55 protein-coding genes and 1 riboswitch (1 of these 56 only partly in view) are annotated in these 57252 nt (G+C 66.8%); of the genes, 41 read left to right on the plus strand and 14 right to left on the minus strand.

Annotated elements, in window-relative coordinates:
• The 3 genes in view from PV768_RS04100 to PV768_RS04110 are tightly spaced (at most 7 nt apart) and all read left to right on the plus strand, a layout consistent with a single transcriptional unit that may run on beyond the window.
• Positions 1-565, plus strand: partial view of an acyltransferase family protein gene (locus tag PV768_RS04100; protein WP_421092336.1) — the 3' portion only. It extends 491 nt beyond the left edge of the window; only the last 565 of its 1056 coding nucleotides appear in the window; its start codon lies off the left edge, out of view; the stop codon is at positions 563-565.
• A gap of 7 nt (positions 566-572) precedes the next feature.
• The gene (locus tag PV768_RS04105; RefSeq protein ID WP_416235539.1) at positions 573-2366 is read left to right on the plus strand and encodes a dynamin family protein; all 1794 of its coding nucleotides are present in this window, start codon (positions 573-575) and stop codon (positions 2364-2366) included.
• The gene (locus PV768_RS04110; RefSeq protein WP_157241889.1) at positions 2363-3979 is read left to right on the plus strand and encodes a GTPase; all 1617 of its coding nucleotides are present in this window, start codon (positions 2363-2365) and stop codon (positions 3977-3979) included. Before PV768_RS04105 ends, PV768_RS04110 begins: the two co-directional genes overlap by 4 nt.
• Before the next feature lie 24 nt (positions 3980-4003).
• Here PV768_RS04110 and PV768_RS04115 read toward each other — a convergent pair whose 3' ends face one another.
• Together PV768_RS04115 and PV768_RS04120 are read right to left on the minus strand one after the other, a co-directional pair.
• Positions 4004-4555 (minus strand): DUF1697 domain-containing protein, encoded by a 552-nt coding sequence (locus PV768_RS04115; protein WP_421092337.1) that lies wholly within the window; start codon positions 4553-4555, stop codon positions 4004-4006.
• A 55-nt stretch (positions 4556-4610) separates the two neighbouring features.
• On the minus strand, positions 4611-5330 hold the full coding sequence (locus PV768_RS04120; RefSeq protein ID WP_009356552.1) for an IclR family transcriptional regulator: 720 nt from the start codon (positions 5328-5330) through the stop codon (positions 4611-4613).
• Between the two features lie 113 nt (positions 5331-5443).
• Between PV768_RS04120 and leuC the strand changes: the two genes are divergently transcribed.
• The 6 genes from leuC (at position 5444) to PV768_RS04150 (ending at position 11967) form a co-directional block, all read left to right on the plus strand.
• Positions 5444-6898: a 3-isopropylmalate dehydratase large subunit gene (gene leuC / locus PV768_RS04125; RefSeq protein WP_157241891.1), complete on the plus strand. Its 1455-nt coding sequence runs from the start codon at positions 5444-5446 to the stop codon at positions 6896-6898.
• An 8-nt stretch (positions 6899-6906) separates the two neighbouring features.
• A complete protein-coding gene (leuD, locus tag PV768_RS04130; RefSeq protein WP_157241892.1) occupies positions 6907-7518 on the plus strand; it encodes a 3-isopropylmalate dehydratase small subunit in 612 nt (203 codons plus the stop codon).
• Between the two features lie 140 nt (positions 7519-7658).
• On the plus strand, positions 7659-8984 hold the full coding sequence (gene murA, locus PV768_RS04135; RefSeq protein WP_157241893.1) for a UDP-N-acetylglucosamine 1-carboxyvinyltransferase: 1326 nt from the start codon (positions 7659-7661) through the stop codon (positions 8982-8984).
• Between the two features lie 9 nt (positions 8985-8993).
• Positions 8994-9767, plus strand: coding sequence for a lysophospholipid acyltransferase family protein (locus PV768_RS04140; protein ID WP_321213812.1), 774 nt, complete (start codon positions 8994-8996; stop codon positions 9765-9767).
• Positions 9764-10816 carry an NAD(P)H-dependent glycerol-3-phosphate dehydrogenase gene (locus PV768_RS04145; protein ID WP_323056515.1) on the plus strand — a complete coding sequence of 351 codons (1053 nt, stop codon included), beginning with the start codon at positions 9764-9766 and terminating at the stop codon, positions 10814-10816. The genes PV768_RS04140 and PV768_RS04145 overlap by 4 nt, the downstream gene beginning before the upstream one ends.
• A 2-nt stretch (positions 10817-10818) precedes the next feature.
• Positions 10819-11967 carry a D-alanine--D-alanine ligase family protein gene (locus PV768_RS04150; protein ID WP_421092338.1) on the plus strand — a complete coding sequence of 383 codons (1149 nt, stop codon included), beginning with the start codon at positions 10819-10821 and terminating at the stop codon, positions 11965-11967.
• A 17-nt stretch (positions 11968-11984) separates the two neighbouring features.
• Here PV768_RS04150 and PV768_RS04155 read toward each other — a convergent pair whose 3' ends face one another.
• Positions 11985-12488: a DUF3515 domain-containing protein gene (locus PV768_RS04155; protein WP_321213809.1), complete on the minus strand. Its 504-nt coding sequence runs from the start codon at positions 12486-12488 to the stop codon at positions 11985-11987.
• Positions 12489-12717: 229 nt separating this feature from the next.
• Here PV768_RS04155 and thiL point away from each other — a divergent pair, with 229 nt between their 5' ends.
• The 4 genes from thiL to rsmD are packed head-to-tail and all read left to right on the plus strand — an operon-like array spanning position 12718 to position 17603.
• Positions 12718-13668, plus strand: coding sequence for a thiamine-phosphate kinase (thiL, locus tag PV768_RS04160; RefSeq protein ID WP_421092356.1), 951 nt, complete (start codon positions 12718-12720; stop codon positions 13666-13668).
• A 22-nt stretch (positions 13669-13690) separates the two neighbouring features.
• A complete protein-coding gene (locus tag PV768_RS04165; RefSeq protein WP_421092339.1) occupies positions 13691-14677 on the plus strand; it encodes a DAK2 domain-containing protein in 987 nt (328 codons plus the stop codon).
• Complete coding sequence (locus PV768_RS04170) at positions 14667-16934, plus strand: ATP-dependent DNA helicase RecG (RefSeq protein WP_321213807.1); 2268 nt, start codon at positions 14667-14669, stop codon at positions 16932-16934. The genes PV768_RS04165 and PV768_RS04170 overlap by 11 nt, the downstream gene beginning before the upstream one ends.
• A 45-nt stretch (positions 16935-16979) precedes the next feature.
• The gene (rsmD, locus tag PV768_RS04175) at positions 16980-17603 is read left to right on the plus strand and encodes a 16S rRNA (guanine(966)-N(2))-methyltransferase RsmD (protein ID WP_421092340.1); all 624 of its coding nucleotides are present in this window, start codon (positions 16980-16982) and stop codon (positions 17601-17603) included.
• A gap of 30 nt (positions 17604-17633) precedes the next feature.
• On the opposite strand, the gene PV768_RS04180 is transcribed toward rsmD, so the two are convergent.
• Positions 17634-18422, minus strand: coding sequence for a spermidine synthase (locus PV768_RS04180; RefSeq protein WP_421092341.1), 789 nt, complete (start codon positions 18420-18422; stop codon positions 17634-17636).
• Entirely contained in the window at positions 18422-19651 is a 1230-nt protein-coding gene (locus tag PV768_RS04185; protein ID WP_421092342.1) for an aminotransferase class I/II-fold pyridoxal phosphate-dependent enzyme, read from the minus strand. The genes PV768_RS04180 and PV768_RS04185 overlap by 1 nt, the downstream gene beginning before the upstream one ends.
• A gap of 43 nt (positions 19652-19694) precedes the next feature.
• Between PV768_RS04185 and coaD the strand changes: the two genes are divergently transcribed.
• The 7 genes from coaD to ftsY all read left to right on the plus strand — a co-directional run bounded on the left by coaD (position 19695) and on the right by ftsY (position 27779).
• Positions 19695-20195 (plus strand): pantetheine-phosphate adenylyltransferase, encoded by a 501-nt coding sequence (gene coaD / locus PV768_RS04190; protein ID WP_157241901.1) that lies wholly within the window; start codon positions 19695-19697, stop codon positions 20193-20195.
• Positions 20196-20318: 123 nt separating this feature from the next.
• Positions 20319-20843 (plus strand): YceD family protein, encoded by a 525-nt coding sequence (locus PV768_RS04195; protein WP_157241902.1) that lies wholly within the window; start codon positions 20319-20321, stop codon positions 20841-20843.
• A gap of 36 nt (positions 20844-20879) precedes the next feature.
• Positions 20880-21083, plus strand: a complete 204-nt coding sequence (gene rpmF, locus PV768_RS04200) for a 50S ribosomal protein L32 (protein ID WP_009356569.1) — start codon at positions 20880-20882, stop codon at positions 21081-21083.
• Positions 21084-21104: 21 nt separating this feature from the next.
• Positions 21105-21827, plus strand: coding sequence for a ribonuclease III (rnc, locus tag PV768_RS04205; protein WP_157243108.1), 723 nt, complete (start codon positions 21105-21107; stop codon positions 21825-21827).
• A 4-nt stretch (positions 21828-21831) separates the two neighbouring features.
• Positions 21832-22812: a bifunctional DNA-formamidopyrimidine glycosylase/DNA-(apurinic or apyrimidinic site) lyase gene (mutM, locus tag PV768_RS04210; protein WP_421092343.1), complete on the plus strand. Its 981-nt coding sequence runs from the start codon at positions 21832-21834 to the stop codon at positions 22810-22812.
• A gap of 94 nt (positions 22813-22906) precedes the next feature.
• Positions 22907-26494 carry a chromosome segregation protein SMC gene (gene smc, locus PV768_RS04215; RefSeq protein ID WP_421092344.1) on the plus strand — a complete coding sequence of 1196 codons (3588 nt, stop codon included), beginning with the start codon at positions 22907-22909 and terminating at the stop codon, positions 26492-26494.
• A gap of 76 nt (positions 26495-26570) precedes the next feature.
• Entirely contained in the window at positions 26571-27779 is a 1209-nt protein-coding gene (ftsY, locus tag PV768_RS04220) for a signal recognition particle-docking protein FtsY (RefSeq protein WP_321213799.1), read from the plus strand.
• A gap of 26 nt (positions 27780-27805) precedes the next feature.
• On the opposite strand, the gene PV768_RS04225 is transcribed toward ftsY, so the two are convergent.
• Positions 27806-29047, minus strand: a complete 1242-nt coding sequence (locus PV768_RS04225) for an MFS transporter (RefSeq protein ID WP_157241904.1) — start codon at positions 29045-29047, stop codon at positions 27806-27808.
• A 233-nt stretch (positions 29048-29280) separates the two neighbouring features.
• On the opposite strand from PV768_RS04225, the gene PV768_RS04230 reads away from it, so the two are divergent.
• Positions 29281-30630 (plus strand): ammonium transporter, encoded by a 1350-nt coding sequence (locus PV768_RS04230; RefSeq protein ID WP_421092345.1) that lies wholly within the window; start codon positions 29281-29283, stop codon positions 30628-30630.
• The gene (locus tag PV768_RS04235; protein WP_013601408.1) at positions 30627-30965 is read left to right on the plus strand and encodes a P-II family nitrogen regulator; all 339 of its coding nucleotides are present in this window, start codon (positions 30627-30629) and stop codon (positions 30963-30965) included. The genes PV768_RS04230 and PV768_RS04235 overlap by 4 nt, the downstream gene beginning before the upstream one ends.
• 122 nt (positions 30966-31087) lie before the next feature.
• Here PV768_RS04235 and PV768_RS04240 read toward each other — a convergent pair whose 3' ends face one another.
• Positions 31088-32491, minus strand: a complete 1404-nt coding sequence (locus PV768_RS04240; RefSeq protein ID WP_421092346.1) for a glucose-6-phosphate dehydrogenase — start codon at positions 32489-32491, stop codon at positions 31088-31090.
• A gap of 118 nt (positions 32492-32609) precedes the next feature.
• Here PV768_RS04240 and ffh point away from each other — a divergent pair, with 118 nt between their 5' ends.
• Together ffh and PV768_RS04250 are read left to right on the plus strand one after the other, a co-directional pair.
• Positions 32610-34193, plus strand: coding sequence for a signal recognition particle protein (ffh, locus tag PV768_RS04245; RefSeq protein ID WP_321213795.1), 1584 nt, complete (start codon positions 32610-32612; stop codon positions 34191-34193).
• Positions 34194-34298: 105 nt separating this feature from the next.
• On the plus strand, positions 34299-35030 hold the full coding sequence (locus tag PV768_RS04250) for an alpha/beta fold hydrolase (RefSeq protein ID WP_157241908.1): 732 nt from the start codon (positions 34299-34301) through the stop codon (positions 35028-35030).
• Positions 35031-35034: 4 nt separating this feature from the next.
• On the opposite strand, the gene thiC is transcribed toward PV768_RS04250, so the two are convergent.
• A complete protein-coding gene (gene thiC / locus PV768_RS04255) occupies positions 35035-36855 on the minus strand; it encodes a phosphomethylpyrimidine synthase ThiC (RefSeq protein WP_421092347.1) in 1821 nt (606 codons plus the stop codon).
• Positions 36850-36957: riboswitch (TPP riboswitch) on the minus strand. It overlaps the preceding gene by 6 nt.
• A gap of 79 nt (positions 36958-37036) precedes the next feature.
• Between thiC and PV768_RS04260 the strand changes: the two genes are divergently transcribed.
• From PV768_RS04260 to PV768_RS04340, 17 genes are all read left to right on the plus strand, one after another.
• Positions 37037-38119, plus strand: coding sequence for an amidohydrolase family protein (locus PV768_RS04260; RefSeq protein WP_421092348.1), 1083 nt, complete (start codon positions 37037-37039; stop codon positions 38117-38119).
• A 99-nt stretch (positions 38120-38218) separates the two neighbouring features.
• Positions 38219-39094, plus strand: coding sequence for a VOC family protein (locus tag PV768_RS04265; protein WP_157241911.1), 876 nt, complete (start codon positions 38219-38221; stop codon positions 39092-39094).
• Positions 39095-39259: 165 nt separating this feature from the next.
• A complete protein-coding gene (locus tag PV768_RS04270; RefSeq protein WP_197432591.1) occupies positions 39260-39700 on the plus strand; it encodes a hypothetical protein in 441 nt (146 codons plus the stop codon).
• Positions 39701-39917: 217 nt separating this feature from the next.
• Positions 39918-40340, plus strand: a complete 423-nt coding sequence (rpsP, locus tag PV768_RS04275) for a 30S ribosomal protein S16 (RefSeq protein ID WP_321213791.1) — start codon at positions 39918-39920, stop codon at positions 40338-40340.
• A gap of 1 nt (position 40341) precedes the next feature.
• Complete coding sequence (locus PV768_RS04280; protein ID WP_018759999.1) at positions 40342-40584, plus strand: RNA-binding protein; 243 nt, start codon at positions 40342-40344, stop codon at positions 40582-40584.
• A gap of 110 nt (positions 40585-40694) precedes the next feature.
• Complete coding sequence (gene rimM, locus PV768_RS04285; RefSeq protein WP_421092349.1) at positions 40695-41243, plus strand: ribosome maturation factor RimM; 549 nt, start codon at positions 40695-40697, stop codon at positions 41241-41243.
• Positions 41244-42068, plus strand: coding sequence for a tRNA (guanosine(37)-N1)-methyltransferase TrmD (gene trmD, locus PV768_RS04290; protein ID WP_157241914.1), 825 nt, complete (start codon positions 41244-41246; stop codon positions 42066-42068). It begins immediately after the preceding gene.
• 270 nt (positions 42069-42338) lie between these two features.
• Positions 42339-42698 (plus strand): 50S ribosomal protein L19, encoded by a 360-nt coding sequence (gene rplS / locus PV768_RS04295; protein ID WP_050054723.1) that lies wholly within the window; start codon positions 42339-42341, stop codon positions 42696-42698.
• A gap of 85 nt (positions 42699-42783) precedes the next feature.
• Positions 42784-43461 carry a signal peptidase I gene (gene lepB / locus PV768_RS04300; protein ID WP_421092350.1) on the plus strand — a complete coding sequence of 226 codons (678 nt, stop codon included), beginning with the start codon at positions 42784-42786 and terminating at the stop codon, positions 43459-43461.
• Positions 43462-44289: a signal peptidase I gene (lepB, locus tag PV768_RS04305; RefSeq protein WP_321213788.1), complete on the plus strand. Its 828-nt coding sequence runs from the start codon at positions 43462-43464 to the stop codon at positions 44287-44289.
• Positions 44290-44291: 2 nt separating this feature from the next.
• Complete coding sequence (locus PV768_RS04310; RefSeq protein ID WP_421092351.1) at positions 44292-45092, plus strand: ribonuclease HII; 801 nt, start codon at positions 44292-44294, stop codon at positions 45090-45092.
• A gap of 50 nt (positions 45093-45142) precedes the next feature.
• The gene (locus PV768_RS04315) at positions 45143-45469 is read left to right on the plus strand and encodes a DUF2469 domain-containing protein (RefSeq protein WP_157241918.1); all 327 of its coding nucleotides are present in this window, start codon (positions 45143-45145) and stop codon (positions 45467-45469) included.
• A gap of 138 nt (positions 45470-45607) precedes the next feature.
• The gene (locus PV768_RS04320) at positions 45608-45964 is read left to right on the plus strand and encodes a YraN family protein (protein WP_157241919.1); all 357 of its coding nucleotides are present in this window, start codon (positions 45608-45610) and stop codon (positions 45962-45964) included.
• Positions 45965-47509: a YifB family Mg chelatase-like AAA ATPase gene (locus PV768_RS04325; RefSeq protein ID WP_323056497.1), complete on the plus strand. Its 1545-nt coding sequence runs from the start codon at positions 45965-45967 to the stop codon at positions 47507-47509. It abuts the gene before it with no gap.
• Positions 47506-48705: a DNA-processing protein DprA gene (gene dprA, locus PV768_RS04330; protein WP_157241920.1), complete on the plus strand. Its 1200-nt coding sequence runs from the start codon at positions 47506-47508 to the stop codon at positions 48703-48705. Before PV768_RS04325 ends, dprA begins: the two co-directional genes overlap by 4 nt.
• A gap of 90 nt (positions 48706-48795) precedes the next feature.
• Positions 48796-49722: a tyrosine recombinase XerC gene (locus tag PV768_RS04335; RefSeq protein WP_321213784.1), complete on the plus strand. Its 927-nt coding sequence runs from the start codon at positions 48796-48798 to the stop codon at positions 49720-49722.
• A 243-nt stretch (positions 49723-49965) separates the two neighbouring features.
• Complete coding sequence (locus PV768_RS04340; RefSeq protein ID WP_157241921.1) at positions 49966-50469, plus strand: DUF3145 domain-containing protein; 504 nt, start codon at positions 49966-49968, stop codon at positions 50467-50469.
• Positions 50470-50557: 88 nt separating this feature from the next.
• On the opposite strand, the gene PV768_RS04345 is transcribed toward PV768_RS04340, so the two are convergent.
• The 6 genes from PV768_RS04345 to PV768_RS04370 all read right to left on the minus strand — a co-directional run.
• A complete protein-coding gene (locus tag PV768_RS04345; protein ID WP_321213783.1) occupies positions 50558-51793 on the minus strand; it encodes a beta-ketoacyl-[acyl-carrier-protein] synthase II in 1236 nt (411 codons plus the stop codon).
• 162 nt (positions 51794-51955) lie between these two features.
• Positions 51956-52201, minus strand: a complete 246-nt coding sequence (locus PV768_RS04350; RefSeq protein WP_009359314.1) for an acyl carrier protein — start codon at positions 52199-52201, stop codon at positions 51956-51958.
• A 79-nt stretch (positions 52202-52280) separates the two neighbouring features.
• On the minus strand, positions 52281-53342 hold the full coding sequence (locus PV768_RS04355; RefSeq protein ID WP_157241923.1) for a beta-ketoacyl-ACP synthase III: 1062 nt from the start codon (positions 53340-53342) through the stop codon (positions 52281-52283).
• Positions 53339-54268, minus strand: coding sequence for an ACP S-malonyltransferase (locus PV768_RS04360; protein WP_321213782.1), 930 nt, complete (start codon positions 54266-54268; stop codon positions 53339-53341). The genes PV768_RS04355 and PV768_RS04360 overlap by 4 nt, the downstream gene beginning before the upstream one ends.
• Before the next feature lie 88 nt (positions 54269-54356).
• Positions 54357-55601 (minus strand): PucR family transcriptional regulator, encoded by a 1245-nt coding sequence (locus tag PV768_RS04365; protein ID WP_157241925.1) that lies wholly within the window; start codon positions 55599-55601, stop codon positions 54357-54359.
• Positions 55602-55755: 154 nt separating this feature from the next.
• Positions 55756-57252, minus strand: a 1497-nt coding sequence (locus PV768_RS04370) for a transketolase-like TK C-terminal-containing protein (protein ID WP_421092352.1), incomplete at its 5' end; no start/stop codon positions are given.

Consider the following 57252-nt stretch of genomic DNA (forward strand, 5'->3'; position numbering starts at 1 on the left):
GATCGGAATAGTGTTCCGGCTTTTCCGGCCCGACTTAGTACGCCTCGCGCTGCTGACTCTCTTCAGTGTCGCTTCAGCCGCTGCCGTGGCCGTCGACGCCGGTTGGATCGCCGCGCCCGTGCGTAACGACTGGCCCCTTATACCTGTCTTGTCGTTTCTCGCAGGAGCGTTGATCTACCTTTTCCAGGATGTCATTCCCGCGAACCCTACAACCCTCGTGCTTGCCGCCGGCCTGGTGGTCCTGGTGTCATCCTTCGGCTTCGCGTCATCCTTGGTACACCTTCCCCTGAGTCTTTTCCTCATCCTGGGGTCACTGTATCTTCCCCTCTTCGGAGTGGGGTCCCGCTATGACGTTTCGTTTGGTATCTATATCTATGGTTGGCCTGCGCAGCAGTTCCTTGCCGCCCTCGGGCTACACTCCGTTGTGCCTCCTTTGGTGTTTGCGGCTGCCTCGTTACTGCTGGTAGCACCAGTTGCGTGGCTGTCCTGCCGCTACGTGGAGAAGCCGGCCCAGCTATGGCACCGCGCGCAGGGCGTACGGCGAACAGTTCGGGAACTGGCATGATGTTGCTGTGACCTCCCGGAACGAGCAGGATGCCCCGCAGGATCCGCAGCGCAAACCTTCCGGCAGTGCTGCGGCCTCGGCGGCCTTAACGCTGCTCGAAGAGGTGCGCAATGATCTTGCGGCGGCGGAGCTGCCTCTTGCCCTGCCGGATGCTGAGCAGGCGCGCCGCGAGGCCGCCAGCGCCGTGGCCCAGCTCGATGACTACATCCTCCCGCGGTACCGCAGCCTTGACGCTCCGCTCCTGGCCGTCGTCGGAGGTTCAACCGGAGCCGGCAAGTCGACACTCGTGAACGGGATCGTAGGCCACCCGGTAACCCGTGCAGGCGCCATCCGCCCCACTACCCGCCAGCCCATCCTCCTGCACCACCCGTCGGAGGCGGCCTGGTTCGAGGGCCAGCGCGTGCTGCCGAGCTTGAACAGGATCCGCGGTTCCATCGTCAGCAGTCCCGTGCCTGCCAACCGGGCAGGAGCGGTTCCGGACGCCGCTGCAATGTCATCCCTCGTCCTCGTGTCGGACCCCGGGGTGCCCGCAGGAATCGCTGTCCTCGACGCCCCCGATGTGGATTCCATCTCGGATGACAACCGCAAGCTGGCAGCCCAGCTGCTGGCCGCCGCCGACCTGTGGGTCTTCGTCACCACCGCCAACCGTTATGCCGACGCCGTTCCATGGAAACTGCTCCTGAATGCAGCCTCGCGGGACATCATGGTGGGGGTGGTCCTGGACAGGGTCCCTCCGGCGGCGGAGGCAGAAGTCAGCGAGGACCTGCGCGGCCTGCTGGACCGCGAAGGCCTGGGGGCGGCGCAGATGTTCGTGATACCTGAAACCAGCCTGGATCCCATGGGCATGCTCCCCGCCGGGGCGGTCCAGCCGCTGCGGACCTGGCTGGCAGGGCTGGCCGCTGACGCCGCCGGCCGGTCCGACATTGCCCGCCGCACGCTGAACGGAACCGTCAGGGCGATGGCGGAGCGTGTCTCTGCCGTTGCGCAGGCAGCACGGGAGCAGCAGCATGCGGCCGCGAACCTGGAGGGCGCCGCCGTCTCCGCCTATGAGGCCGCTGCGGACCGCATCCTGGACGCGACAAGGGATGGCGCGCTCCTGAGGGGCGAAGTGCTGGCCCGCTGGCAGGACTTCGTGGGCACGGGAGAATTTTTCCGGGCCCTCGAACAGAATGTGGGCCGCTTCCGTGACCGCGTGGGTGCCTTCTTCCGGGGTGAACCGGCGCCCGCGGTAAGGGTGGAAGCAGCCATCGAGACAGGCCTGCAGGCTGTCATCGTTGACGAAGCAGCCAACGCCGCCGAGGACACGGACCAGCACTGGCGCAACGACCCCGCCGGCCGGCAGCTGCTGGGGACTGATGATCTCTCCGGCACGACGCCGGGCTTCGAGGACCGCGCCGCCGCCGAGATCCGGGCGTGGCAGGAAGCACTGATGGAACTGATCCGCACCGAGGGCCAGGGCAAGCGGACCCAGGCGCGCTGGCTGTCCTTCGGCATCAACGGGCTGGGCGCCGCGCTGATGATCGTGGTGTTTTCGATGACGGCGGGACTCACCGGACTGGAGGTGGGCGTAGCAGGAGGCACCGCCGTCGTGGGCCAGCGGCTGCTCGAAGCGGTTTTCGGCGAGGACGCCGTCAGACGGATGGCCGAACAAGCGCGCAAGGACCTGCACGCCCGCTGCCAGCGGCTGCTGCAGGAGGAGAGACGCAGGTTCCTCGCCCGGCTGCCGGAATACGACGGAAGCGCGCCCGAAGCCCTCGCCGCCCACGCCGCATCACTGCTCCGGCTGGCGGACAAGGCATGAGCCGCCACAGCGATACCCGCGAGTCGTCCCGGCTTGACCGGCGGCTCTCAGCCCTCAACGATGCCCGGGAACTTGGCGAAGGAGTCCTTCCGGATGAGTCCCTGCAGGAGGTCTTTAGCGTCCTGGAACGCGCAAGTTCACGGCGCTCCCTCTCCGCCGACCACACCGTGGTGGGCTTCTTTGGCGCCACAGGAAGCGGAAAGTCCTCCCTCTTCAACGCGGTCAGCGGCGCGGAAATTGCGACGGCGGCAGCCCGCCGTCCCACCACATCGGAACCTTTGGCAGGGGTGTGGGGGGCGGAAGGCAGCGAGCCGCTGCTCGACTGGCTCGAAGTCCGCAACCGCCATCACGCCGCCGCCGTCGATGGGTTCGCGGACGAAGGCACCGGCCTGATCCTGCTGGACCTGCCGGACTTTGACTCCACCAAGGCGTCCAACCGCGAAGTGGTGCAGCGGATGGTGGGGCTGGTGGACGTGCTGGTGTGGGTCCTTGACCCCCAGAAGTACGCGGACGCTGCCGTGCACAACGACTTCCTGTCCCGCCTGGCCTCCCACGGAGCCGTGACCCTGGTGGTCCTCAACCAGGTGGACCGGCTGCCGGAGCGCGATGTGCAGCCCGTCCTGGAATCCCTGCGCTCCATCCTTGCCCGGGACGGACTTGGCAAGGTCCAGGTGCTTGCGGCCTCCGCCTTGACGGGGGCCGGGGTGGACCAGGTCCGTGCGGCCATCCGTGGTGTTGCGGTCAAGCGGAAAGCCCAGGCCCAGCGGCTTGCAGCGGATATCTCAAAGGCGTCGGCCGACCTTGGTGCCGTGTCGGGCGAGGGGACTGCTGCCGGTGTCCGGCCTGCAGCCAGGACACGCCTGGCTGATGAGCTGGCCATCGCAGCGAACGTGCCGGTGGTGGTGCAGGCGGTGGCGCAGTCCTACCGGCTGGAGTCAGTGAAGCGCACGGGGTGGCCGGTGACCCGGTGGTTGTCCAGGTTCCGTGCGGATCCGCTGCGCCGGCTCAACCTGCGCAGCGCGGCGCCGTCGGAGTTGAACCGGACGTCGCTGCCGCCGGCAGGGGCGCCGGAACGGGCGCGCACGGACGCAGCGGTGCGGGAGTTCGCCGACGCCGCCAGTGCCGGGGCCCCCGGCCCCTGGCGTGCAGCCATTCGGGGGGCCGCCCGGGAAGGTAGGGAGCGGTTGCCTGATGCCCTGGACCAGGCCATCGCCGGAACGGACCTCGCCGCGAACCGTAAATCCTGGTGGTGGGGAGTCTTCAACGTGGTGCAGTGGCTGGCCCTGCTGACTGTGCTGGGTGGCTTGGGCTGGCTAGGTGTCCTGGCGGCACTGGGATACTTCCAGATGCCCGTGCCGGAGGTGCCCCGGGTCGAAGGATGGCCTGTGCCAACGCTGATGATCGCTTTTGGGGTGGCCTTGGGGATCTTCCTTGCCATCACGGGCCGCTTTATTGCAGCCGCCGCGGCCAATGCACGGGCGGCGAGGGCACGGAAGCGGTTGAATGCCGCCGTGGCCGCGGTGGCGCAGGAACTCGTCGTGGAACCCGTGGAGGTGGAGGTCAGCCGGCTGGCCGGCTTTAACTCCGCGCTCCGGACGGCTGCGGCCGGATAGGGCCTGCGCGGCCGGGCAGGCGAGCTAAGCCCCGCTCGCCGCGAGTTCGGCGGCAGCGTCCCTTACCTTGAGCAGGGTGCGCAGGTTGCGCGTAGTGGTCGCGGCTTTGAATTTGGCTTTCGCGGAAATCTTGCTGAAGGGGCTGTCCAGCGTTCCGCCGGCCGGTGCCAGCCAGGCGAGGGCCTCCGGACCCAGCCTCTCCTGTTCGTTTCCCTCCAGCGCCGCCCCTGCCGCATCGAGTTCATCGAGGACCCCCGTGTCCGAGGAGAGCGTGATGTAGCTGTGGGTGGTTTTGTCGTCCTCGGGGTAGGGGCAGGCGGCCACGAGTTCCGACAGCCGGGCTGACTCGAGGACCACCACCCAGGCGTCATAGCCGAACGCGTCCCGCAGGCATTTTTCGCATTCGCGTTTGACGGCGTCCGCGTCCAGGGGGCTGGCCAGGACCACATTTCCGCTGGCAATCAGGGTGCGGGCGTCAGCAAAGCCTGCGGCCTTGAGCGCCTCCCGCAGATCAGCCATCTTGATGTTGATGCCGCCCACGTTGATGCCGCGAAGAAACACTGCGTAGCTGCCCATGCCGAAAATCCTAGCCCGGCGGCGCCGGTACGGGCCGCCGGTTGGTGTCAGCGCGTCAGTCGTTGTTCTTCCGCAGGGCCTCGGTGAGGATGCGGCCGGCATTGCAGACCACTTCCGCATGCAGCCTGCCGGGCTGGCGGGTGAGCCGCTCGATGGGTCCGGAAATGGAAACTGCCGCGATCACCCGGCCGGACGGCCCGCGCACCGGCGCCGAAACTGAGGCCACCCCGGGCTCGCGTTCGCCGAGGCTCTGGCCCCAGCCCCGCCGTCGTACACCAGCCAGGACGGTAGGCGTAAAGCGGGCTGACTGAAGCCCCTCGAGCAGGCGGTCGTGGTCCTCCCAGGCGAGCAGCACCTGGGCGGCTGATCCTGCCTTCATGGACAGCTGCGTGCCTACGGGAATGGTGTCACGAAGGCCGATGGGCCGTTCGGCCGACGCCACGCATACCCGCCAGTCACCCTGGCGGCGGAAAATCTGGGCGCTTTCGCCGGTGGCGTCGCGCAGCTGCATCAGGACGGGCCCGGCGGAGGCGATCAGGCGGTCCTCGCCCGCGGCGGAGGCCAGTTCAACCAGCCGGCTCCCCAGGACGAACCGGCCTTGGATATCACGGCTTACCAGCCGGTGGTGCACCAGGGCGAGGGCAAGCCGGTGCACAGTGGGGCGGGCCAGGCCGGTGGCCGCCACGAGCTGCGCGAGGGTGGTGGGGCCGGCTTCCAGTGCATCAAGCACCTGGGCCGCTTTATCAATGACACCGACTCCACTAGAATTGTCCATGTAATGATATTGCCGTCTCAATATCTGAGATGCAAATCTTTCGGCTGGCGCAGTGCGGAGCCGTCCTGATTCAGTTGATCTCATCAGCCAAACAGCAGTGAAGGGAGATGGCCATGGCAAAGACATTGGCCGAGAAAGTCTGGGACGCACACGTGGTGCGCAAAGGTGATGGTGATGGAGCCAACGCCCAGCCCGACCTTCTCTTCATCGACCTCCACCTGGTCCACGAGGTCACGTCTCCGCAGGCATTCGAAGGCCTGCGGCTGGCCGGCCGCAAGCTGCGCCGGCCGGACCTGACCATCGCGACGGAGGACCACAACACTCCCACGCTGGACATCGACAAGCCTATCGCCGACCTGACCAGCCGCACCCAGATCCAGACGCTGCGCAACAACTGCGCAGAGTTCGGCGTGCGGCTGCACAGCCTCGGTGACGCCGAGCAGGGCATCGTCCACGTCGTGGGCCCGCAGCTGGGCCTCACCCAGCCGGGCATGACCGTTGTCTGCGGTGACTCGCACACCTCCACCCACGGTGCTTTCGGTGCGCTGGCCATGGGCATCGGCACTTCCGAGGTGGAGCACGTCATGGCCACCCAGACCCTCTCCCTGAAGCCGTTCAAGACGATGGCCATCAATGTCGAGGGAACGCTGCGTCCCGGCGTGACGGCGAAGGACATCATCCTGGCCGTGATCGCCAAGATCGGCACCGGCGGCGGCCAGGGCTACGTCCTGGAATACCGCGGCTCCGCCATCCGGGCGCTGTCCATGGACGCGCGCATGACCATCTGCAACATGTCCATCGAAGCGGGTGCCAGGGCCGGCCTCGTTGCGCCGGACCAGACCACCTACGACTACATGAAGGGCCGCCCGCACGCGCCGGAAGGCGCGGACTGGGATGCCGCCGTCGAGTACTGGAACACCCTGCGGACCGACGACGACGCCGTCTTCGATGCCCAGGTGGACCTGGACGCCGACACCCTGGAGCCGTTCGTCACCTGGGGCACCAACCCTGGCCAGGGCGTCTCCCTGTCCGAGTCCGTCCCGTCTCCGGAGGATTTCGGTGACGAGAACGCCAAGGCAGCGGCCGAGCGGGCACTGCAGTACATGGGCCTCAAGGCAGGCACGCCGATGAAGGACATCCGGGTGGACACCGTGTTCCTGGGTTCCTGCACCAACTCCCGGATGGAGGACCTGCGTGCAGCGGCGGACATCATCCGCGGGCGCCGGAAGGATCCCAATATCCGCATGCTCGTGGTGCCGGGGTCGGCACGCGTGCGGCTGGAAGCGGAGGCCGAAGGCCTGGACCGCGTGTTCAAGGATTTCGGCGCTGAATGGCGCTTTGCCGGCTGCTCCATGTGCCTCGGCATGAACCCGGACCAGCTGGACGTGGGGGAGCGCTGCGCGTCCACCTCCAACCGCAACTTCGAAGGGCGCCAGGGCAAAGGCGGCCGCACCCACCTGGTCTCCCCGGTGGTTGCCGCAGCCACTGCCATCCGCGGCACGCTGAGTTCGCCGTCGGACCTCGATCCGGCTCCCGAATCCGCCGCCATCCGCACCGACGCAGCCTAGGACACGCCATGGAAAAGTTCACCACCCACACCGGAATCGGCGTCCCGCTGCGGCAGAGCAACGTGGACACGGACCAGATCATCCCCGCCGTCTACCTCAAGCGGATTACCCGGACCGGCTTCGAGGACGCGCTGTTCTCGGCGTGGCGCAAGGACCCGTCCTTCATCCTGAACAAGGAGCCGTTCAACGCCGGCTCCGTCCTGGTGGCAGGCCCGGACTTCGGAACAGGATCGTCCCGCGAGCACGCCGTCTGGGCGCTGAAGGACTACGGCTTCAAGGCCGTCCTTTCCTCCCGTTTCGCCGACATCTTCCGTGGGAATTCCGGCAAGCAGGGCCTGCTGGCCGCCGAGCTCTCCCAGGATGACATCGAGCTGATCTGGAAGGAACTGGAGAACGCTCCGGGGACCGAAGTCACGGTGGACCTGGTGTCCAAGACCGTGGTGTGCGGAAACATCGTTGCGCCCTTCGAGATTGACGACTACACGCGCTGGCGCCTGCTCGAGGGCCTGGACGACATCGGGCTGACCCTGCAGCATGAGGCGGACATCACGGCCTACGAGGCGACCCGTCCTTCGTTCAAGCCGAAAACCCTGCCGGCACGCCTTTCCTCCAACGGCTGAAGCAGCCGCGCAGGGCCGACGGCGGCACGCCACGCCCTGCCGCCGTCGCCCGCGTATTTCGGTTAGGTAACGCAACCTCCTATGCTTGGTTGGAGCCTTTGCAAGGATTTGGGGGCGAGTGATCGTAAGGAAACCGGTATATGAGTAGTGTTCTGACAATCCGCGGCGGAGTCCCGCTTACAGGCCGCGTCAGCGTCCGGGGAGCAAAGAACCTTGTTCCCAAGGCGATGGTGGCAGCGTTGCTGGGCAACGAACCGTCGGTGTTGCGGAACGTGCCGGAGATCAAGGACGTGGAGGTCGTCACCTCCCTCCTGCAGCTCCATGGCGTGACCGTGGTGAAGGACCCGGTGACCGGCGACCTCACGCTGGACCCCAAGGCCGCCAAGACGGCGTCCAGCACCGCCATCGACGCCCACGCGGGCGACTCCCGGATCCCCATCCTGCTTTGCGGGCCGCTGATCCACGCGATCGGCGAGGCGTTCATCCCCGACCTCGGCGGCTGCAAGATCGGCGACCGGCCCATTGACTACCACCTGGACGTCCTGCGCCAGTTCGGTGCCGTGGTGGAGAAGCGGCCCGGCGGCATCCACATCTCAGCCCCAAAGGGCCTGCACGGCGCCAAGATCTCCCTGCCCTACCCTTCCGTGGGCGCCACCGAGCAGGTGCTGCTGAGCGCCACGCGCGCCGAGGGCATCACCGAGCTGTCCGGTGCTGCAACAGAGCCGGAAATCATCGACCTCATCGCCGTGCTGCAGAAGATGGGCGCCATTATCAGCGTCCAGACTGACCGCACCATCCGCATCGAGGGCGTCCGCGACCTCGGCGGCTACAACCACCGGGCGCTTTCGGACCGCAACGAATCGGCGTCGTGGGCTTCTGCGGCACTGGTGACCAAGGGTGACATCTTCGTTGAAGGCGCCTCCCAGCGGGACATGATGACCTTCCTGAACACCTACCGCAAGGTGGGCGGCGGCATGGACATCGGTGAAGACGGCATCCGTTTCTACCACCGCGGCGGGAAGCTCAATCCGCTGGTGCTGGAGACTGACGTGCACCCCGGCTTCATGACGGACTGGCAGCAGCCGCTGGTGGTGGCCCTGACCCAGGCCGAAGGCGTGTCCATCGTCCACGAGACGGTCTACGAGAACCGCTTCGGCTTCACGGACGCGCTCATCCGGATGGGCGCCAGCATCCAGGTGCACCGCGAGTGCCTGGGCAGCGTGCCGTGCCGTTTTGGCCAGCGCAACTTCCTGCATTCCGCGGTGATCTCCGGACCCACCCAGCTCAAGGGCACCGACATCGATGTTCCGGACCTGCGCGGCGGCTTCAGCCACCTGATTGCCGCCCTCGCGGCCACCGGCACCTCCCGCGTCACGGGGATCGACATCATCAACCGCGGCTACGAGCGCTTCACTGAAAAGCTGGCCGGCCTTGGCGCCGACTTCGACATCACCACAGAGAAGTAGCAGGCAGCCGTGAAGGAACCGGCCAAGAGCCGCGCCACGCTCGCTGTGGTCGCCGGCATAGTCCGCCCCCTGTTCAACCTCATGATGGACAAGAAGTGGGAGGGCACGGAAAAGCTGCCTGCGGGCGGTTTTATCGCCGCGCCCAACCACTGCACCGAGATCGATCCCCTGATCGTCGGCCACCTCCTCTACAACCACAAGATTGCCCCGCACTTCCTTGCCAAGTCAGGGCTCTTCAAGGTTCCGGTGCTGGGCTGGGTCCTGCGGGCAACAAAGCAGATCCCGGTGGAACGTTCGTCCGCGGGGGCGAACCGCTCCCTGCAGCTCGCACAGGAGATCGTTGCCGAAGGCGGGGCCATCATCATCTACCCCGAAGGCACCCTGACGCGTGATCCGGCGCTGTGGCCCATGAAAGGCCACACGGGTGCTGCGCGGCTTGCCCTGGAGGGCGGCATTCCGGTGGTTCCGATTGCCCATTGGGGCGCCCACGAAGTTTTCCCCCGCTACGGCAAGCGGTTCCACCTGTTCCCGCGCAAGAAATCGACCGTAGTGGTGGGCGAGCCCGTTGACCTCAGCGCCTTCAGCGGCCGTCCGCTGGACAAGGCAACCCTTGCCGGGGCCACCGACGCGATCATGGATGCGATCACTGGACTCCTGGCCGAAATCAGGGGAGAAGAGCCTCCGGCTGAGCGGTGGGATCCGGCCAAGAAGCAGCAGGCCCGGCACGGCAGGTTCGTGGAGCGCGGGCAGCAGCAGACCGGTACCGGAACGGAAGCTCCGTGACCCCTGGGGGAAGGCAGACGGGCTCGGCCCGCTCCGTTGCTGTTCTCGGCGCCGGCTCCTGGGGAACAACCTTTGCGAAAATCCTCGCTGACGCCGCCGCTGCTGCGGGCGAGCCGCGCAGCATCAGGCTGTGGGGCAGGCGTGCTGAAGTGGTGGACCGGATTAATGCGGACCACCGCAACGAGCAGTACCTGAAGGACATCCCGCTGCCGGAGAGCATCTCCGCGTCAACAGACGTCGCCGCTGTCCTGGAGGGCGCTGACCTTGTGGTCATCGCGGTCCCGGCGCAGTCGCTCCGGCCGCAGCTGCGGGAGTGGAAAAGCCTGATCGCTCCGGACGCCATGGTTGTCTCGCTGATGAAGGGCCTGGAGCTCGGTACGGACGCCAGGATGAGCGAGGTCATCAGCGAGGAACTGGGCTTGCCCGCCGAGCGCATAGCCATTGTGTCCGGCCCCAACCTGGCCATGGAAATCGCCCGCGAAGAACCCACTGCCTCTGTGGTTGCCTGCACCGACTCCGCCGCCGCAGGCTGGATCGCCAGGAGCTGCACGGCCCCCTACTTCCGGCCGTACACCACCGCCGACGTCGTGGGCGTGGAGATCGGCGGGATCGTCAAGAACGTTATTGCCCTGGCCGTCGGCATTTGCGAGGGCAGGCAGATGGGGGACAACACCAAGGCGTCCGTCATCACCCGCGGACTCGCGGAAACGTCCCGCCTGGCCCTTGCCCTTGGCGGAGAAGCCAAGACGATGGCAGGCCTCGCAGGCCTGGGCGACCTTGTGGCCACCTGTTCCTCCCCGCTGTCACGCAACCACACCGCCGGGCGGCTCCTGGGGCAGGGCCTCACGCTTGAGGAAGTGGGCCAGAAGATGACACAGACCGCCGAAGGCATAAAATCGGGCCAGGCGGTCCACGAGCTGGCAGGCAAGCTGGGCGTGGAGATGCCCATTACAGCCGCCGTCGTTGCCGTGCTGGCCGGCAAGCTGTCCGTTGACCAACTGGGGCCCGTCCTGCTGTCCCGGGAACTGAAACCTGAAGGCGAATACTGACGATGTCCCATGAAAACCTGGCTGCAGGGGAGCCCGCGCGCAGGGCCAAACCCCGGGTGGCGGTCCTTTTCGGCGGCCGCTCGAGCGAGCACGCCGTGAGCTGCGTGACAGCGGCCGGTGTCCTCGGCGCGATCAACAAGGACAAGTACGAAGTAATTCCCATTGGCATCGCCAAAACCGGGCAATGGGTCCTCGCGTCAGCCGATACGGCCCAGTGGTCCCTCGCGGGAACATCCCTCCCTGAGGTGGCGCCTTCGCCGCAGACCGTGACCCTTGCCGAGATCGGGGGCGAGCACCAGCTGATCGTCACGGCCCCGAACGAGGTACCCCAGGAGCTCGGCACGGTGGACGTGGTTTTCCCGCTTCTCCACGGCCCGTTCGGGGAGGACGGAACCATCCAGGGGCTCCTGGAACTCTCGGATACCCGCTATGTCGGCGCCGGCGTCCTGGCCTCGGCCGTGGGCATGGACAAGCACTTCATGAAGGTGGTGTTCGAGGCTGCCGGGCTGCAGGTCGGTCCGTATGTCGCGGTGACGGACAGGCAGTGGCGCAAGGACCCGGAGTCAGTGCGCAAGCAGGTGGACCGGCTGGGATTTCCCGTCTTCGTCAAGCCGGCGCGGGCAGGATCATCCATGGGTATCTCCAAGGTGGATTCCCTGGAACTCCTCGATGCAGCCATCGAGGAAGCCCGGCGGCACGACCTGAAACTGGTGATCGAGGCCGGCATCACCGGCCGGGAGATCGAATGTGCGGTCCTCGAAGGCAGGGGCACCGACGCGGCACGCACCTCCATGCCCGGTGAAATTTCCGTGGCAGGCGGAACCCACGAGTTCTACGACTTCAACGCCAAGTATGTGGAGGACGACGCCGCCTCCCTCAGCTGCCCTGCCGACATCCCCGAGGAAGCCATAGCCCGGGTCCGGGAGCTTGCCGCGGCGGCGTTCGACGCCGTGGGGGCCGAGGGCCTGAGCCGGGTGGACTTCTTCTACACGCCCGCCGGGGAACTCATCATCAACGAAATCAACACCATGCCCGGCTTCACGCCCAAGAGCATGTATCCGCAGATGTGGGCGGCTTCCGGCCTGGGTTACGCCGACCTCATCGACGAACTGATCTACCTCGCGCTGAACCGCAAAACCGGGCTGCGCTAAGAGTCAGCCGCCACCGCCTACTGGCTCGGCGGCAGGTTCTGGAGATCCTCCTGCCCCACGCAGCTCCTGGCGGCCGGCACCTTGCCGGCCGCTGCCGCAAGGTCGGCAAGGACAGTGGCTGAACTGATCTTGTCAGGGTCCAGGAGGATCTCCGTTGCCGGTTCGCGGCCGTAGGTTGTCAGGGTCCACACCGGATCCCCTTCCTTGATGACCCAGTCGATCCCGTTCACGGTCACGCAGCGGTCCGTTGTGGGCCCGGGCACATTCACGCCGCAGCGCAGGATCACCAGGGACGGATCGCCCCACGCGGCCGTGGCCTGGCTGTTTGTCTTTCGCAGCGCGTACTCGCCGATGGCATCAGGCAGGCCCACCATCATGGGCGCGCACGCCGGGTTGGCCGCGTCCTTGGCCGCCGGAACATCCACGGCAGGCGAGCACGAGGTTAAAGAAACGGCCGCAAGGCTCCCAATCAGTGCCAGCCTGGCAACGCGGGCGGGCAGGGAAAGCTGGGGACGGTGCATGTCTCCAGCCTATCGCCGCGGTGGGCTCCGCCCTGCCGCGGCACCGTGGGCCGGCAATGTCGGAGTACCGCGATAGCGTAGTGGAGTGCCTGAGAATCCCATCACCCACCACGGGCGGCCCCAGCCTGAGGGCGCTGCCGCCGTCGGGGAGCAGCAGACCGTCTCCGCCCTGACCGTCTCTGCGCTCTCCGAGGCCGGGCTGCTGGCCCGGATCTTTCCGCGCCTGGCCATGGACGGCGCGCACAGCGACGCTACGTTGCTCGGCCCGGGGGACGACGCCGCCATAGTGGCTTCTCCTGACGGCAGGACCGTCATCAGCATCGACACCCAGGTCCAGGACCAGGACTTCAGGCTGCAATGGCCCAACGGCTACCGGACTACCGGCTTCGACGTCGGCTGGAAAGCTGCGGCGCAGAACCTGAGTGACATCAACGCCATGGGTGCGCGCGCCACGTCGATGGTGGTAAGCCTTACCCTTCCGCCCGAAACGGCTGTGGGCTGGGTGGAGGACCTGGCGGACGGCCTCACCGCGGGCATCAGGGAACTGGGCGCGGCATCCTGCTCGGTAGCGGGCGGGGACCTGGGGCGCGGGCGCGAAATCTCCGTCACCGTGGCCGTGCTGGGAACGCTCGACGCCGGCGCGCCGGTCCTCCGGTCCGGGGCCAGGCCGGGGGACGTCCTGGCCCTTGCGGGCACCGCCGGCCATGCTGCCGCAGGCCTCGCACTATTGGAGTCGGACGTGCCTGTTGATGCCCTCAGCGACGGTCAACGCGCCTTGGTGGAACTGCAGTGCAGGCCACGGCCGCCCCTGGCGTCCGGGCCCGCCGCGCGTGCCGCCGGCGCCACCGCCATGCTGGACATCTCAGACGGGCTGCTGCGCGATGGGCTGAGGCTGGCAACAGCCAGCCGTGTCGCCGTCGACCTCAATCCAGGCCCGCTGAAGCGGCTGGCGGACGCCCTTCGGCCGGCCGCAGAACTGTTGGGCATGAACCCTGGAGAGTGGGTCCTCGGCGGCGGGGAGGACCACGGACTGCTTGCCACCTTCCCTCCTGGTTCGCCGCTGCCTCACGGATTCACTGCGATAGGCTCAGTACAAGCACTGGGAATCAATGAAGGCCCGGGCGTCAAAATTGCGGGCCGGTCCGCGGACACCGGGGGATGGGATCACTTTGCACACTAAGGTTGCCGCTAACGCGCAAGCGATGAAGAGATGGTTGGGCAAGGCTGAGACCGCCCTTGGCAACCACAGCGACCGCCTGAATGCCATCAACATCTTTCCCGTGGCCGACGGCGACACCGGCACCAACCTCTACGTCACCGTGCGCGCCGCAGCCCGTTCCCTCGCTGCCACGGGTGACCACCCCGCGCAGATGGACGTCGGCGCCGTCCTTGCCACCGCGGGCCAGGCCGCCATGGAGGAAGCGCGGGGAAACTCGGGGACCCTTTTCTCGGTGTTCCTGTGCGCAGCCGCCGAGCCGCTGGCAGGCCACACCCGGCTGACCTCCACCCTGCTGGCGGCAGCCCTCAACCGTGCCCAGATCCGTGCCTGGTCGGCATTGAGCGATCCCGTGCCGGGAACCATGCTCTCCGTCATGGAAGCGGCAGCCCGGGCCGCGGCCGCTGTCGACGCCGGACAGAACGGGGACGACAGCAACCACGCCCTGGGCCTTGCCCTGGACGCCGTTGTGGAGGGCGCCCTCGCCGCGGTGATCCACACCGAAGACCAGTTGGACGTTCTGACGACCGCCCATGTGGTTGATGCGGGCGGAGTGGGGATGCTGCTGATCCTCGATTGCCTTCGCTCAGCGATCCTGGGCGAAGAGCTCCAAAGCGAACTCCTTGACGGCCTGCACGGCTACGACGTGTCTGACCCGCACATCCATACGGCCATGCCGGATGACGACGGCGTGGAAGTCATGTGCACCATCAGCCTGTCACCCCTCAACGCGGCAACCCTCCGCCAGCGGCTGGACGAGGTGGGCGAGTCCGTGATCATGAGCCAGGTTGGCAGCGTGCCCGATTCCGACGGCAACTACCGGTGGCGCGTCCACGTCCATGTCCCCCAGGCGGATCCCGCCGTCCACATCATCCGGTCCCTGGGGGAGCCGGCCAACATCAGCATCAGTGAACTCGCGCTGCCGCGGGATCCGGCAACGGATGCAGTGAACTCCAGTGGGCATGAGCGCTGAACTGGACCTGGCGCTGGAACGGCGGCTTGGTAAGCGTTCCGCAGCGGTCATAGAAAAGCATCTGGGCATCACCACAGTCGAGGGGCTGCTGAATTACTACCCGCGCCGCTACATGAGCCGGGGAGAGCTGACGCCCATCAGCGAGATTCCCCGGGACGAAGAAGTCACCCTGATCGCCCGGGTGCTCTCCAGCAACACCCGCCGGATGCAGGCGCGCCGCGGCACCATCACCGACGTCGTGGTTTCCGACGACGACGGAAGACAGGGCCTCCGGGTGGTAGGCGGCACGGAGTACCGGGGCAAAGCGCCGGGTACGCTCAAGATCAGCTTCTTCAACGGCTACAAGGCCCAAGCGGACCTGCTCCCTGGCCGCCGGGCGCTGTTTTCCGGCAAGGTCACGTCCTTCAAGGGATCCCTTGGACTCACCAACCCCGACTACCAGCTGCTGGACGATGATCCGTTCAGCGAGGGCGGCCGGGATCCGGAAAAGCTGGCCGCCATGCCCATTCCCATCTATCCGGCCACCGCCAAGCTTCCCAGCTGGAAGATCCAGAAGGCTGTCTCAACCCTGCTCGAAACTGCTGACCTTGGCTCCCTGCCGGATCCCGTGCCACCCGCCATCGCGGCCCGGGAGAAGTTCCTGCCGATCGCCGAAGCCTACCGGCTGATCCATGAGCCGGAGTCGGCCACGGACTGGCAGCAGGCACGTCGCCGCTTCCGTTACCAGGAGGCACTGGTGCTGCAGTCCGCCCTGGCCCGCCGCCGTGCACAGCTGGCCTCGGAAGAAGCCACCGCCCGCCGGCCCGCTCCGGAGGGCCTGCTGGCCAGTTTCGACCGGAGCCTTCCGTTCACGCTCACGGCCGGGCAGGCCGCCGTCGGGGAAACCCTGGCGGCAGAACTCTCCCGGGACGTCCCCATGAACCGGCTGCTGCAGGGAGAAGTGGGCTCCGGCAAGACCATCGTGGCGCTCCGTGCCATGCTGCAGGTGGTGGATGCCGGCGGGCAGGCGGCCCTGCTGGCGCCCACGGAGGTCCTCGCTGCCCAGCATTTCGAATCGATCCGCCGGACCCTGGGCCCTCTCTCCGGAGACGGCCTGCTGGGCGGGATGGACGGCGCTTCCGTCCAGGTTTCGCTGCTCACTGGCTCCCTGCCGACGGCGGCGCGCCGGCAGGCCCTGCTTGATGCCGCCTCGGGGACGGCCGGGATCATCATCGGGACCCATGCCCTGCTGAGCGACAACGTGTCATTCTATGATCTCGGCCTGATCGTGGTGGATGAGCAGCACCGCTTCGGGGTGGAGCAGCGCGATGCCCTGCGCGCCAAGGCGCGGAAGCCGCCGCATCTGCTGGTGATGACGGCCACGCCCATCCCGCGGACCGTCGCGATGACAGTTTTCGGCGACCTCGAAACGTCGGTCCTGGACGAACTGCCGGCCGGCCGTGCCCCTATCGCCACCCACCTGGTGGGACTTGCCGAGAACCCGGCCTGGGCAGGCCGCATCTGGGCCCGCGCCCGGGAGGAGATTGACAGGGGCCATCAGGTGTACGTCGTCTGCCCCAGGATCGGAACGGACGACGACGGCGACTTCAGCCCCGGGGAGGCGGAGCCTCCGGCGGGGGATGCGGAAGGGGACGGCGGCCGGGAGCTCGCCTCGGTGACGGCCGTCGTCGAGCATCTGCGGGAAGAGACTACCCTGTCCGGAGTTCCCCTGGCGCCGCTCCACGGACGGCAGGAACCGGACGTGAAGTTCGGCGTCATGGAAGACTTTGCGGCCAACCGCATCAAGCTGCTTGTCTCCACCACGGTGATCGAGGTGGGCGTGGACGTTCACAACGCAACCCTGATGGTCATTCTGGATGCGGACCGGTTCGGTATTTCCCAGTTGCACCAGCTCCGCGGCCGGGTGGGCCGGGGCGGGCTGCCAGGGACCTGCCTGCTGGTCACCGCCCTTGAACCCGGGCATCCCAGCCGCCGCCGGCTGGATGCCGTGGCGGCGACTACCGACGGCTTCGTCCTGTCCGAAGAGGACCTGAAGCTGCGGCGCGAGGGCGACATCCTGGGAGCCTCGCAATCAGGCGGACGCTCCACCCTGAAGCTGCTCCGCGTCCTGGAGCATGGCGACGTCATTGCCCGGGCAAGGGAAGACGCCCAGGAGATTGTGCGCGAGGACCCTGCCCTGTCCGCTCGCCCGGAGCTTGCCGAAGCGATCGACAAATACCTCAATCCCGAGAAGGAGGCGTTCCTTGAACGCGGCTAGCATGGTGGGTGCCGGATATCCTGGCGGCCAAGACAGGAGCGTCGAATGAGCCGGATTATTGCAGGTGCCGCCGGCGGCACTCCCTTGACCGGCGTCCCGGGATCCCTCACCAGGCCCACCACGGACCGCGTCAAGGAAGCGCTTTTTTCCCGCCTTGATGCCTTCAACGTCATTACCGGCGCCCGCGTGCTGGACCTCTATGCGGGTTCCGGCGCCCTGGGGGTCGAGAGCGGCAGCAGGGGCGCCCGGACAGTGGACCTGGTGGAGTCCGATGGCAGGGCCAGTGCCGTTTGCCAGCGCAATGCCGATCTCGTCAACGGCGTCCTGGGCCGGAAAGTGGTAACCGTCCACCGCTCAAAGGTGGAATCCTTCCTGGAACGCGCATCGGAGGCGGCAGTCTGGGACCTTGTTTTCCTGGACCCGCCGTATTTGCTCGAGGAGGTTGGCTTGCAGGCAGTGCTCCTGAAGCTGTCCACCCACCTGTCGCCGGCGGCGGTGGTGGTGGTGGAGCGGTCCTCCCGCTCGCCTGAGCCCCGGTGGCCCGAGGCCCTCACCCGGTTTGCGGATAAGAAATACGGGGAGACCAGGCTGTGGTTCGCGGAGCCTTTCGTGCCCGATGCAATCGACGATGACGACATTCCCGAGGCGCCGGAACCGGCCGGACGCTAGCCCGGGCGCGGGAACTTTGGCCTCCCGGAGTCATCCTGCAAAGGGGTCGAGGTCCACTCCGGCCAGCACTTTTGCCGGGTGCGGCCCGCGGGCGGTCAGTTCAGTGGTCCATTCCGGCGGCCACGGGGTGAGGGTGCCGGCGAGGATGATGTTGCCGGGGTAGCGGCCTTCGAACATGCCTGTTTCCGCGACGGCGGCCACATCCGCCATGGCCTGCCGCATGGCGGACACCTGGCTTCGGACGAGGGTCAGGCCCGGCTCGTCGCCGACATTGACGATCAGCAGTCCTGCAGGGTTGAGCCGCTCCCTCACTTCCCGGTAGAACGCGCCGGTGGTCAGGTGCGCGGGCGCGTCCGGCCCGGAAAAGATGTCCAGGATGACGACGTCGAACCGGACTTCGGGGTCAATCCGGACAAGTGACTCCCGGGCATCGCCGATGATGGTCTGCAGGTCCGTCCCCTCGGGCAGGGGCAGCTCCCGCAGGACGAAATCGAGCAGTTCACGCTCCAGCTCCACCGCATACTGCACCGACCCGGGCCTTGCGGCCTGGATGTACCGGGCCAGGGTCAGCGCTCCCGCGCCCAGGTGCAGCGCACTGACCGGAACCCCGGGGGGTGCCGCCAGGTCCACCAGGTGTCCGATCCGGCGCAGGTATTCGTAGAAGATCTCCTCCGGCTGCAGAAGGTTCACGTGGGACTGTTCCGCGCCGCCGATGCTGAGGACGTAGCTGCCGGCAGTGAAGGCGTCGGGTTCTATGGACGCGTGCTGTCCGGTGGTGCGCAGGAACCGGGACGCCCGGACCTCCCGCCCGCCGGGCATCAGAGCCTGCCGCTGAGTGCAGCCAGCCGCCCGGCAGCCTCTTCCAGGACCTCGGCCTTCTTGCAGAAGGCGAAACGGAGCAGGCTTCGGGTGCGCTCGGCTCCCTCGGCGTGGCAGAAAACCGGGACAGGGATCGCGGCCACGCCCACCAGTGCCGGAAGCTTCCGGGCCAGGTCCACGGAGTCGCTGATGCCCAAGGGGGCGGTGTCCACATTGACGAAGTACGTGCCCTGCGACGAGAAGACCTCGAACCCCGCGGCACGCAGGCCTTCACTCAGGATGTCCCGCTTGTGCTCAAGGGACGCCGCGATGCCCTCATAGAAGGAGTCCGGCAGGGCCAGGCCCGTAGCGATGGCCGACTGGAACGGCGTGCCCGAACTGTAGGTGAGGAACTGCTTGACCGTCCGGGCGGCCGACACCAGATCTTCGGGCCCCGTGAGCCAGCCGACCTTCCAGCCAGTCAGGGAAAAGGTCTTGCCGGCCGAGGAAATGGTGATGGTCCGGTCCGCCGCTCCGGGCAGGGAAGCCACCGGTACGTGCCGGACGCCGAACGTGAGGTGCTCATAGACCTCGTCCGTGATGATGATGCTGTCATGCCTGCGGGCCAGGTCAACGACCCGTTGGAGCACGTCCCGCGGGAAGACCGCCCCGGTGGGGTTGTGGGGGTTGTTCAGCAGCACCACCTTCGTCCGCGCGCTGAAAGCGGCCTCGAGGGCGGCCATATCCGGCATGAAGTCCGGGGCCAGGAGCGGTGCAGTCACGTGCGTCGCACCGGACAGGCCGATCACGGCGCCGTAGGAATCGTAGAAAGGCTCCAGGGTGAGGACCTCGTCGCCGGGACCGGCGAAGGCCAGGAGCGAGGCCGCGATGGCCTCGGTGGCTCCGGTGGTGATGATGACTTCCGTCGCCGGGTCGGGGGAGAGGCCGTAGAACCGCTGCTGGTGGGCCGAGACTGCCTCCCGCAGTTCCGGGATGCCCTTGCCGGGCGCATACTGGTTCGCGCCCGCCAGGATGGCAGACCGGGCGGCCTCCCTGATTTCCGCCGGGCCGTCCTCGTCCGGGAACCCCTGGCCGAGGTTAATGGCGCCTGTCTGCACGGCCAGGGTGGTCATCTCTTCGAAGATGGTGACGCCCAGGCCTCCGTCGGGGGCCAGGAGGTTTGCTCCGAGGGCGGCGCGCTGCCACGGAGCAGGGGCCATGGGGATGGAAAGTTCCCGTGGTGGATGCATCCAGTCATGGTATCCCGGTGTTCCCATGGGGTAGGTTCGGAGCATGAGACGCGCTGTCTGCCCCGGATCCTTCGACCCTATCCACAACGGCCATCTCGAGGTTATTGCACGTGCCGCCGGCCTCTTTGACGAGGTCATCGTGGCCGTGTCCACCAACCAGGCCAAGCAGTACAGGTTCACCCTCCAGGAGCGCCTGGACATGGCACGGGAAACCCTCGCCTCGCTCAAGGGCATCGTGGTGGAACCAGTCGGGGAGGGCCTGCTCGCAGAGTATTGCCGGCAGCGCGGCGTTTCGGCCATCGTCAAGGGACTCAGGTCGTCCTCGGACTTCGACTACGAGCTGCCCATGGCCACCATGAACCGGCAGCTCAGCGGCGTTGAGACGGTCTTCCTGCCTGCAGAGGCCCATTACCTCCACCTTTCCTCCACCCTGATCAAAGAGGTGGCCGGCCTGGGCGGAAATGTGTCCGAATACGTGCCCCGGTCGGTGCTGCGGCGGATGCTTGCGGGCGAGTCGGGCCCCGGCCAGCAGCCGAGGGGGTAGGCTGGTCCGGTACTTCGGCACTCCCTGCCGGCCGGTTTGAGTCCCTGTGGCTCTTCAGGCTAAGATAGTACGTCGGTCATATGTTCAACAGGAGTTCTCATTAAAAGAGATGCTGGTTCGCCCCTGGCGTTCGACGTCAAGGACCTCGGGCGCAGCCCGGGAAGCATGCGGACACTGAAGGAACATGTACCCGCGCCAGGTGATCTTGGCGTGGCGCTCATTGGCGTTCAGGAAGGCTCGGATATCGAGCTGGATCTGAGGCTTGAAGCCGTACACGAAGGAATTTTGGTATCAGGAACCGTGCTCACCGAGGTAACAGGTGAATGCGGCCGATGCCTGGATCCCCTTGCGTATGACCTCGAGGTCAATGTGCAAGAACTTTTCTTCTATGAGGGCGTGGAGCTCTCGGACGGAGAAGATGATGAAGAGCAACGTCGAGTCGAGCACGATGTAATCGATCTTGAACCGGTGTTGCGGGACGCAGTGGTGACCGCGCTGCCGTTCCAGCCGGTGTGCCGGGAAGACTGCCAGGGCCTTTGCTCCGAATGCGGAGTTCGCCTGGAAGACGAGCCGGGGCACCACCACGAGGTCTTGGATCCTCGCTGGGCTGCCCTAGCTGATATGGCTAAGCCTGACCGGCAAAATTGATTTGTACGTGTTTGTCTAGAGAGAAATGAGTTAGCCGTGGCTGTTCCCAAGCGGAAAATGTCTCGCTCGAATACCCGCGCCCGCCGCTCCCAGTGGAAGGCGACCGCCCCCCACCTGGTGAAGACCGTCGAGAACGGCCAGGTCACCTACAGCCTGCCGCACCAGGCAAAGGTCGTCACCGACTCGGCTGGCACTGCGCTGTTCCTTGAGTACAAGGGACGCAAGGTCGCGGACGTCTAATCGGCCCCTGAGGCTGACATGATGTCTTCAACTGAAGAGCTTCTGAAGCGTCTCGGTGTCTCTATAGACGCCGGGACGCTTCGTCTTGCGCTCACACACCGTTCCTACGCCTACGAAAACGGCGGCATCCCCACCAACGAGCGGCTCGAATTCCTGGGTGATTCCATCCTCGGGTTCTCCGTTACCGATGCCCTGTACCGGGACAACCCGGAACTGCCCGAAGGTGAGCTCGCAAAGCGGCGCTCCGCCGTCGTCAGCACCCGTGCGCTTGCCGGCATCGGACGCAGCCTGGGCATCGGGGAGTACATCTACCTTGGCCAGGGCGAAAAGCTCACCCACGGCAACAACAAGGCTTCCATCCTCGCCGACACCATGGAAGCACTGATCGGTGCCACCTACGTGTCCAACGACATCGAGACCGCACGCCAGCTGGTGATGCGCCTGATCGGCCCTTTGCTGAAGGACGCGGCCGCGCTGGGCGCCGGAACGGACTGGAAGACCAACATCCAGGAACTCGCTGCAAGCCGCCAGCTCGGCACCATCCACTACGCAGTGGACGGCTCCGGTCCGGACCATGCCCGCACTTTCACGGCTGTCCTCCATGTGGGCGGAACCGCCTATGGCAAGGGTTCCGGCCACTCCAAAAAGGAAGCGGAGCAGGAAGCCGCCGCGGACGCGTGGCGGGTGCTCTCCGGAGCAGCAGCGGGAGCAAAAAAGTCCGCCGGTTCCGTCCCCGCCAAGTAGCGCCATGCCTGAACTTCCCGAGGTTGAGGTGGTACGCCGCGGCCTGGTGAGCTGGGTCCGCGGCCGGACCATCACTTCGGTGGAGGTCCTTGATCCACGGTCGGTGCGCCGCCACGCCCTGGGCGTGGAGGACTTTACCGGCAACCTGGAAGGCGCCACGGTTGCAGACGTCGTCCGGCGGGGCAAGTTCTTGTGGATGCCGCTGGTGGAAGGCAGCCACGGGGACGGCGTCGCCGGGGACGCGCCGCCGCCAGCCGTGGAACGCCCCCGCGTTGCCCTGATGGCCCACCTCGGGATGAGCGGCCAGCTCCTGATGCAGGACCGGGACGTCCCGGACGAAAAGCACCTGAAGGTCCGTTTCCGGCTCAGCCCCGGTGACGGCAAGCCGGAAGAACTGAGGTTCGTGGACCAGCGGATCTTTGGCGGGCTGTTCGTCACGGCGATGGTTCCCACGGACGACGGCGGCCCCGGCGGCCTTGCCGAATCGCCCCTGCCCTTGATAGCTGAGGAAGCGTCACACATTGCACGGGACCCCCTGGACCCCGCCTTCTCCTTCGACGTTTTCTACCGGCGCCTCCGCAAGCGCAAAACCGGCCTGAAGCGGGCGCTGCTGGACCAGGGACTGGTCTCCGGGATCGGAAACATCTACGCGGACGAAGCGTTGTGGAGCGCCCGGCTGCACTATGCCCGGCCCACCGACACCCTGCGCCGTGGCGATGCGGAAAGGGTGCTCGCCAGCGCCCGGCAGGTCATGCTGGATGCCCTCGCGGCCGGCGGAACGAGCTTCGACTCGCTGTATGTGAACGTCAACGGCGCCTCCGGGTACTTTGACCGGTCCCTTAACGCCTACGGCCGGGAAGGGCAGGCCTGCAAACGCTGCGCCGCAGCTGGAATCCACGCCGTCATCCGCCGCGAGCAGTTCATGAACCGGTCCTCGCACACCTGCCCCGTCTGCCAGCCCCGTCCCCGGAACGGGCGCTGGTGACAATGCCCGCGGGAATCCCGGATATTGGGCCCCCACGCAGTAGATTGAGGACAGCGAAGCAGCCGCCTCAGCCACTCAGGAGATCCGAAGAGCCTTGCACCTCAAAAGCCTGACCGTCCGGGGGTTCAAGTCATTCGCGTCCGCCACCACCTTCAATTTCGAGCCAGGGGTCACCGCGGTGGTTGGCCCCAACGGATCCGGGAAGTCCAATGTGGTGGACGCCCTGGCCTGGGTCATGGGCGAACAGGGGGCCAAAACGCTCCGCGGCGGAAAGATGGAGGACGTCATTTTCGCCGGGACGTCAGGCCGGCCGCCCCTTGGCCGGGCCCACGTCTCCCTGACCATAGACAACACTGACGGCGCCCTGCCCATCGAGTACACCGAAGTGACCATTTCGCGGACGCTTTTCCGTACGGGCGGATCGGAATACGCCATCAACGGCGCAGGCTGCCGCCTGCTGGACATCCAGGAACTGCTGTCCGATTCCGGGCTGGGCCGCGAGATGCACGTCATCGTCGGCCAAGGCCAGCTGGACCGCGTCCTCCATGCCACGCCGGAGGACCGGCGGGGCTTCATCGAGGAAGCGGCCGGAATCCTGAAGCACCGCCGGCGCAAAGAACGGACCGTGCGCAAACTGGAGGCCATGCAGGCCAACCTCCAGCGCCTCACGGACCTCACGGGAGAAATCCGGCGCCAGCTCACGCCGCTGGGGAAACAGGCGGAAGTGGCGCGCCGGGCCCAGCGGGTCCAGTTCGATGTCCGCGATGCCCGCGCCCGTTTGCTGGCCGACGATCTGGTCCAGCTCCAGCTGGCACTGGAACAGGACGTGGCGGACGAAGCCGCCTTGAAAGAACGGCGGGCCCTCGCCGGCCGGGAGCTTGAGGCCGGCCGCCGCCAACAAGCCGAGCTGGAGCAACTCGCAGCTGAAGCAACCCCCCGGCTGAATGCCGCACGGGACGCCTGGTACCGTCTGTCCGCTGCCAGGGAGCGGCTGCGTTCACTGGGCTCCCTGGCACAGGAACGCAGCCGCCTCCTCGGTTCCGTGGAGGCACCGCCGCCGGGCCGGGACCCGGAACAACTGGAACGCCAGGCGGCCAGGGTCCGCGAGGAGCTGGTTGAGCTCGAGCGCAGCATCCTTGACCGGCGCAGCGCCCTGGACACAGCAAGCGCCGCAAAGGCAGAGGCCGAGCGTGCCGCGCTCGAAGAGGACAAACGGCTCACGGCGGAGCTGCGGGCCGCAGCTGACAGGCGCGAAGGCCTGGCCCGGCTGGCAGGCCAGGTTGCGGCGGCGAGGTCCCGTGTTGAGTCCGCCCAGGCGGAACTGGGCAGGCTCCGTGAATCCCTTGCGGCGGGGACCGAACGCCGGGCACGTGCCCAGGCCGAATTCACGGCACTGGAAAACCAGGTGGCCGGTGTGGAGGAGGGAGAGGAATCCCTTGACGCCGACTACGAGGCCGCCAATGAGGCCCTCGACACCGTGGTCCAGGAAATCGCCGGCCTGAAGTCAGCCGTCAGTGAGGGGGTCCGGAAGCGCGACGCCCTGGCGGCGCGCCGTGACGCGTTGAAGCTGGGCCTGGAACGGAAAGACGGGGCGAGGCACGCGCTGCACGCGGGCCTCGATGGAATCCTCGGAACCCTGGCTGCCGGGCTCACGGTGGAAGCCGGCTTCGAGACTGCGATAGCCGCGGCATTGGGGGAGGCCTCCGAAGCAATCGTGGTGCGGGACGCGGAGACGGCAACGGCGGTGCTCCAGCTCCTCAAGGACGACGACGCCGGGCGGGCGTCACTGCTCCTCGGATCGGCAGGGGCTGCAGCTGGACCCACAACCGGCACCGACATGTCCCTCCCCCCGGGCGCGCGCTGGGCCGCGGACCTCACCAGCTGCGACGCCTCCTCCGCCAGCCTGGTTGCGGACCTGTTGGCTGGCACTGCCGTTGTCCCGGACATCCAGGCAGCGGCCGCCCTGGTGGCGGAACACCCCGGGCTGACGGCCGTCACCACCGGCGGAGACGTTTTCACCGCAGTGTCGGTCACCGGCGGCTCGGCCAAGGCACCGTCGCTCCTCGAGGTGCAGGCGGCGGTGGACGACGCCGAGAGCCGGCTTGCGGCGGTCACGGCAGCCTTGGAGCGGAACAGGTTCGCCCTCGCGGCCACCGAGGCAAAGCGCGCGGAAACGCAGGATCGGGCCGACGCCGCCCTGGAAAGGCTGCACGAATCCGACGCGAAGCTGGCCGCCGTGGCTGAGCGCCTCGGCCACCTGAACTCCGTGCTCCGAAGCGCCGTCGGCGAAAGCGACCGCCTGGCGTCATCGCTGGCCAGGGCGGAGGAGAACGTGGCGGCAGAGGAGGAAGCGCTCGCAGCTGTGGCCGCACGCCTGGCGGCGGCACAGGAAGCGCCCGCGGAGCAGGAGCCGTCAACTGAACACCGCGACGCCCTGGCCCAGGCGGCGGCCCACGCGCGCGCTGCAGAGGTTGAGGCACGGCTGGCGCTTCGCAGCGCCGAAGAGCAGCTCTCAGCCACCAGGAACCGGGTGGCCTCACTGGAGCGGGCGGCCGCCACTGAGCGCCGGGCCCGGGAGGAAGCCGCCGAGCGCGCCCGTGTCCGCCGCATCCAGGCGCGGCGCGCAGCCGCCGTGTCCGCCGCCGTAGACGTGGCGCTCCGCCACGTTGACGTGTCCGTGGATCTGGCACGGCATGAACGTGACCTTGCCGAAGACAACCGTGAGCAGCGGGACCAGGCACTTGGGGAAATCCGGACCGCCAATGAACTCCTGGCGAGGGAACTGGCCGACCTCACGGACAACGTCCACCGCGACGAACTCGCCCGGGCCCGGCAAAGGGCGCAAATCGACGCACTGGAAACCCGCTCCATCGACGAACTGGGCATTACCCCGGACGCCCTGGCAGCCGAGTACGGACCGGACGTTCCCGTTCCCGTTCCGGCCGAAGAAAGCGGCGACAAATGGGCTGCCCTTCGTGCTCCGGTGGACGGCGCCGGCGCGGAAATCGTCGAGGGAAAGCCTTACGTCCGAGAAGAGCAGGAGAAGCGCCTGCGGAAGGCTGAACGCGACCTCGCCAGCCTGGGCCGGGTGAACCCCCTGGCACTGGAGGAATTCGCCGCACTCGAGGAGCGCCATCAGTTCCTCAGCACCCAACTCGAGGACCTGAAGGCCAGCCGGAAGGACCTGCTGGACATCATCAAGGAGGTGGATGACCGCGTCCAGCGCGTCTTCACCGAGGCCTTCGAAGACACCCAGGCCCAGTTCGTCAGGGTCTTCGCCCGGCTCTTCCCGGGCGGGGAGGGGCGGCTGGTGCTCACCGACCCTGCCGACATGCTCACCACCGGTATCGAGGTGGAAGCCCGTCCCGCCGGAAAGAAGATCAAGCGGCTCTCGCTCCTGTCGGGCGGGGAACGCTCGCTGACCGCGGTGGCGCTGCTGGTGGCGATCTTCAAGGCACGGCCCTCGCCCTTCTACGTCATGGACGAGGTGGAAGCTGCCCTGGACGACACCAACCTGGGCCGGCTCATCACCATCTTCGAGGAACTCCGGGAATCCAGCCAGCTCATTGTCATCACCCACCAGAAGCGGACCATGGAAGTGGCGGACGCGCTGTACGGCGTCACCATGCGCGGCGACGGCGTCTCCACGGTGATCAGCCAGCGGCTCGGGGCCGACGTATGACCGGCCGGGTGTAGCGGCAGGTCAACTGCACGCCTGCCCCGGAAGGGCGCCCCCGCGCGTATGAGAAGCTAGGGGAGTGAATGACATCCTTCCCATAATCCTGTCCATTCTTGCTGCCCTGGTGGTTATCGGCGGGCTGATTCCGGTCCTGATGAAGACCCGGAAGAACATCACCCGGTACCCTGGCACACGCGATGCCAACGACCCCGTACTGCCGCAGGGCGGGAGCACTGCCGTTGAGGACAGGCCCGGCGCGGTTGCGGACCGTACGGCCCCGGGCCCGGTGGACCTGGAGGGGCTGGAAACCGCTGAGGTCCCGGATAACGCCGCGGGGCTGGAGGTCATTCCGGTTGAGACTCCGCTTCCCGTGGCGGGCCGGCTGGTCCGCCTGCGCGAGCGCCTGGTCCGGTCCAACAACATCATGGGCAAGGGACTCCTGGCGCTGCTCTCAAGCGACAAGATCGACGAGAACGTGTGGGACGAGGTGGAGGAGACCCTCCTCCTGGCGGACCTGGGCACCGAACCCACCATGCAGCTCGTGGACGCCCTCCGTGAACGGGTCAAGGTCCTGGGCACCCGGACCCCCGAGCAGGTCAAAGAGCTGCTCCGCGAAGAACTCATCAAGCTCGTGGACCCCACCATGGACCGCTCCCTCAACGTCCAGCGCCACGCGGACAAGCCGGCCGTCATGATGGTGGTGGGCGTCAACGGCGTGGGAAAGACCACCACCGTGGGCAAGCTCGCCCGCGTCCTGGTTGCGGAGGACAAGGATGTCCTCCTCGGCGCTGCGGACACCTTCCGCGCCGCGGCCGCCGAACAGCTGGCCACGTGGGGCCAGCGGGTTGGCGTTCCCACTGTGAAGTCGGACATCGACGGCGCCGATCCTGCCTCCGTTGCCTACGAGGCAGTCAAGGCCGGCATTGACCAGGAAGTGGACGTGGTCATGATCGACACTGCCGGCAGGCTGCAGAACAAAGTGGGCCTCATGGACGAACTGGGCAAGGTCAAGCGCGTCATTGAGAAACTGGCCGAGGTGGACGAGGTCCTCCTGGTGCTGGATGCTACTACCGGCCAGAACGGCCTGAACCAGGCCCGCGTCTTCTCGGAGGTCGTGAACATCACGGGCATTGTCCTGACCAAGCTGGACGGAACCGCCAAGGGCGGCATCGTCGTCGCCATCCAAAAGACCCTCGGAGTCCCGGTCAAGCTGATCGGCCTGGGTGAGGGGGCGGACGACCTCGCCCCCTTCGACGCAGAGGCCTTTGTGGACGCGCTGCTGAACTAGCCCGCTGCTGAACTGGCCCGGAGGACTCAGGGCCGGGCTGTCCGCAGGGTTTCCCGGGTGGCGGCCCAGGCCACCGCGGCCACGAGCATGATGCCGCCGGTCACCCCGAAAGCCCAGCCGTAGCCCAGCCGGTCGGCCAGCACACCTGCCAGGACGGGCCCAACAATCGCGCCGACGTCGGACGTCATCTGATATACGGCCAGGACCTTGCCCCCGGACCGGCCGTTGCCGATCACGTCCGCGACGGCGGCCTGCTGGGCCGGGCCGAAGAGGCCGGAACCGGCCCCGGCCAGGGCCGATGCCGCAAGGAACCAGCCCAGCCCGGACGTAAAACCGATGGCAGCGGTGGCGGCCCCGGCAACAATCAGTCCGGCAATCATCATGGGTTTGCGGCCCAGGGTGTCAGCCAGCCGGCCCGAGAAGGTAAGGGCTGCGGCGTTCCCGGCAGCAAAAACTGCCAGTGCAAACCCGGCCGCCTCGGGTCCGGCTCCGAGGGCCGCCACCGCGAAGAGCGGAACAGTGGCCATCCGGACCCCAAAAGTCGCCCAGCCGTTCACGAAGCTGGACAGCACGGCGGTCCGGTAGGTGCCCATGGCAAGCGCTTCTCCCAGGGGCATGTCCGGTGCGCGGTCCTGCCCGTCCCCGCCGCCCCGGCGCTGGTGGCTGAGCTGTGTCTGGACCACGACGGCGGCCATCACCAGGGCGGCCGCGTACGCCAGGAAGGGAACGCGCAGGCCGAAGCCGGCCAGCAGGCCGCCGACGATCGGGCCGCACACATTTCCGATGAGGAAGGCGGACGCGTAGGCGCCGGAAACGCGGCCCCTGCTCTCCGGCGGCGCAAGCCGCACCACCAGCGCCATCGAAGCGACCGTGAACATTACCGATCCGGCTCCGCCAAGCCCGCGGAAGAGCAGGAGCTGCCAATAGTCCTGGGCGAACGCGCAGGCAGCGGTGGAGGCGGCGACGATCAGCAGGCCCATGACGTAGACGGGCCGTTCGCCGATCCGGCCGATGAGGGCACCGCCGGCGGGCGCGAAGACCAGCCGCATGAACGCGAAGATCGCCACGATCACCGAAGCTTCGGTATTTCCCACGCCGAAGGTTGTGGCGAACTGTGGCAACACGGGCGCAACAAGACCGAATCCAAGGGCAATAAGGAAGGCCGCGGCCAGCATCACCTTGATGTCGCGCGGCAGCTTTTGCCTGCCGGGACGCAGCAGGGAAAAAATCCGCGCTGTGGCGCGGCTCACGCGGGGTTCTGCCGTCATGGTCGAGGGGTCCTTGCGTACTTGTCCGAGGGGCGTCGGCGGGAGAGGTGAAACATAACCGTAACAAGCCAGATATGCACCATTTACTTCCTAGAGGTTGTTGTAACAGCCCCGCAATAAAAAACCTCCGCGGCCGAAACACAGCGCCGACACACTCGTTACAGGACGCAAAAGGCGTTGGCAGGCGGATCATCTCCGCAAATTCGACCAAATCGATAAGAGAGGCGTGCACCATGGAACTTACCGCAGGTCACGTATGGATCATGGTGTCGGCGGCGCTTGTGCTGTTCATGACACCGGGTCTGGCATTTTTCTATGGCGGCATGACCCGGGCCAAGGCCGCGCTGAACATGATGATGATGAGCTTCATCTCCATCGGCATGGTTGGCGTTGTCTGGGTCCTCTGGGGCGCCTCCATGAGCTCCGGCGAGGGCTTCTTCCAGATTGTGGGCAACCCGTTTGCCACGTTCGGCCTTGAGGGCATCGACACCCCGGACGGACTGATCAAGGTCGGCTACGCCGCCACCTTCGCCATCATCACCGTCGCACTCATCAGCGGCGCCATCGCTGACCGCGCCAAGTTCGGCGCCTGGTCTGTCTTCGTGCCCGTCTGGGTCACGCTTGTCTACTGCCCGCTGGCCTTCATGGTGTGGGGCGGCGGACTGTTCGGTCCTGAAGGTGCAGTGGGCCAGGCCCTCGGCCCGGCCATCGACTTCGCCGGCGGCACCGTGGTCCACATCAATGCGGGTGTTGCAGCCCTGGTCCTGGTCCTCATCATCGGCAACCGCAAGGGGTTCGGCAAGGATCCGAACCACCGCCCGCACAACATCCCGTTCGTTATGCTCGGCGCGGCCATCCTCTGGTTCGGCTGGTTCGGCTTCAACGGCGGTGCCGCCACCACCGCTGAGCAGGGCGGGCTCATCTGGGTGAACACCCTTGCCGCCCCGGCTGCCGCGATGCTCGGCTGGCTGGTCACCGAGCGCATCCGCGACGGCCACCCCACCTCCCTGGGTGCCGCCTCCGGTGTTGTTGCCGGCCTCGTCGCCATCACCCCGGCCTGCGCCAACGTGAGCCCCGTCGGTGCCCTCGGCCTCGGCATCGTGGCCGGCGTGGCTTCCGCCCTCGCGGTGGGACTGAAGTTCCGCTGGGGCTTCGATGACTCGCTGGACGTTGTCGGTGTCCACCTTGTCTCCGGCATCATCGGCACCGTGGCCCTGGGCTTCATTGCACTGCCCACCGACGGCGTGGGCGGCGGCCTGTTCTACGGCGGCGGCATGACCCAGATGTGGGCGCAGCTCGCAGCGGCCGGCATCGCCATCGCCTACTCCGCCATCCTGACGGCGATCATCGCCCTGGCCATCCACAAGACCATGGGCTTCCGTGTCTCGCAGGAACAGGAAACGGTGGGCGTGGACCTCAGCCTGCACGCCGAGACCGCCTACGAGTTCGGCGTCGGGGGACACGGCGGAAGCTTCCAGCCCCTGCACGACATGATCACCGGCAAGACCCAGTCGGACGCGGCACAGAAATCAGGAGCCGCGAAGACCGAATCAGCAACAGGTAAGGAAAGCGTGGGGGCATGAAACTGATTACTGCGATCGTCCGGCCGGAAAAGCTCGAGGCCATCCGTGAGGGGCTGGAGGCCTACGGCGTACAGGGCCTGACGGTCAGCGCGGCGAGCGGCTACGGCCGGCAGCGCGGCTACACCGAGGTCTACCGCGGCGCGGAGTACAACGTGGACCTGCTGCCCAAGATCCGGGTGGAGGTCCTCGCCACCGACGAGCAGGCAGACGACATCCTGGATGTCATCATCGCCAGCTCAAACACCGGCCGGGCCGGCGACGGCAAGGTCTGGACCGTGGATGTCTCGGAGGCGGTGCGGGTCCGCACCGGTGAACGGGGCGTTGCGGCAATCTAGGCCGGCAAAGCACTAACTAAAAGACGGAGCGGGCAGGAAAACCGGAAGGTTTTCCTGCCCGCTCCGCTGTGCTGTCCGACACCCCGCCGCCAGCGTGGATGCAGCTGCGGCGGAAGCTGGCCTTAGTGTCCCGGCACCGTGCCCGGCCAGCCCGCGGGGCCGGCCGATCCGGCGTCGTACTCTTCCAACGGGACAGAATCCTGCTGCCAGGCCTTGAGCACAGGCTCAACAATGCGCCAGCATTCTTCCGCGGTGTCGCCGCGGACGGAAAGCAACGGGTCGCCCGCGAGGACGCCTTCCAGGACTTCACCGTAGGGGAGGAGGTCCGAAGCGCTCAGTTCCGCGCCGAGGGTGATGCGGCCCAGGCTGAAGATGTTGCCGGGACCATTGACATCGACGTCGAACGCCAGGGTGTCCGGCCCGAAGCCGATCCTTAGCTTGTTCGGCGAGTCAACGCCGGTAAAGCCCCGGGGAAGGTGGGGCACCGGGCGGAACGTGACCACGGCTTCCTTGCGCTTAACGCCCAGCGCCTTGCCGGAACGGAGGATGAAGGGGACGCCCTTCCAGCGCCAGTTGTCGATGTTCACCTGGATCTCGGCCAGGGTCTCGGTGCCGCGTGCCGCGTCCACACCGTCCTCCCGCGCGTAGTCCGGGACCTCCTTCCCCGCCAGTTCACCCGCCGTGTAGCGCGCCCTGCGGCTGGAACCGGCGTAGGGCTCCGGGACGCTGCTGGCGCGCAGGACCGTGGAAATGGCGTCGCGCAGGTCCCGTTCGCCGATCGTGGCCGGCGGTTCGATGGCCATCAGCGCCATGATCTGCAGGAGGTGGCTCTGGATCATGTCCCGGAGCGCGCCGGCGCCGTCGTAATAACGGGCGCGTCCCTCCAGCGCGAGGTCCTCGTCAAAGATGATTTCCACTTTTTCCACGTGGTGGCGGTCCCAGACGGGTTCCAGGAAGTTGTTGGCGAACCGCAGGCCCAGGATGTTCAGCACGGTGGCCTTGCCCAGGAAATGGTCCACCCGGTGGATGTGGTCTTCCGGAACCAGCCGGACCAGTGTCTGGTTGAGCGACCGGGCAGACTCCTCGCTGGAGCCGAAGGGTTTTTCCATCACCAACCGCGTGCCGGCCGGAACCTGGTCGGGCCGCAGCGCTTCACAGGCGAGCTGGCTGATCTTGGGCGGGAGGGCGAAATAGACGGCCGTTGGGCCGTCCAGCGCGGTAAGGAGCGAGGCCAGGGCGCCGTCGGCGGTGACATCCAGCTGGTGGTAGACCGTCTCCTTTTCAAGGGACTGCAGGGCGTCCTTTCCCTCGGGACCTGCGGGCCCGGCTGCTGCTTCGAAGGAGGTGTGAACCCTTTCCCGCCACTGTTCCGGGGTCCAGGGATCTGACCCGGCACCGACGAGCCGGAGATCCGTGGCGTGGCCCTTCGCCACCAGGCGCGCCAGGCCCGGCAGGAGCAGCCGGCCCGTCAGGTCCCCGGAAGCGCCGAGGATGAGGAGGGTTTTCACAGATGCTTGGCTCGTCATTTTGCCAGCATGCCACCTTGGGGGTCCGACTTGGTACCCTAGATAGTCGAGTCCCGATCATCCACAGCCTTTGATTATTCATAGCCTTTGATCATCCACAGAAAGAAGTGCACGTCGCGTGTTCAATTCACTCTCTGACCGGTTGACAGCAACCTTTAAGAATCTGCGGGGTAAAGGCAGGCTCTCCGAGGCCGACGTCGATGCCACAGTCCGCGAGATCCGCCGTGCCCTCCTGGATGCCGACGTTGCCGTTCCAGTTGTCCGTGAATTCACCGGCCGGGTACGGGAACGCGCCCTGGGTTCCGAGGTGTCCGGTGCGCTGAACCCGAGCCAGCAGATCGTCAAGATCGTCAACGAAGAACTGGTGGAGATCCTCGGCGGTGAAACCCGCCGGATCCGCCTCGCCAAGAACGGCCCCACCATCATCATGCTGGCCGGCCTCCAGGGTGCCGGTAAGACCACCCTCGCCGGCAAGCTGTCCAAGTGGCTGAAGGCCCAGGGCCACAGCCCCATGCTGGTGGCATGCGACCTGCAGCGCCCCAACGCGGTCACCCAGCTCCAGGTGGTGGGCCAGCGCGCCAAGGTGCCGGTGTTCGCGCCGCACCCGGGAGCCACGTCCTCCGAACTCGAGCACCCTGCCGGCGACCCCGTGGCCGTTGCCCGCGCCGGTGTGGAGGAAGCCCGCCAGAAGCTGCACGACGTCGTCATCGTGGACACCGCCGGCCGGCTCGGTGTCGACGCCGACATGATGGAGCAGGCGCGCCAGATCCGCCGCGCCATCGTGCCCAACGAAGTCCTCTTCGTCATCGACTCCATGATCGGCCAGGACGCCGTGAACACGGCGCTCGCCTTCGATGAGGGAGTCAACTTCACGGGCATCGTGCTCTCCAAGCTCGACGGCGACGCCCGCGGCGGTGCCGCGCTCTCGGTGGCGTCCGTCACCGGCAAACCCGTCATGTTCGCCTCCACCGGCGAAGGCCTTGACGACTTCGAGCTGTTCCACCCGGACCGGATGGCATCGCGCATCCTGGACATGGGTGACGTCCTGACGCTGATTGAGCAGGCGGAGAAATCCTGGGACAAGGACGAAGCCGCCCGGATGGCGAAGAAATTCGCCGACCAGGAAGACTTCACCCTTGAGGACTTCCTGGCCCAGATGCAGCAGATCCGCAACATGGGCTCGATGAAGAAAATGCTCATGATGATGCCGGGTGCGCAGAACATCCGCCAGCAGCTGGAGCAGTTCGACGAACGCGAGATCGACCGCGTCGAGGCCATCGTCCGGTCCATGACCCCGCACGAGCGTGTTGCGCCCAAGATCATCAACGGCTCCCGCCGCGCCCGTATTGCCCGCGGCTCCGGCGTCCACGTCTCCGAGGTCAACGGCCTCCTGGAGCGCTTCGCCCAGGCCCAGAAGATGATGAAGAAGATGGCCCAGGGCGGCATGCCGGGCATGCCCGGGATGCCAGGCATGCCGGGTGCCGGCGGCGGGGCGCGGAAGAACGCCAAGAACGCCCCCAAGAAGAAGGCGAAGTCCGGCAACCCCGCCAAGGCTGCCCAGGAGCGGAAGGACGCCGAGGCCCGCCGGGCCAACGCGGCCAAGGCTCTGCCGACCGGCGCCGCCTTCGGCCAGCAGCCGGGCGACTTCGATCCGTCCCAGCTGAACCTGCCCAAGGGCTTCGACAAGTTCCTCGGCAAGTAAGCACGCCTGGCCCAACTAAGTAGCGCCAAGTGTCGTTTTGACGGTTCATAACGACACTTGGCGCTACTTAGTTGGGATGTCGGGGCTGTGGAATAGGGTTGGGTCATGTTCAAGCAGAGGGTAGTGTTCGTGCACGGCGCGGGCAGCTTCGGCGCCGCGGCCTGGCCCCGCCAGCATGGCCTGGCACTGTCCTATGACGCACTGTTCCTGCGCCGCCACGGCTACGATCCCGTGGCAGAGCCGGTGGAATCATCCTTCGAAGAGGACGCGGGCATCCTGCTGCGGTCACTGGCCGACGACGGCAGGGGCGCCGTCGGCGGGCACGTCGTGGCACATGCCCAAGGCGCCGTCGCAGCGATGATGGCCGCCGTCGAACGCCCCGACCTTGTCTACTCGCTGACGCTGGTGGAGCCGGCCTGCCTGTCGCTGACCGCGGAACTGCCGGCGACGGCGGCGCACATTGCGCTGATGAAGCCGCTCCTGGACGTCCGGCACCAACTCGGCGACGAGGACTTCCAGCGGGAATTCGTGCGCCGGGTCTACGCCACGGACCTGCAGCACCCGGTCACCGTGGAAGAGAAGCGGTCCGCCCGGCGGCTCCGGCTGCAGGTGCCGTCGTGGGAAGCTCCGCTGCACATCGTGCCGGGCGTGCCTACGCTCGTCCTCACGGGCGGCTGGGAGCCGCTCTACGAAGAGATCGCGGGCTACCTCCGGGAGACCGGCGCCCTCCACCGCACTGCGGCGGGAGGGCACCGGCCCCAGGATTCAGTAGAGGGGGACCGCATCATCCGCTCGTTCATCGGCGATGCCAGCCGGGTCCGGGCACGCGCCTCCTGACGCCCTAGCTTCCGGCGGCAACACGGGGCTCCGGCAGGTACACCTTGCCGCCGGCCGCCCGGAATTCCTCGCTTTTCCCCTTCATCCCCGCGGCCGCCGCCAGGGCCGCCTGCGACTCCGCCGAGCCAAATTCGTCCCGGATGTCCTGGCTGATCCTCATGGAGCAGAACTTGGGACCGCACATGGAACAGAAGTGCGCGGTCTTGGCAGGTTCTGCGGGCAGGGTCTCATCATGGAAGGCTTCCGCCGTGACCGGGTCCAGGGACAGCGCGAACTGGTCGCGCCAGCGGAATTCGAAGCGTGCCTTGGACAGCGCATCATCGCGCTCGTGCGCCCCCGGGTGGCCCTTGGCAAGGTCTGCCGCGTGTGCGGCGATCTTGTAGGTGATCACCCCGGTCTTGACGTCGTCCTTGTTGGGCAGCCCCAGGTGTTCCTTCGGGGTGACATAGCAGAGCATGGCAGTGCCGTAGCGTGCGATCTCCGTGGCACCGATGGCCGAGGTGATGTGGTCGTAGCCCGGTGCAACGTCGGTAACCAGGGGCCCGAGTGTGTAGAACGGCGCACCCTTGCACAGCTCCTGCTGGCGCTCTACGTTCTCGCGGACCAGGTGGAACGGGATGTGCCCCGGACCTTCCACCATCACCTGCACGTCGAATTCCCAGGCGCGCGCCGTCAGCTCAGCCAGTGTGTCCAGTTCGGCGAACTGGGCAGCGTCGTTGGCATCCGCCGTCGCCCCTGGCCGCAGCCCGTCACCCAGGGAGAAGGCGACGTCGTACTTCGCGAAGATTTCGCACAGCTCATCGAAGTGCGTGTAGAGGAAGTTCTCCTGGTGGTGGGCCAGGCACCAGCCTGCCATGATCGAACCGCCGCGGGACACGATGCCTGTCACCCGGTTGGCTGTCAGGGGCACGTAACGCAGCAGGACGCCGGCGTGGATGGTCATGTAGTCCACACCCTGCTCGCACTGTTCAATGACGGTGTCGCGGAAGATCTCCCAGGTAAGGGCATTGGCTTCCCCGTTGACCTTCTCGAGGGCCTGGTAGATGGGGACGGTGCCGATGGGGACGGGGGAGTTGCGGAGGATCCATTCGCGGGTGGTGTGGATGTCATCGCCGGTGGAAAGGTCCATGACGGTGTCGGCGCCCCACTGCGTTGCCCACTGCAGTTTGTCCACCTCCTCCGCGATGGAACTGGTAACGGCCGAGTTGCCGATGTTGGCGTTGATTTTCACCAGGAAGGCCTTGCCGATAATCATCGGCTCGGACTCGGGGTGGTTGATGTTGCTGGGGATGATGGCGCGGCCCGCGGCCAGCTCGCTGCGGACCAGTTCAACATCGCAGTTCTCGCGCAGCGCCACAAAGCGCATCTCCGGGGTGATCACGCCCTGCCGCGCATAGTGCATCTGCGTCACGGTCCTGCCGTCGACGGCGCGGCGGGGCACGGGGCGCGCTCCCTTCCACTCGGCGCTGGCGGCGCCGCGGCGGACAGCCGAGCGGCCGTCGTCGAGCAGGTTCCGTTCCCTGCCGCTGTACGCCTCGGTGTCTCCGCGTGCTTCGATCCAGTCCGTCCGGAAGGCTGGGAGGCCGACGACGGGGTCGCTGCCAGGTCCTGCCGTCCGGTAGGTCCGGAACGGCCTGTTCGGCGTCCCGTTCGGGGAAGGTTCCAGCGCAATCTCCGTCACCGGGACCCTGATCCCCGTGCCGGCATCCTCAAGGTAGGCCAGTGAATGGGATTTCAGGGACTGGGTCACCGTTGGCTGGTTGCCGGCTGCTCCCATCGCCGGACGGTCTTGGGCAGGGTTCAGCTGTGCATTTTGTGTACTCAAGGAATACTCACTTCCTTCGCCGGCATTACCCGGACAGGTTCAACGGTCGCAGGCTGCGTCAGCCCGATCTCAGCCCCTGCAGGGGCACCCGTGTGGTCAAGATGTAAGCTACCACACGCCCCCGGAAGGGCGGCGTCACATTTGCGGGTGCTAGCCTGACCGGGCATCGAAAGGAAGCCCGATGGCAGACATCATTCACTTTCGCGGACCCGTCCTGACCGCCCCGGACCGGGTACGCCATGGACTCTGGTCGGTGGACGGCAAGCTCACGTTCAGCCGGCCAACTGCCCCTCCGGCGCGGGAGCTCGACGGCTGGGTGCTGCCGGGATTCGCTGACGCCCACTGCCACATCGGACTGGGCCCCGCCGGCCCGGTCGAACCCGCCCTTGCACGGGAACAGGCGCTGGCTGACCTCAACGCCGGAACCCTGCTGGTCCGCGACGCCGGCTCACCTGCCGATACCCGCTGGATGCAGGGCGGCCGGGACTTTCCGGTGCTGATCCGGGCAGGACGGCATGTGGCCCGCACGCGCCGCTACCTGCGCGGCTTTGCGGCGGAGGTCGAACCCGACGGGCTCGTGGAGGCCGTGCGGAAGCAAGCACGCGACGGCGACGGCTGGGTCAAACTGGTGGGCGACTGGATCGACCGGAGCGCCGGCGACCTCGCGCCCTCCTTTCCTGCCGCCGTCGTCCGTGACGCTGTCCAGGCTGCCCATGATGAAGGTGCCCGGGTCACGGCGCATTGCTTCGCCGAGGACACCCTGGACCAGATGCTGGACGCCGGCATTGACTGCATTGAGCACGCCACGGGGCTGCTGCCCCGCCACCTGCCCCGGTTCGTGGAGCAGGGCGTGCCGATCGTGCCCACCCTCATCAACATCGCTACCTTTCCTGACATAGCGGAGCAGGCAGACGCCAAGTTTCCGCGCTACGCCGCCCACATGCGCGCCCTGTGGGAACGCAGGCTGGAACGGGTGGCGGAGGCCCATTCCGCCGGCGTACGCATCTTTGCCGGGACGGACGCAGGCAGCGTGGTCCGCCACGGGAGGATCGCAGATGAGATCCTCGCCCTGCACGGGGCCGGCCTGCCCATGCCTGCGGCCCTGGATGCCGCCTGCTGGGCAGCCCGCACGTGGCTGGGAGCGGACAACCTGGAGGAAGGCGCGCGGGCCGACGTCGTGGTGTGCCGCGAAGACCCGCGGACCACCCCGGAAACGATCAGGGCGCTGGAACACGTGGTGCTGGGCGGCCGCATCATCCGCTGAGTTATTTGAGGCCGCCACTTGGAATAAATTGAAGCTTCAAGTAATTTTAATATGTGACAGGCCGCCGACGGGACGGCCTCCAATACAAGGAGCCTTCAAATGACCGACGCAGCCGCCCGCCAGGACCTCCTTCCTGCCGACCTCGCCATGGGCACCGTGATGCTCAAGGTGGGCGACATGAAGGTCATGACCGATTACTACCAGCGGGCCCTCGGCCTGGAGGTCGTCGCGGAGCAGGACGGCGGGCTCTACCTCGGCCGGCTGCAGAAACCGCTGGTGCACCTGGCTCCCGCTCCGGGCCTGACGCTTCCGGGCCGGGGAGAGGCCGGCCTCTTCCACACCGCGCTGCTGTTCGAGAACCAGGCAGACCTGGCCGCGACCATCGCCACGGCCGCGCAGTTTGAACCCCGTTCCTTCACCGGCAGCGCAGACCACCTTGTCAGCGAGGCCTTCTACTTCACCGACCCCGAAGGCAACGGGATCGAACTCTACTGGGACCGGCCGCGCAGCAGTTGGTCCTGGAACGGCACTGACGTGGTGATGGACAGCCTGGCCCTTCCGCCGCAGCGCTATTTGGAGCAGCACCTCACTGAGGAGTCCCTGGAACGCCAGCGGGGAACCGTTGCGGGCGTGGGCCATGTGCACCTCCAGGTGGGCGACGTCCAGACCGCCCGCGACTTCTACGTGGGGACCCTCGGCTTCGAAAAGACCGCAGGCTGGCACGGCCAGGCCCTGTTCGTCTCGGCGGGCCGCTACCACCACCACATGGCAATGAACGTATGGAACAGCCGCGGCGCGGGGCCGCGCAAGGACACCCTCGGCCTGGGTGAGGTCCTCATCGAAGTGCCGTCGGGGGACGACGTCGGCGCCCTCGCCGACCGCCTCAAGGTTGCCGGTGTTGCCGCCCACCACACCGGAGCCGAACTCCGGTTCGAGGATCCGTGGCGCAACAGGATCCGGGTGGCAGTCCGCTGACCGGCGCACTCCCGGACAGGGGCTGCGTGCCGCCGCAGGGGTTGTCCGCCGGCTGGTACCGCCGGGAAGGCCCGGCGGTACCTGTACTAGGCTGAAACCGAACTGCCGGGCAGCGCGCGCTGCATCCCGGCGGGCCGCACCGTCAACGGAATGAGGGCACTTCCCATGGGCTTCACCGAAATCTTTGTTGCCACCCACGACGCCGCACTGAAGCGCGGCGGCATCCTGGACAAGGGCGGCAGCGCCCCTGCCGGCGACGCGGTCCGGATCCCGGGAATCAGCGACTTTGAAGTGGAACAGCTGGGCGACCTGGCCGGAACCGCCGTCCATGCCGGCGGGGCAGACTATGAGCTGACCATGGTGGACGTGGCGAGCGATTCGCTCCTTGCGGTTCCGCCCGCGATGGTGCGTGCCCTGGCCGACCTGCTCTCCTATGAAACCGAAGGGGAGGGCGACGTCCTCGACGACGTCGCTGAGCAGTGGGCGGCGCAGGATGACATGCCCTTCGATGCCGCCCAGGCGCGCACCTACGTGCGGCAGCTCGCTGAAATGGCCAGCGGAATCGCCGACTCGGAGCGCACCGGCCTCTACGTCTGGTCCGCCTGAGCCGTTCCTGCCCCGTCTGTCCGGGCGCGGCGGGGCCGCGCCAGGACGTGTCAAGTCGAAATCCGAACGCTGATCTGGCACAATAAACAGGTACTCGATCTGCGTGGCCCCTCTCTCCGCGTCAGGATCCTGTCCTTCGAGCCCGCAAGTATGGCCCGCCCCACGGGTGCAGAAAGCCGGGTTCACCCCCTTTTCTGAAACAGGAGTGACCACAACAGTGGCCGTAAAGATTCGCCTTAAGCGCTTTGGCAAGATGCGCGCACCGTACTACCGCATCGTCGTCGCGGACTCACGCACCAAGCGTGACGGCCGTGCCATCGAAGAAATCGGCAAGTACCACCCCACCGAAGAGCCCTCATTCATCGAGGTCAACTCCGAGCGTGCGCAGTACTGGCTGTCCGTCGGCGCCCAGCCGTCCGAGCAGGTCGCCGCGATCCTCAAGATCACCGGTGACTGGCAGAAGTTCAAGGGCCTGCCGGGCCAGGAAGGCACCCTGAAGACCAAGTCTGAGAAGGCTGCCTTCGTTGCCCCGGAAAAGGGTTCCGTGATCATCCCGGAAGCCATCACCAAGAAGGCATCCAAGTCTGATGCAGCCGAAGCACCCGCCGAGGCCGAAGCAGAGACCACCGAGGCTGAGTAGATTGCTGGCAGAAGCGCTGGAACACCTGGTCCGCGGAATCGTTGATTCCCCGGATGACGTCAAGGTCAGCTCCAAGAACAACCGCCGCGGGGACACCCTCGAAGTGCGTGTTCACCAGGACGACCTCGGACGGGTGATTGGCCGCCAGGGCCGCACGGCGCGTGCACTGCGCACCGTGGTGGCAGCCCTGGCCGGCGGGGAGCCGGTGCGGGTCGACGTCGTCGACACCGACCGCCGCCGCTGAGCGCTCGGCAATATCAGTTTTAGCTCCGGCCCCTCCACCAACGCGGTGGAGGGGCCGGAGTGCTTTCACCAGAACACCGTGGATTAACCACAACCCGAACAGAGGAACACATGCAGCTTCAGGTGGCACGAATCGGCAAACCCCATGGCATCCGCGGGGAAGTAACGGTCCAGGTCCTGACCGATGCCCCTGGGGACCGGTTTGTCCCGGGCGCCGAGTTCACGGTTGAACCGGCGGCCGTGGGCCCGCTCACCGTGAACAGTGCCCGCTGGAACAAGGACATCCTGCTGCTGGGCTTCGACGGGATCGAAACCCGCAATGAAGCGGAAACCCTCCGCGGTGCCAAACTCTTCATCGAAACCGAGGAGCTGGAGGAGGACGACGACGAGGGCTGGTACGAGCACGAGCTCGTCGGCCTGGAGGCCCGGGTGGGCTCAACCGTTGTGGGCAAGGTTGCCGCCCTCAACACCGGTACCGCGCAGGACCTGCTGATGGTCACCACTCCGGAAGGCGTCGAGATCCTGGTTCCGTTCGTCGAACAGATTGTTCCGGAAGTCAATATCGAGGAGGGCTACATCCTCCTGACGCCGCCGGAGGGTCTTTTCGAGCTGAACGCGGAGCCCGAAGCAGCCTCTTCGGAGCCGGAAGGCAAAGCGTAGATGCGGATCGACGTCGTCAGCATCTTCCCGGAGTACCTGGCACCGCTGGAACTGTCGCTGATCGGCAAAGCCAGGCAGGACGGGATCCTGGACCTGCGTGTCCACGATCTCCGCTCCTTCACCACGGACCGGCACCGGACGGTGGATGACACCCCCTACGGCGGTGGCGCCGGCATGGTCATGAAGCCCGAACCGTGGGCGCAGGCCCTGGCCTCGATTGCCGAAGACCGCCCGGAAGGGGCGGCCCGGCCGGTATTGATCGTTCCCTCGCCCGCCGGGGAGCGCTTCACCCAGGCGCTGGCCTACGAACTGGCGGAACAGGAGCACCTGGCGTTCGCGTGCGGACGCTACGAGGGCATTGACGAACGCGTCATCGAGTGGTCCAGGGAGCATTTCGACGTCCGTCCCGTCAGCCTGGGGGACTACGTCCTGAACGGCGGCGAGGTGGCAGTCCTGGCCATGGTGGAGGCCATCGGCCGCCTCCTGCCGGGCGTGGTGGGCAATCCCGAGTCCCTTGTGGAGGAATCCCACTCCGACGGGCTCCTGGAGTATCCCGTCTATACGAAACCGTCCGTGTGGCGTGACCGCGAAGTGCCGGCCGTCCTGTTGAGCGGCAACCACGGCAAGATCGCGCAGTGGCGCCGGCACGAACAGTTCCGCCGGACGGCGGAGCGCCGGCCGGACCTCCTTGAAACGTTCGACGCCGGAAAGCTGCCGCGCGCGGACCGCGCCGAACTGCAGGAGCTGGGGTACGACGTCGTCGACGGGCGCCTGCGCCGCCGCCCCGGTGCTGAAGGCGCCCAGGCGGACTCATCCAGGTCCTAGGGCGGGCGGCGGGGCAGCCATTTTTCGGCGGCGGCCCCGGGGATTGGCTGTAGCCTCCGCAATGTGGCAAAATTAGTCCTTGTGTCTGCTGGGTCCGCACCTGCCACAGGGGGAGCGCAACCAACAGCCAAGACAACCGGCCCCGTCAACCAGTGAAGCGGCCGGACCACTTAACTTTCGGCAGCAATCTCCGGGTACGCCACCAGCGTCCGGGCTTGCCTGCCGTGACCCAAAGTGAATGACCTGTGGCGTTCACCAGGAGTGCACATTATGCATATTCTCGATTCCGTCGATGCAGCCTCGCTGCGTACCGATGTTCCCGCGTTCCGCGCCGGTGACACCCTCAAGGTTCACGTGAACATCATCGAAGGCAAGAACACCCGTGTCCAGGTATTCCAGGGCTTCGTCCTGGGCCGCCAGGGCGAAGGCGTCCGCGAAACCTTCACCGTCCGCAAGGTGTCCTTCGGTGTCGGCGTGGAGCGTACCTTCCCGGTTCACTCCCCGATCATCGAAAAGATCGAGGTCGTTACCAAGGGTGACGTCCGCCGCGCGAAGCTTTACTACATGCGTGCACTGCGCGGTAAGGCTGCGAAGATCAAGGAAAAGCGCGACTTCAGCACCGCCAAGTAAGTCCCTTCGGACCTACAGAGGCTGGGCCGCAGCCGTATCCGGCCAGCGCCGGAGCCATCCAGCACCAGCGCCCAGGATACGGACCATGGACCAGACAAAACGCCAGCCCCGAAAAACGGGCTGGCGTTTTGCGTTCCTCGCCGTCTTCCTGGCCGTTGCCGTCAGCGGACTGGTCCGCTCATTGTGGCTCGATATTTATTTCATCCCGTCTGCCTCCATGGAGCCCGGGCTGGAAGGCGGGGACCGTATCCTGGTTTCCCGGACCGACTTCCGGGACGAACCGGTCCGGCACGGGGATATCGTCGTCTTTGACGGCCGGGGTACCTTCGCCCCGCTCAAGAGCGGCAACGGCCCCTTCATGGATGCGGCGGCCGCCATTACCCAATGGGCCGGCCTTACGGGCAGCGACACAACCTACGTCAAAAGGGTCATCGGCACGCCGGGCGATTCGGTAGCCTGCTGCGACGCCGGCGGCAACGTGACGTTGAACGGCGAGCCCTTGGAGGAGCCGTACATTTTCAGCGGTGACGCCCCCAGCACCCAGAAGTTCAGCGTCGTGGTCCCGGAGGGGCGCCTCTGGCTGATGGGTGACCACCGGTCGCTGTCCGCCGATTCCAGAAGCCTGCTCGGTGCCCCCGGCGGCGGCATGGTCCCGCTGGACAGGGTTATCGGCAGGCCGGTCCAGATCATCTGGCCCCTTGATAGATTTGCTTCAGTACCACGTCCGCCTGCGGCAGGACCAACAACAGAGAACGGACAGTAGATGCCCGAGAACCACGCGCGGATTCCTGAACCACGTCAGGACGGGGCTTCGGGCACACCCGCCGATGCGGTTCCGGTGACGGCCGCCCGGGATCCCGAGGCGCCTGCCCCCGCCGCCGCGGACAGCCGCTCTGCCGCCAAGGCAGCCGGGAAATCCGCTGGCAGCCCGGTCCTTGCCTGGCTGAAGGAAATCGCCACTGTGGTGGTGATCGCCGTCGTGCTGTCCTTCCTCATCAAGACGTTCCTGTTCCGGGCGTTCTTTATCCCGTCCGAGTCCATGGTCAATACGCTGGACGTCGACGACCGGATTTTCGTCAACCTCCTGGTGCCTGAACCCTTCTCGCTTAGCCGCGGCGACGTGGTGGTTTTCCGGGACACCAAGGGCTGGCTGCCTGCCGCGCCGGAAAAGGAGCAGGGGCCCTTCACCTGGATCCAGGACGGCCTGACCTTCGTCGGCCTGCTGCCGGACAACTCTGAACAGCACCTGGTCAAAAGGGTCATCGGACTGCCGGGGGACCATGTGGTCTGCTGCGATGCCGGCGGTAAACTGACCATTAACGGGACGGCAATCAACGAAAGCTACGTCAACCCCGCCGAGGTTCCGCAGATCCGCACCTTCGATGTAGTTGTCCCTGAAGGGAAGGTGTGGGTGATGGGCGATAACCGGAACCACTCCGCCGACTCCCGTGCCCACATGGATTCCGACGGCGGGTTCATCGACCTCGACGACCTCGAAGGCAAGGCGGCGGTCATTGCCTGGCCGCTGAACCGCATCACCACCCTTGGCAATTACCCGGACGTGTTCCGGAACGTGCCGGCGGCGCCCTGACCATGTCCACGGCAATCAAGCCCGGGACGGGTCCCGCCAGGCCGCCCGCGCGCGCAAAGGCCCCTACGTTGAGGCACGAGCGGACCTTCAAGGCACAGGGGATACGGTACCTCGCAGGGGTGGACGAGGTGGGGCGGGGCGCGCTTGCCGGCCCGGTCAGCGTAGGCATTGCCGTGGTGGACCTGGAACGCCAGAAGCCGCTGGCCGGCGTGCGGGACAGCAAGCTCCTGAGCCCCGCCGAACGGGAGCGGCTCGAACCGCTGGTGCGCCGTTGGAGCGTGGCTTCGGCAGTGGGCCATGCCTCCGCCCAGGAAATCGACTCCATCGGCATCATTGCCGCCCTGCGCCTCGCCGGAACACGGGCCTGGCGGGAGGTCCTCGAGGCAGGCATCCGTCCGGAGGCGGTGCTCCTGGACGGCAGCCACAACTGGCTTTCCCCCGCGGAGCAGCTGTCATTGTTCGACGAACCCGTTGTCGAGGCCAGCTGTGACGCCCCCGTGCATACCAAGATCAAAGCTGACATGCAGTGCTTGAGCGTCGCTGCGGCAAGCGTCATCGCCAAAGTTGAACGGGACAGGATGATGCGGGAACTGCACGTCGAGTTCCCCGACTTTGGCTGGGACATCAACAAGGGCTACGCCACGGCCCTGCACCGCGACGTCCTCCGCGCTGCCGGGCCGACGCCCTACCACCGGGTCAGCTGGCGCCTGCTTGGCGGAGACCTGCTCGACGGCCGGCTGCCGGACGGGCAGGATCCGGACGGTGAAGATCCGGATGGCGAGGATCCCGCCGTCGACGCCTGAGTGCTCCGGCGCGGGCAGCGGCTGCCCCGCCGATGGTGCAAGATGGAAGCATGAGTGCTGAGGATCTTGAAAACTACGAAACCGACATGGAGCTCCAGCTCTACCGTGAATACCGGGACGTGGTCGGATTGTTCAGCTATGTTGTCGAAACCGAACGCCGCTTCTACCTGGCCAACCATGTCGACCTGCAGGCGCGCAGCGCCGACGGCGAAGTCTACTTCGACCTCACCCTGCAGGACGCGTGGGTGTGGGACGTCTACCGCTCGGCCAGGTTCGTCAAGAGCGTCAGGGTCCTCACGTTCAAGGACGTCAACGTCGAAGAGCTGCCCCGCAACGAGGAACTTTCCCTTCCCAAGGACGTCGACCTGGGCAACTAGATCCGTTCCGCCGGCCGGACCCTCCCTGCAAAGCGGACTCCTCCTGCACAGGGGCACCTGACCGCATTTAATCCACATAGGCGGTCATCGTCCTGTCCTCCGTGCTCCAGCCACCACAGGCTGGTTGCGGAGGTAGAAATGAAATCGAAAGACCTGTTGGGCCGGCACGGCGAGGACCTCGCTGCCGGCTATCTTGAAACCCTGGGCATGCTGGTGGTTGAGCGTAACTGGCGCTGCACCGAAGGCGAAATAGACATAGTTGCCCTCGACGGCGACGCCCTGGTCATCGCCGAAGTAAAGACCCGCCGCACCCTGGACTACGGCCATCCCTTCGAAGCCGTGGGCCCGGAAAAACTTGCGCGGCTCCACCGGCTTGGGGCTGCGTGGTGCAGGGACCGGGAGCTGCGGATGCCGCTGCGGCGTGTTGACGTCATCGCGGTGATAGACGACGGCGGCGGGACACCCCTGGTGGAACACCTCAAGGGGGTGGGATAAGTGCCACTGGGCCGCACCTACTCCATTGCCCTGGTGGGGCTGAACGGATACATGGTGGAGGTTGAGGCCGACATCGGCCAGACCCTCCCGGCGTTCGTCCTCCTCGGCCTGCCCGACGCTTCCCTCAACGAGGCGAAGGAGCGCATCCGGTCCGCGGCGAAGAACTCCGGGATTCCCCTGAGCCGGAGGAAAATCACCGCCAACCTTATCCCCGCCTCGTTGCCCAAACGCGGTTCGGGATTCGATCTTGCCGTCACCATGGCAGTGCTCCGCGCCGCCAATGACATCAAACCCACGGGGCGGACCGTGTTCATCGCGGAGCTTGGGCTCGACGGCAGGCTGCGCCCGGTCAGGGGCATCCTGCCGGCCGTGATGGCCTCGGTACAGGCCGGGTATCCGGACATCGTCGTGGCACAGGCGAACTTCGCGGAGGCGGCCCTGGTCCCCGATGCCAAGGTGCGGGGGTACAGCACGCTGGCCAGGCTGGCACTGGACTTCGGTGCAGACCCCCAGGAGCTCGCGCTGGATTTCGAACCCGAGGACGCGGACAGTGCCGACGAGGCAGCCGGCGAATCGGGGGCGTACCCCGATATGGCCGATGTCTCGGGCCAAGGCGATGCACGGCGTGCGCTGGAGGTGGCGGCCGCCGGGGCGCACCATCTCCTCCTGACGGGTCCGCCGGGCGCCGGGAAAACCATGCTGGCGGAACGCCTGCCCGGGCTCCTGCCCGATCTTGGCGACCATGAGTCCATGGAGGTTACAGCCATCCATTCGCTGTGCGGGCTGCCTTCCTCCTCAGTCCAGCTGCTCCGGAGGCCGCCGTTCGAAAGCCCGCACCACTCGGCAACCGCGGCTGCCATCATCGGCGGCGGCTCCGGGCTTCCCCGGCCGGGGGCGGCCTCCCGGGCACATCGGGGCGTCCTGTTCCTTGACGAGGCCCCGGAGTACGAGCGCCGGGTGCTGGACGCGCTGCGCCAACCGCTGGAAAGCGGCGAGCTGGTGATCCACCGGTCAGCCGGAACCGCCGCCTATCCCGCCCGCTTCCAGCTCGTCCTCGCGGCAAATCCCTGCCCCTGCGGCAAAGCTTCCGGAAAGGGACTCGAGTGCACCTGCACACCCATGATGCGTCGGCGGTATCTCGCCAGGATGTCCGGGCCGCTCCTGGACCGCGTGGACATCCAGCTGCAGGTGGAACGGGTCTCCCTGGCCGACTTCGGACAAGCCGGAGCGGAGGAAGATACCGCCACCGTGGCGTGCCGGGTGCGCGGCGCACGGGGGCGGCAGTTCGAGCGGCTGGCACGCTATGGGCTGGAGACCAATGCACAGGTCCCGGGCCGCATCCTGCGGGGTGAGCTTAGGTTGCCGGCGGCCGTGACCCGCATCCTGGACCATTCGCTGGAACGGGGCGTGCTCACGGCCCGCGGCTACGACCGGGTGCTCCGGCTGGCCTGGACCCTGGCAGACCTCGGGCACCGGGAACAGCCGGACACCAACGACATCGGGCAGGCCCTGGGCCTTCGGCAGGCAGCGGCGGCCGCGGCATGACTCAAGTAGCCAGGGACATCGAACGGCGTTCCCGTGCCGCCCTCTCGCGATTGATGGAGCCGCAGGACGCGGCAGGTCTGGCCCTTGTGCAGGTGGCCGGGGCGGTGGACGCACTGCGGATCGCTACCGGCGAGGTGGCGGCAGGGCCGGATATGGAGCGGGAGATTACCGCACTCCTCACGGACGGCGGTTCGGCCGCGGTCTGGGCCGGGATGGCCAACGCCCTCAAACGCTGGAAGCCCCGCGTCCCCGATCTCGCTCCCGAACGCGACCTTGAAACCATGGCACGGCTCGGCGGGCGCCTGATCATTCCGTCGGACGGGTTATGGCCTGCCCAGCTGGCAGACCTCGGAATCCAGGAGCCTATCTGCCTCTGGTGGCGGGGCCAGGAACAGAGGCTTCCCGATGCGGCCACAGCCGTTGCCATTGTGGGGTCCAGGGACAGCACGAGCTATGGAGCATCGGTCACGGGCGATATGGCCTACTCCCTGGCCCAGCGCGGATTCACCGTGGTGTCCGGCGGCGCCTACGGCATAGACGCGCATGCCCACCGGGCAGCCCTTGCCGGTGCGTCGGATTCCCTGCCGACCATTGCGGTGATGGCCGGGGGAGTGGACCGTTTCTACCCCTCGGGAAACGAGGACCTCCTGCGGGCCGTGTGCAACCAGGGCGCAGTCCTCGCCGAGGTTCCCCCAGGGTCCGCCCCCACCCGCTACAGGTTCCTCCAGCGCAACCGCATTATTGCCGCGCTGTCAGCCGTTACCGTCGTTGTCGAGGCAAGGTGGCGGTCCGGGGCACTGAACACCGCCCACCACGCCGAGACCCTCGGCCGTGCTGTCGGTGCTGTTCCCGGATCCGTGCACAGCGCCAACTCGGCCGGCTGCCACCGTCTTCTTCGGGATGGCGGGGCCGTTTGCGTGACGGACGCCGCCGAGGTTGCCGAACTGGCCGGACCCAGCGGTTCTGCCCTTCCTGACGCGCGCCAAGGCCAGGCCGCCGTTCAGGACGGACTGACCCTGGAGGATCTGATTCTTCTGGACGCCCTGCCGCTGCGCTCCACCACGTCCGTCGAAAAGCTCTCCACGGTCGCGGGCCTGGGCCAGGAATCCGTCCGGGCCGGCTTGGGCCGGTTGGGATTGCTGGGCTTGGCCGTCTCGGAGCGGGGCGGCTGGAAACGCGGAAAGGCAACCAGCTGATGCGCCTGATCCGCCGTTGTGGGCGTACGGGCCGGGACGGGAGGTGCGTGTCAGCGCTCCTTTCGGCGCTGGAACTGAGACAGTAGGGGGGTGGAAAATGAGGAACTGCCCGCGGAGCTTCGCGCGGCGCTTGAGGCCTTCGCGCGGTACCTGTCCGCCGAGCGCGCCGTTTCTCCACACACGCTCCGAGGGTACCTGGGCGACGTCCGGAGCCTCCTGTCCCATGCCTCGGCTGAAGGCGCCATCCGCCTTGGGGACCTGGAGCTTGGAACGTTCCGGCGCTGGCTCGGGGACCAGAGCCAGGCCGGCGCCGCACGGGCAACCCTCGCCCGTCGGTCCGCCTCCGTAAGGGTCTTCACGGCCTGGGCGCTGGCGGAGGAGCTCATCGTTGCGGATCCCGCACTGCGTCTCACGGCCCCCAAGCGGGAGCAAGCTTTGCCCGGCGTCCTGCAGGCAGCACAGGTGACCCGGCTGCTGGCCACCCTGGACGATGCGGCGGCCGAGGGCGCGCCGCTTTCCCTGCGGAACCGTGCCATCGTGGAACTGCTCTACGCCACCGGTGTCCGTGTGGGCGAACTGGCAGGGCTGGACATCGATGATTTGGACCCCGACCGCCGCACCCTGCGCGTCATCGGCAAGGGCAACAAGGAACGCACGGTGCCCTACGGTGTTCCCGCTGCCCTGGCCGTGGACGACTGGCTGCGGCGGGGCAGGCCCCTGCTCGCCAAGGGCAGCAGCGGGCGGGCGCTCTTCCTGGGCGCCCGCGGCGGCCGGGTGGACCAGCGCCAGGTCCGCGCCATGGTCCACGACCTCTTCGCAGGGCTTGGCGATACCTCGGCCTCGGGGCCGCATGCCCTGCGGCATTCGGCGGCCACGCATCTGCTGGACGGAGGGGCCGATCTCCGCGCCGTACAGGAAATCCTTGGCCACAGCAGCCTGGCCACCACCCAGATCTACACCCATGTCTCGGTGGACCGGCTCCGGCAGAGCTACCAGCAGGCCCACCCGAGGGCGTAAGCCAGCACCGCCATGAATCGCACTGGCGTAATTTCGTGGGGTACGGCACAATGAGAGTCAGGTCCGGTAACTTTCAAGTCCTGCGTGAAGCTTGCGGCTTTTCGCGTCACAGCAAGTCCGGACACAGCTTTATCTGATACATCTGAATAGGCAGGCAGGAACGCCGCCGCAGTGCAGGCACCAGCAGTTCCATCCAGGCAGAGGGTCGTTGGGGAAGACGTACCTAGAGCTATGGAGGATGGAATGTCTGATGCAATGACCCGCGGTGTGCTGTTCGTTCACTCGGCCCCTACGGCCCTGTGCCCTCATGTTGAGTGGGCCATCGGATCCGTCGTGGACAAGCGGACGGATCTTGAGTGGACCCCTCAGCCTGCCGCGCCCGGAATGTTCCGGGCCGAGCTGTCCTGGACCGGCGCCCCCGGGACAGGATCCAAGCTTGCGTCGTCCCTGCGCGGGTGGGCGCACCTTCGGTATGAGGTCACGGAGGAGCCAAGCCAGGGCGTTGACGGCGGGCGGTGGTCGCACACCCCTGAGCTTGGGATCTTCCACGCCGTCACCGACGTCCACGGCAACATCATGGTGTCCGAGGACAGGATCCGTTACGCCTACGAGTCGGGCGCCGGTGACCCCGCCGCCGTCTACCACGAACTCTCCCTCGCCCTGGGCGAAGCCTGGGACGAAGAACTCGAACCGTTCCGGCACGCTGCTGAAGGCGCTCCCGTGCGCTGGCTCCACCAGGTGGGCTGACCGCCGTCGAGCTGACGTTTTCCATAGCAAAGAGGAGGCCCCGCCAACCGGCGGGGCCTCCTCTCGTAAACGGATCAAATCCGGGGCGTTAGACGCTGCGGACGGCAATCACGGCGTTGTGGCCGCCAAAGCCGAACGAGTTGCTCAGCGCGACGATGCTGCCGGCGGGCAGGTCCCGGGCGGAGGTGACGACGTCGAGCGGGATTTCCGGGTCCTGGTTTTCCAGGTTGATGGTCACGGGTGCCTTCCGGTCGTACACGGCAAGCACCGTGAGTACGGCCTCGACGGCGCCGGAGGCGCCCAGGAGGTGCCCCATCTGGGACTTCGTGGCGGAGACGGCCACATTGTCCACATGGGATCCGAGGGCGGCGCGGAGGGCGGTGTATTCAGGCTTGTCGCCCACCGGCGTCGACGTGGCGTGCGCGTTGACGTGCACCACATCCTCGGGCTGGATCCTGCCGTCGAACATGGCGGCCTTCAGCGCACGCGTGGCGCCCAGGCCCTGGGGGTCGGGAGCGGTGATGTGGTACGCGTCGGCAGTGACCGACGTTCCGGCCAGTTCGCCATAGATACGCGCACCGCGCGCCAGTGCGTGTTCCTCAGCTTCAAGGACCAGTGCGCCGGCACCCTCGCCCATGACAAACCCGTCACGTCCGGTGTCGTAGGGGCGGGATGCCCCCTGGGGATCGTCATTCCGGCGGGAAAGTGCCTGCATGGATGCAAATGCCGCCAGGGGCATGGGGTGGATGGCAGCCTCGGCGCCGCCGCACATGACCACATCCGCTTTGCCCGAGCGGATCAAATCCAGGCCCAGGTGCAGCGCCTCGGTACCCGAGGCACAGGCCGAAACAGGGGTGTGGGCGCCGGCGCGGGCACCGAGGTCCAGGCTGACCGCAGCGGCGACACCGTTGGGCATCAGCATGGGAACGGTCATGGGCAGCACACGGCGGGGGCCCTTCTCCTTGAGCGTGTCCCAGGCGTCCAGCAGTGTCCAGACACCGCCAATGCCGGTGGCGAAGGCAACAGCGAGGCGATCCTTGTCGAACTCGGTGATGCCGGAATCGGCCCAGGCCTCACGGGCCGCAATGACGCCGAACTGGGTGGAGGGGTCCATGCGCTTGGCTTCGACGCGGCTGAGCACGTCCAGGGCCGGGGTGCTGCAGCGCGCAGCGAAGTGGACAGGCAGCTCGTACTTGGCCACCCAGTCGTCCTCCAGGGTGCGGGCACCGGAGACCCCCTTGAGCGCGTTGTTCCACATCGTGGGTACATCGCCGCCAATGGGCGTGGTGGCACCCAGACCGGTAATGACTACTTTGCGTGTCATGGGATCACTCTTTCGTCGGTGGGGAATCCGTCTTCCGGAGGTCCCGCGTTTTGATGATCGGCACCGTTCCAACGGGCGGAAGGTGCCGGAAAAATGCGGCGGGCTGCCGGTCCGGTCATCCGGACCGGCAGCCCTGCCATGCCGTAACGGCGGAAGCCTTGGCTAGGCCTGCGCTCCGGCAATGAAGCTGACGGCGTCGCCGACGGTCTTGAGGTTCTTGACCTCTTCGTCGGGGATGCGGACGCCAAACTTTTCCTCGGCGTTGACCACGATGGTCATCATGGAGATGGAGTCGATGTCCAGGTCCTCGGTGAAGGACTTGTCCAGCTCCACGGCCTCGGGGGCCAGGCCGGTTTCCTCGTTGACGATTTCAGCCAAGCCGGCCAGGATCTCTTCGTTGCTAGCCATTGATGGCTCCTTTTCTTGTATTGCCGGCAGGTGCTGCCGGAAATGGTCCGGGCCGCGGATGCGGCCCGTTGGGGCGTTCCTAGGGAAGGACAATTACCTGGGCGCCGAAGACCAGCCCCGCGCCGAAACCGATCTGCAGGGCCAGTCCGCCGCTTAGCTCCGGATTTTCCTGCAGCAGGCGGTGCGTGGCGAGCGGGATGGATGCTGCCGAGGTGTTGCCTGCGTCAGCGATGTCCCGTGCCACTGTAACGCTCTCCGGCAGCTTCAGCTTCTTCACCATCTCGTCGATGATGCGCATGTTCGCCTGATGGGGAATGAAGGCCACCAGGTCCTCCGCCTGGATGCCGGCGGCATCAAGGGCCTGCTGGGCAACCTTGGCCATTTCCCAGACGGCCCAGCGGAAAACGGTCTGCCCGTCCTGGCGAAGGGTGGGGTACAACTCCTGGGCCTCTTCCAGGAGGGCGAGGTCGCCTGTGGAATCGGACTGCCGGGCGGCCATGCCGAGGTCGCGGACATCCAACATGGAACGGGTCATGCCGATCGCGTCCCATTTGCTGCCGTCCGATCCCCAGACAGAGGGGGCGATTCCGGGGGTGTCGGAGGGGCCGATGACGACGGCGCCGGCTCCGTCTCCGAGCAGGAACGAGATGGTGCGTTCCCTGTTGTCGATGACATCGGACAGCTTTTCGGCGCCTACCACCAGGACGTACTTGGCGGCACCGGAGCGGACCAGGGCGTCACCCTGGGCGATGCCGTAGCAGTATCCTGCACAGGCGGCCGAAATGTCGAAGGCAGGAGCCGGGGTTGCCCCGAGGCGGTCAGCCAGGCTGGCTGCGGCGGACGGGGTGGCATACGGGTGGGTCACCGTGGACACAATGACGGCGCCGAGCTGGGAAGGTTCGATGCCGGCCTTTTCCATGGCCTCGCGTGCGGCACCCTCGGCCATGTCGATGACACTGATGTCCGCGGGGGCACGGTGGCGCGTCACGATGCCGGTCCGCTGGCGGATCCACTCGTCGGAGGAATCGATCCACTGGCAGACATCCTCGTTGGTGACGATGACGCTGGGACGGTAGGCGCCCAGTCCAAGGATGCGGGTGTGCTCCTGGATGGGAGCCTGCTTCAGCGTGGGAACGCTCATGCGTCTCCCTCCAGTTCTGCGAAGAGTGCCAGGGCGGCGGAAAGGTCGTCGGGGGTCTTGACGGCTACGGTCTTGACGCCGGGCATGCCCCGCTTGGCGAGGCCGGCCAGGGTGCCGGCGGGGGCAAGTTCAATGACGCCGGTGACGCCCCGGGCAACCATCGCCTCCATGCAGCGGTCCCAGCGGACGGGACGTGACACCTGGGCAATAAGGCTGTCGACGGCGGCGCTGCCGTCAGTGACTTCGCCGCCGTCGTAGTTGGACAGCAGCGGCACCTTCGGTGCCTGCGGCTTCAACTGCGGCTGCAGCGCCTTGAGGGCGCTGACGGCGGGGGCCATGTGGCTGGTGTGGAACGCGCCGGCCACCTTAAGGGGAATGACCCTGGCCTTCGCGGGCGGGTTCGCGGCCAAGGCGTTCAGCTGTTCAAAAGTGCCTGCTGCGACGGTCTGGCCCGCCCCGTTGACGTTGGCGGGGGTGGCGCCCGCGGCCGTGATGGCCGCAAGGACCTCGGCGGGGTCGCCGCCAACTACGGCGCTCATGCCCGTGGGAGTGACGGAGGCAGCCGCTGCCATGCTGTTGGCACGCTCGCGCACGAACGTCATGGCTTCCTGCTCCGTGAGCACTCCGGCGAGGGCGGACGCGGTGATTTCACCTACGGAGTGGCCCGCGAGGATAACCGGAAGGGAACTGAGCTCAACATCAAACAGCGAACCCGCGGCAACAAGGCCGGCTGCGACGATCAGGGGCTGCGCGACCGCGGTGTCCTTGATGGTTTCCTCATCCGAGGTGGTTCCGTGGGCGACCAGGTCAATGCCTGCGATCTCGCTCAAGGAGGCCAGTTGGCCTGCCACCGAGGGCAGTTCCAGCCAAGGGGCCAGAAAACCCGGGGTCTGTGAGCCCTGTCCAGGGCAAACTATTGCAAGCACGTATCCAGCTTTCCAAATTACTGTGTGCTCCAGCGGTGTTTGTCCGCACCAAGCTCACGGGGTCAGGTTGTAGGAAGTCTACAACGCCTTAGGCTTGATTCCGGGACGGCAGGCGCTCCGCGGCAGCTTTAGGCGGGGCGGAAAGACGCCCCACCACGAGCGCAGCCTGCAGGACAAAGGCTTCCCTGGGCAGGAGCGGATCCCAGCCTGTGACGTCACAGACACGCTTGAGCCGGTACCGGACGGTGTTGGCATGGACGAAGAGTTCCCGCGCCGTTGCCTCCAGCGAATGGCCCAGTTCCAGGTAGGTTCCCAGGGTCTCCACCAGGCCGTTGGACGCCGCCAGCAACGGGCGGTAGATGTTCTTGACGAGGGAACGGCGCGCGGCGTCGTCCCCGGAGATGACGCGTTCCGGGAGCAGATCGTCTGCGGCCACCGGACGCGGCGCGGCGGGCCATGCCCTGGCCGCTGTCAGCCCGGCGAAGGCCGACTGGGCCGATCCGCTGGCTTCCAGCAGGGAACCGGCCTCCGGGCCGTACACCACCGGCCCGGGCGCAAACATTTCGCTGAGCTTCACATACGCCGTTTCCCGGTCCTGGACGCCACCCAGGATGAGGATGAGCCGGTCGCCCTGGATGCCCACCAGGGCGTCCTCCGCATACCGGCCGGCCATCCGGCGCAGCTCGCTGACGTAGCTGGCGCTGGGCTCCGAGGGAGAATTGCCCACCATGACGGTGAAGCGCTCCTGCGCCTTCCAGCCCAGTGCCGCGATCCTGGAGCGCAGGGCGTCCGTGTTTTCCCCGCGCAGGATGGCGTCCACGATGAGGGCTTCGAGCCGGGTGTCCCAGGAACCGCGGGATTCGGCGGCCCGGGCGTAGACGTCGGCGGCAGCGAAAGCGACTTCCCGCGAGTACCTCAACACTGCTTCCCGCAGTGATGGCTGGTCGGCTTCCGGCGCAATCACGGGAACCTGGTCCTCCACCACCTCGACGACGATCCGGATCAGCTGCAGCGCCTTCTGCAGGCTGATGGACCGGGTCAGTTCGGTGGGCGCGGTGCCGAAGACGTCCGTGAGGATCCACGACGGCGAGCTTGGCCGCTCGTACCAGGTGACAAAAGCGGCGATGCCGTTCTGGGCCACCATGCCCAGGGCCGAGCGTTCGTCCGAGCTGAGCCGGCTGTACCAAGGCAGCGACTTTTCCAGCTCGCGCATGGTGGTGGTGGACAGCTGGCCCACGTTTGCCCGCAGTTTCTTCAGCGTCTCGGATTTCTCCGGCGTGACCCTGGGCGTGGACGGTTTGCGCTTGGCGGACGGGGTGGCAGGTGCTGGCATTCTCTGAGCATACGGGCCCCGCCGCGCAACCTCCATTTGTGCAAAGGCTACAATGCGCATTGGCCTGCGTCACAGGACACTCCTGCCGAAACGGACGACGGCGGCCCCCGCCTTTCGGAGGGAGCCGCCGTCGCGGTTCTACTGCGGGGAGGTGCTAAGCCTCGCCGCCGGCGTTGCCGGTGGTGCCGGCATTGACGTTGTGGAGCCTGTACTTCTCAATCGCCTTGATCGGAGCCTGCGAATCCACTTCACCGCGGCGCGCGAGCATCTCCAGTGAACGCACCACGATGGAGTGGGTGTCGTTCTTGAAGAAGCGGCGGGCGGCGGCGCGGGTGTCGGAGAAGCCGAAGCCGTCGGCGCCGAGGGTGGCGAATTCGTTGGGCACGAATTGCCGGATCTGGTCGGGGACGGCTTTCATGTAGTCGGACACGGCGACGACGGGTCCGGTGGCTCCTTCGAGCTGCCGGGTGACGAAGGGGACGCGGGCGGGTTCGCCGGGGTTGAGGAAGGCTTCCTCTTCGGCGGCGAGGCCATCGCGGCGCAGTTCGTTCCAGGACGTGACGGACCAGACGTCTGCTGACACGGACCAGTCTTCTGCAAGGATCCGCTGGGCTTCGATGGCCCACGGCACCGACACGCCCGAGGCGAGGATCTGGGTCCGGGGACCGTCGATCTTTGCCGGGGCGAGCAGGTAGATGCCCTTGATGACGCCCTCGACGTCGAGTTCCTCGGGTTCTGCGGGCTGGGTGATCGGCTCGTTGTACACGGTGAGGTAGTACATCAGGTTCCGGTCTTCCGAGTCCGGACCGTACATCCGTTCGATGCCGTCGCGGATGATGTGGCCCATTTCGTAGCCGTAGGCGGGGTCGTAGGTGACGACGGCGGGGTTGGTGGAGGCGAGCAGGGGGGAGTGGCCGTCGGCGTGCTGGAGGCCTTCGCCGGTGAGGGTGGTCCGTCCTGCGGTGGCGCCGATGATGAAGCCGCGGGTCATTTGGTCCGCGGCGGCCCAGAAGGCGTCGCCGGTGCGCTGGAAGCCGAACATGGAGTAGAACACGTAGACCGGGACCAGGGGCACGCCGTGGGTGGCGTAGGCGGTGCCGGCGGCGGTGAAGGCTGCGACGGCGCCGGCTTCGTTGATGCCGGGGTGGATCAGCTGGCCTTGGGCGGATTCCTTGTACGCCAGGACGAGGTCGCGGTCTACGGAGAGGTAGTTCTGGCCCTTGGGGTTGTAGATCTTGGCCGTGGGGAAGAACGCGTCCATGCCGAACGTGCGGGCCTCGTCGGGGATGATCGGGGCGATGTGCTTGCCGAAGTTCTTGTCCCGCATCAGGTCCTTGAGCAGGCGCACGAAGGCCATGGTGGTGGCGGCCTGCTGTTTGCCCGAGCCCCGCTTGGCGACCTCGTAGGACTTCGCGTCCGGCAAGGTGATCTCGGCGTGCTTGGACCGTCGTTCCGGGACGGCCCCGCCCAGGGCTGCGCGGCGCTCCATCATGTATTTGATTTCGGGAGCGTCGTTGCCGGGGTGGTAGTACGGGGGCTGGTACAGGTCTTTTTCGAGCTGTTCGTCCGTGATAGGGATCCGCAGGTGGTCGCGGAATTTCTTCAGGTCATCCAGGGTGAGTTTCTTCATCTGGTGGGTCGCGTTGCGGCC

The sequence above is a fragment of the Pseudarthrobacter sp. CC4 genome, from assembly GCF_048957775.1.
GTDB lineage: Bacteria > Actinomycetota > Actinomycetes > Actinomycetales > Micrococcaceae > Arthrobacter.

Excerpts from the sequence above, each read along its gene's own strand:
- PV768_RS04110 (WP_157241889.1), top strand. The coding sequence starts at position 2,363 with ATGAGCCGCCACAGCGATACCCGCGAGTCGTCCCGGCTTGACCGGCGG.
- PV768_RS04115 (WP_421092337.1), bottom strand. The coding sequence starts at position 4,555 with ATGGGCAGCTACGCAGTGTTTCTTCGCGGCATCAACGTGGGCGGCATC.
- PV768_RS04120 (WP_009356552.1), bottom strand. The coding sequence starts at position 5,330 with ATGGACAATTCTAGTGGAGTCGGTGTCATTGATAAAGCGGCCCAGGTG.
- leuC (WP_157241891.1), top strand. The coding sequence starts at position 5,444 with ATGGCAAAGACATTGGCCGAGAAAGTCTGGGACGCACACGTGGTGCGC.
- leuD (WP_157241892.1), top strand. The coding sequence starts at position 6,907 with ATGGAAAAGTTCACCACCCACACCGGAATCGGCGTCCCGCTGCGGCAG.
- murA (WP_157241893.1), top strand. The coding sequence starts at position 7,659 with ATGAGTAGTGTTCTGACAATCCGCGGCGGAGTCCCGCTTACAGGCCGC.
- PV768_RS04150 (WP_421092338.1), top strand. The coding sequence starts at position 10,819 with ATGTCCCATGAAAACCTGGCTGCAGGGGAGCCCGCGCGCAGGGCCAAA.
- PV768_RS04155 (WP_321213809.1), bottom strand. The coding sequence starts at position 12,488 with ATGCACCGTCCCCAGCTTTCCCTGCCCGCCCGCGTTGCCAGGCTGGCA.
- thiL (WP_421092356.1), top strand. The coding sequence starts at position 12,718 with ATGGACGGCGCGCACAGCGACGCTACGTTGCTCGGCCCGGGGGACGAC.
- PV768_RS04165 (WP_421092339.1), top strand. The coding sequence starts at position 13,691 with ATGAAGAGATGGTTGGGCAAGGCTGAGACCGCCCTTGGCAACCACAGC.
- PV768_RS04170 (WP_321213807.1), top strand. The coding sequence starts at position 14,667 with ATGAGCGCTGAACTGGACCTGGCGCTGGAACGGCGGCTTGGTAAGCGT.
- rsmD (WP_421092340.1), top strand. The coding sequence starts at position 16,980 with ATGAGCCGGATTATTGCAGGTGCCGCCGGCGGCACTCCCTTGACCGGC.
- PV768_RS04180 (WP_421092341.1), bottom strand. The coding sequence starts at position 18,422 with ATGCCCGGCGGGCGGGAGGTCCGGGCGTCCCGGTTCCTGCGCACCACC.
- PV768_RS04185 (WP_421092342.1), bottom strand. The coding sequence starts at position 19,651 with ATGCATCCACCACGGGAACTTTCCATCCCCATGGCCCCTGCTCCGTGG.
- coaD (WP_157241901.1), top strand. The coding sequence starts at position 19,695 with ATGAGACGCGCTGTCTGCCCCGGATCCTTCGACCCTATCCACAACGGC.
- rnc (WP_157243108.1), top strand. The coding sequence starts at position 21,105 with ATGTCTTCAACTGAAGAGCTTCTGAAGCGTCTCGGTGTCTCTATAGAC.
- mutM (WP_421092343.1), top strand. The coding sequence starts at position 21,832 with ATGCCTGAACTTCCCGAGGTTGAGGTGGTACGCCGCGGCCTGGTGAGC.
- PV768_RS04225 (WP_157241904.1), bottom strand. The coding sequence starts at position 29,047 with ATGACGGCAGAACCCCGCGTGAGCCGCGCCACAGCGCGGATTTTTTCC.
- PV768_RS04230 (WP_421092345.1), top strand. The coding sequence starts at position 29,281 with ATGGAACTTACCGCAGGTCACGTATGGATCATGGTGTCGGCGGCGCTT.
- PV768_RS04235 (WP_013601408.1), top strand. The coding sequence starts at position 30,627 with ATGAAACTGATTACTGCGATCGTCCGGCCGGAAAAGCTCGAGGCCATC.
- PV768_RS04240 (WP_421092346.1), bottom strand. The coding sequence starts at position 32,491 with ATGACGAGCCAAGCATCTGTGAAAACCCTCCTCATCCTCGGCGCTTCC.
- PV768_RS04250 (WP_157241908.1), top strand. The coding sequence starts at position 34,299 with ATGTTCAAGCAGAGGGTAGTGTTCGTGCACGGCGCGGGCAGCTTCGGC.
- PV768_RS04260 (WP_421092348.1), top strand. The coding sequence starts at position 37,037 with ATGGCAGACATCATTCACTTTCGCGGACCCGTCCTGACCGCCCCGGAC.
- PV768_RS04265 (WP_157241911.1), top strand. The coding sequence starts at position 38,219 with ATGACCGACGCAGCCGCCCGCCAGGACCTCCTTCCTGCCGACCTCGCC.
- PV768_RS04270 (WP_197432591.1), top strand. The coding sequence starts at position 39,260 with ATGGGCTTCACCGAAATCTTTGTTGCCACCCACGACGCCGCACTGAAG.
- rimM (WP_421092349.1), top strand. The coding sequence starts at position 40,695 with ATGCAGCTTCAGGTGGCACGAATCGGCAAACCCCATGGCATCCGCGGG.
- trmD (WP_157241914.1), top strand. The coding sequence starts at position 41,244 with ATGCGGATCGACGTCGTCAGCATCTTCCCGGAGTACCTGGCACCGCTG.
- rplS (WP_050054723.1), top strand. The coding sequence starts at position 42,339 with ATGCATATTCTCGATTCCGTCGATGCAGCCTCGCTGCGTACCGATGTT.
- lepB (WP_421092350.1), top strand. The coding sequence starts at position 42,784 with ATGGACCAGACAAAACGCCAGCCCCGAAAAACGGGCTGGCGTTTTGCG.
- lepB (WP_321213788.1), top strand. The coding sequence starts at position 43,462 with ATGCCCGAGAACCACGCGCGGATTCCTGAACCACGTCAGGACGGGGCT.
- PV768_RS04310 (WP_421092351.1), top strand. The coding sequence starts at position 44,292 with ATGTCCACGGCAATCAAGCCCGGGACGGGTCCCGCCAGGCCGCCCGCG.
- PV768_RS04315 (WP_157241918.1), top strand. The coding sequence starts at position 45,143 with ATGAGTGCTGAGGATCTTGAAAACTACGAAACCGACATGGAGCTCCAG.
- PV768_RS04320 (WP_157241919.1), top strand. The coding sequence starts at position 45,608 with ATGAAATCGAAAGACCTGTTGGGCCGGCACGGCGAGGACCTCGCTGCC.
- dprA (WP_157241920.1), top strand. The coding sequence starts at position 47,506 with ATGACTCAAGTAGCCAGGGACATCGAACGGCGTTCCCGTGCCGCCCTC.
- PV768_RS04340 (WP_157241921.1), top strand. The coding sequence starts at position 49,966 with ATGTCTGATGCAATGACCCGCGGTGTGCTGTTCGTTCACTCGGCCCCT.
- PV768_RS04345 (WP_321213783.1), bottom strand. The coding sequence starts at position 51,793 with ATGACACGCAAAGTAGTCATTACCGGTCTGGGTGCCACCACGCCCATT.
- PV768_RS04350 (WP_009359314.1), bottom strand. The coding sequence starts at position 52,201 with ATGGCTAGCAACGAAGAGATCCTGGCCGGCTTGGCTGAAATCGTCAAC.
- PV768_RS04355 (WP_157241923.1), bottom strand. The coding sequence starts at position 53,342 with ATGAGCGTTCCCACGCTGAAGCAGGCTCCCATCCAGGAGCACACCCGC.
- PV768_RS04365 (WP_157241925.1), bottom strand. The coding sequence starts at position 55,601 with ATGCCAGCACCTGCCACCCCGTCCGCCAAGCGCAAACCGTCCACGCCC.